The following is a 56,054-nucleotide window of genomic DNA, read 5'->3' as shown; positions in this document are numbered from 1 at the left end:
GCCGTGGCCGTAGAGCACGAGGCGCGCCGGGTGGTCCGGCGTCGCGGTCGCCGGGACGACGCAGGTGAAGCGCGCCTGGTAGGTGCCCTGCTGCTTGGGGAGGCCGTCGGCGCCGAGCGCGAACTGCGAGCCGGGCGCGCAGCCCTTGGTGAGGTAGCACGGCACGCTCACGGTGCCCTCGAGCACCTGGGCGAACCGGCCGGCGTACTTGGCGTCGTCGCCCTCCAGCGGGCGCGTCTGCAGCGTGAAGGCCGGCGCGGCACCGGCGACGGCGCCGTCGGCGAGGTTCGTGTCGCCGAGCGCCTTGAAGGTCTCGTCGCGCATCTTCAGGGCACGGCCGGAGAGCGACTTCTCGCTCGCGACCGTGAAGTCCCAGGTGAGAAACAGCGACGCGTCGCGCTTGACGCCGGCCTTCTTGATGTCCTTGAAGATTCGCTGGTAGCGGTCGCTCACGGCGCTGCCGTGGGCGTCCCGCAGCGCGGCGAAGCGCGTGCCGGCCTTGATCGCCGAGCCGTCGGCGCGCTTCAGGGAGCGCAGGACCACGACGTAGCGATGGCCCTCGAGCAGGTTCTTGGACGGATGGATCTCCAGCAGCCGCTTGCCGGCCTTGGCGTTGTTGTCCATCTCGGCCCAGATCGGCCAGCGCTTGCCGGTCTTGGCGTCGATGACGAGCACCGGCGCGTTGCGCGCGGTGTAGGTGGACAGGTCGCTCAGGGAGACCGCGGCCGTGCGCTTCAACGCCGCGTCGGTGTCGATGCCCGGCACCTTCGTGAGGATCACCGAGCCGGGGCTGAAGCCGTCCAGCCCCTTCCACCCGCTCGCGTCGATGGCCTTGCCCTTGGCCGTGCGCGGCATCTGCGACGTGCGCAGCGCGACGCTGCGTCCGGTCGCGGTCTTCTTGTCGGCCTTGGTGAAGGCGTCGTTGGGGAAGGGCAGCAGGCAGGCGGCGTCGTCGAGCCGGTCGCAGCCGGCGCCCGCGGGGGACGCGGTGGCGGCGTGAGCGGTGGACGGGGCGGCCAGGACCAGGACCAGGAGAAGCGCGCGGGACAGCGGCGTACGTCGGGACATGCCGCGGCACCCTATTCCTGTCGCGTGACAGATGGCACGCAGGTGTCCCGTCTAGCGGGCTGGGGCGGCGAGGCGGAGGCCTCCGCGCCCGCGCCAGCGGAGGGGGAGGGATTCGAACCCTCGGTACGACGAAGCCGTACAACGGTTTTCGAGACCGCCCCGTTCAACCACTCCGGCACCCCTCCGTGCCCTGACGGACGACGCCGAAGGGTAGCGGTCGCGCGTCAGTCCAGCCCGGCGAGCTTGCGCAGGAGGCCGTGCAGCTGCCGGCGCTCGTCGTCGTCGAGCGGCGCGAACGACTCCTCGCCGACCTTGGTGGCCGCGTCGCGGGCGCGCTTGAGGATCGCCGCGCCCTCGGCCGTGAGGTGGATCGAGCGCTTGCGGCGGTCGGTCTCGTGCGGCCGGCGCTCGGCCCAGCCGGCGGCCTCGAGGCCGTCGAGCATCTGGACCATCGTGCTCGGATCGATGTCGGTGGCGCTGACGAGCGCCTGCTGGGTCAGGCCGGGCTCGGCGTCGATGACGCTCAGCACGGCGAACTGCGGCGGACGCAGCCCGAGGGCGTCGAGCTCACGAGCGAACGCGCCGCGCGAGCGCACGGCGCACCAGTTCATGAGGAAGCCGGTGTAGTCGCCGAGGGCGTCCGGTGGTCTGTCTGCGCCGAGCATGATCACGAAAGATTCTAGGCATCGCGAATCGTTCGTGATACAAACGATCCGACCATGACCTCCTTCACCCGCTGGATTCTCGCGCATCGACGCCTCGTCGTCGGCTTCTGGGTCGTGCTGACCCTCGTCGGCATCGGCACCGCCGGCGCCGCCTCCAAGGCGATGGACCAGAAGTTCTCGGTCCCCGGCCGCGAAGGCTGGGAGACCAACCAGGACATCGCCCGGCACTACGGCGGGACGGGCGGCACGGGCGCGCCGCTGGTCCCGGTCGTCGCCCTCCCCGCGGGCCTCACGGCCTCCGACCCCGCCGTCCGGGCGGAGCTGGAGCAGGTCGAGCGCAAGCTGGCCCGGGCGCTGCCCGGGTCGCGCGTCGCCGGCTACGGATCCACGCAGGACAAGGCCTTCGTCTCCACGGACGGGCGCACGGCGTTCGCGGTCGCCTACCCGCCACCGGATCCCGACCAGCCGTTCGGCGACAACCCGAAGGCCGAGAAGAAGGCACGCGCCGCGCTGGCCGGCGCCACCGTCGCCGGCGCCCCCGTGCACCTCTCGGGCTACGACGCGCTGGCCGGCCAGAGCGGCGGTGGCGACGGGCCGGGCGTGCTGGTCGAGGCGCTCGTCGGCGGCTTCGGCGCGCTGCTCGTGCTGGGCTTCGTCTTCGGCTCGCTGCTGGCGTTCGTGCCGCTGCTGATGGCGCTGCCGGCGATCATGACCTCGTTCCTGGCGGTGTACGCGCTGACGACGGTCACCGGCGTCTCCCCCATCGTGCAGTTCCTGATCGCCCTGATCGGGCTCGGCGTGGCGATCGACTACTCGCTGATCGTGGTCGTCCGCTGGCGCGAGGAGCGCGCGCACGGCCACGAGGGCGACGAGGCGATCATCCGGGCCATGGGGACCGCGGGACGTGCCGTGGTGTTCTCCGGGACGACGGTCGCGATCGGCCTGCTCGCCCTCGTGCTGCTGCCGCTGCCGTTCCTGCGCAGCGTCGGCATCGGCGGCATGCTGATCCCGCTGATCAGCGTGGCGGTGGCGCTGACGCTGCTGCCGGTCGTGCTGCACTCGCTGGGCTCGCGCCTGGACTGGCCGCACCTGCGCACCGACGACAAGGCCTCGCGCGCGTGGACGCGGTGGGCCGAGGGCGTCGTGCGCCACCGCTGGGTGGCGGCGGGCTCCGCGCTGGCCGTGCTCGCGGTCCTGCTGGCCTTCGCGTCGAACCTGCATCCGGGCGTGGCCGACGTCGACACCATCGCCAAGTCCGGCGACGCCAAGGACGGGCTGGTCGCGCTGGAGCGCTCGGGCATCGGCGCGGGCGCGCTGCTGCCCCACGAGGTGCTCGTGGCCGACGGCGACCCGGCGAAGGTGGCGGCCGCGGTCGGCGCCGTCGACGGGATCCACGGCACCGTTGCACCGGCCAGCGCCGACTGGCGCCGCGACGGCACGGCGATCGTCGAGGCGTTCCCGCTGCAGGACGGGTCGAGCCAGTCCGGGCGCGACCTCGTCACGACCGTGCGCGACGCCGCCCACGCGTCGGGGCCGGACGTGCGCCTGGGCGGCACGGTCGCCCAGAACGCCGACTTCATCGACGCCGTCTACTCGAACTTCCCGCTCATGATCGTGCTGATCTCGGTCATCACCTTCATCCTGCTCGCGCGGGCGTTCCGGTCGCTGCTGCTGCCGCTCAAGGCGGTGATCCTCAACGTGATCAGCGTGTGCGCCGCCTGGGGCGTGCTGGTGATCTTCTGGCAGCAGGGCCACGGCTCCGAGTTGTTGTGGAACATCTCGGCGACCGGCTCGATCACCTCGTGGATCCCGCTGATGGTGTTCGCGTTCCTGTTCGGGTTGTCCATGGACTACGAGGTGTTCATCCTCGCCCGGATGCGGGAGGAGTACGACGCCACGGGCGACACGAACGAGGCCGTCGTGCGCGGCATCGGGCGCACCGGGCGCCTGGTCACCAGCGCGGCGCTCATCCTGTTCCTGGCGTTCACGTCGATGGCCTCGGGCCCGGAGACCGACGTCAAGGTGCTCGCCACCGGACTGGCGGCGGGCATCCTGCTCGACGCGACGATCATCCGCGCGCTGCTCGTGCCTGCGGTCGTGTCGCTGTTCGGCCGCTGGAACTGGGTCCTCCCGCCCGGCCCCGCGCGCCTGCTGCGCGTGGCACCCTCGGCGCCGGCCGCGGGGCCGCCGCCGCGTCCGGTCACCGAGAGCGTGTAGCGCGTCTCGTCTACGCCGTCGCCGCGGGCGCGCCGACCCGGCCCTTGAGCAGGTCGGCCGCCCGCTCGGCGACCATGATGGTCGGCGCGTTGGTGTTGCCGCCCGGGATCACCGGGAACACCGACGCGTCGATCACGCGCAGGCCGTCGACCCCGCGCACGCGAAGCTCGGGATCGAGCGGGGCGTTCTCGTCGCCCATGCCGACCGAGCCCGACGGGTGGTAGATGAGCTCGACCTTGCGCCGGACGAAGTCCTCCACGTCGGCGTCGTCGCGCACCGCGTCGCCCGGGTAGATCTCACGCCCGCGCGCGCTGGCCAGCGGCTCGGCGTCGGCGATCTCGCGCGCCAGCTCCACCCCGGTCACGAGCGCCGCGAGGTCCTCGGGCTCGGAGAGCGTGTTGGTGACGATGCGGGGCTTGGCGGTCGGGTCGGCCGACGCCAGCCGGATCTCGCCGCGGCTCTTGGGACTGATGAGCACCGGCCCCATGGTGAAGGCGTGGCCGTCGAACTCCTCGGCGCCGTTGTCCACGAAGTACGCGGGCGCGAAGTGGTACTGGAGGTCGGCGGCCGGGAGGCCGGGACGGCTGCGCACGAACGCGAACGCCTCGGCGACCGTCGAGGTGAGCGGGCCCGAGCGCCGGAGCAGCCACTCCAACATGGGCTTGGGCTTGTCGGCGCCGTAGAGCGACTCGGCGACCTGCGACTCCCAGACGCACACGACGTACGGGTGGTCCTGGAGGTTGCCGCCGACGCCGGGGCTGTCGACCGCGACGTCGATCCCGGTCGCGCGGAGGTGGTCGGCCGGGCCGATGCCCGAGAGCATCAGCAGCTGTGGCGAGCCGATCGCGCCGGCGCTGAGCAACACTTCGCGGTCGGCGCGCACGAGCTCCTCGCGACCGCGGCGGTCGCGCACCACGGCGCCGACGGCGCGATCGCCGTCGAGCTCGATGCGCGCGACGTGCGCGCCGGTGCGGACCTCCAGGTTCGGGCGGCTCATGGCGGGACGCAGATAGGCGTCGGCCGCGCTCCAGCGCCGGCCGTTGCGCTGCGTGACCTGCACGAGCGACGCGCCGTCCTGCTCAGGTCCGTTGTAGTCGCCGATCTTCGGGATCCCGACGCGCTCGGCGGCGTCCAGGAACCGCATGGTCAGCGGCCGCGGCGAGCGCTCGTCGGCGACGTTGAGCGGACCCCCGACGGCGTGGTGCTCGGAGGCGCCGCGCTCGTTGTGCTCCGCCTTGAGGAAGTAGGGGCGGACGGCGTCCCACCCCCAGCCGGCGGCGCCCTCGCCCTCCCAGAGGTCGTAGTCCAGCGGACGGCCGCGGACGTAGAGCATGGCGTTCATCGAGCTGGAGCCGCCGAGCGACTTGCCGCGGGGGATGAAGAGCGACCGGTCGTCGCAGTGAGGCTCGGGCTCGGTGGCGTAGTCCCAGTCCCACTTGGTGTGGAACTGATTGGCGAACGCCGCCGGGATCTTGATGTTCGGATGGCGGTCCTTGCCGCCCGCCTCGACGAGGATCACGCGGACGGCGGGATCCTCGTTGAGGCGGTTGGCGAGGACGCAGCCGGCCGAGCCGGCTCCGACGATGACGTAGTCCGCGGAGGCCATCCGGCGATGCTCGCCGATGGCCCCCGCGCGGCGCAAGTCGCCGCTGCGTCAGCTCCCGGCCGCGGCGATCGCCGCGGACGTGCCCTGCAGGTCGTACAGGCCGGTGACGCTGGTCGGCTTTCCGACCTTCTGCACGATCGACATGATCGTGCTGGAGCCGACCCGGCCGTCGTTGCCCCCGCCGGCGCTCGCGGTGCCGTCCGTCAGGACGTACCGGATGGTCCCGTTCTGGACGGCCTGGGCGAGCCAGGAGGCCGAGACCTCGCTCTCGCGGCCGGAGAAGCCGCCGAGCCCGGCGACGTCGGCGCCCGACTGGATGATCGCGGCCGAGGCGGCCGTCTGGCTGGAGACGCCGATGGTCCCGCCGCCGTGGCTCGCGGCGTAGCTCAGGGCGTCCGTCAGGTTGGCGTTGGAGCCGAACATGCCGCCACCGCCCATGCCGCCGCCGCGGTTGGTGGGGGCGGTGCCGCCGCCCATCGCGAAGCCCGCCGGCGGCGCGGCCTGCTGGGAGGACGAGCCGGCCGGCGGCGGGGCCTGCTGGGGCGCTGCCCCGCCGGGCCCGCCACCGCCGAAGCGTCCGCCACCCTGGCCGCCGCGGCCGCCGCCCCCGCCCGGCCCGCCCATGCCCTGCGAGGTGGGCCCGCCGGCGGGGAAGGTGCCGCTGGTGGCATGGCTGAGCGTGTCGGTCGCCCACGTGGCGGGCGCGATCAGCAGCGCGCCGAGCGCGACCGCCACGACGACCGCACGCGCCTTGGCGGGCAGCGCCAGAGCCAGGGCGACCGCGCCGCCGACGCCGGCCACGACGATGATCGGGATGAGACCGCCGACGTCCTGGGCGCCCTGGTGGATGACGATCAGCTCGGAGATCACGCCGCCGGCGATCGCGGCCGGGCCGACGATGCGGGCCGCGAGGCCCCCGCGCAGGACCGTCCCGACGGCCGCGCCGACGAGCACCGCGATGAACGGCGCGAGCATGGATACGTAGTAGGGGTGGAAGATGCCCTTGGCGAAGCTGAAGACGATCGCGGTCGTGGCGAACGTGCCGCCGGCGGCGATGAGCCAGCCGCTGCGGGCATCGGTCCGGCGCAGGCGGGTGAGGACCACGAGCGCCACGCCGGCCACCGCCGCCATGCCGACCAGCCAGCCGGCCTGGCCGCCGAGGCTGGAGCCCAGCAGGCGCAGGACGCCGGTGTCGCCGCCGAAGACCGAGGACCCGCCACCGCCGGGGCCACCGGCCGCGCCCGGGCCGCCCTGCTGGCCGTCGACGCGGCCGAGGCCGTTGTAGCCGACGATCAGCGACCAGATGCTGTTGTCGGAGGTGCCGGAGATCCAGGGACGCGACGACGCGGGCGTCAACCACATCAACATGGGCCAGGCCAGCCCGACCACGGTCATCGCGGCGCCCCCGGCCAGCAGCTGGCGGACGGCGACCAAACGGCCGCGCGGCGCGACCCAGAGGTAGGCGGCGGCCAGCGCCGGCACGACCAGCAGGGCGGTGCCCATCTTCGTCTCGAAGCCCAGGCCGACGCAGACCCCGGCCCAGAGCAGCCAGCGGGTGCGGCCGTCCTTCAGCGCGCGCACGGTGAACCAGAGCGCGGCGGTGCTGCACAGCACCACGAGCGCGTCGGGGTTGTTGTGGCGCGAGATGGCGACGGTGATCGGCGTCGTGGCCAGCACCAGGCCGGCGACGAAGCCGGCGGGACGCCCGAACACGCGACGCGTCAGGTCGTAGGCGAGCGCGACCGTGCCGACGCCCATGAGCGCCTGCGGCACCAGCATGCTCCACGAGCTCCAGCCGAAGGCGCGCGCCGAGAGCGCCTGCACCCAGAGCGCCAGCGGCGGCTTGTCCACCGTCATGACACCCGCGCTGTCAAACGAGTTGTACAGGAACGCGTGCCAGCTGGTCGACATCGACCGGACGGCCGCCGAGTAATAGGTGTTGGCCCAGCCGTTACGATCGAGGGCCCACAGATCGAGCACGCCGGCCAGGACGAGCAGCGCCAGCAGCTCGGGAGCCGGGGCGGGAACGCGCAGCGCGCGGAGGCGCTCGCGGACGGGGGTCGCGGGGCGCGGAGCGCGCACATCGGCAGGGGTCGCAGTCGACATGCCGGCAGGATCGGCGGCGCGCCTGAGCCGATCCCGAACGCCTGCTGGGAGCTTGCTGAGGACGGCGCTCGACGGCGCTCCCAGCCATCTCTCAGGCAGATCCGACGTGGTCCTCACCCGGCGGGGCGACAGTCCCCGCCATGGACCACCTCCTCCCGGCCCGACCCGCGTGGCGACCCCCCGACGCAGACGCAGACGCACACGTCGACGTCTGCGTCGTCGTTCCGGTCTACGACGAGCAGGCGGCGCTGGAGCGCAGCATCCGCCGGCTGCACGCCTTCCTCTCCGACGGCTTCCCGTTCACGTGGCGGATCGTCGTCGCCGACAACGCCAGCACCGACGCCACGCCGCTGGTCGCGCGGAGGCTCGCCGCCCAGCTGCCGGGCGTCGTCCACCTGCGCCTGGAGCGCAAGGGCCGCGGGCTGGCGCTGCGCGAGGCGTGGTCGGCGGGCGACGCCCGCGTGTTGTCCTACATGGACGTCGACCTGTCGACGGACCTGCGCGCGCTGCTGCCGCTGGTCGCGCCGCTGCTGTCGGGCCACAGCGACGTGGCGATCGGGTCGCGACTGGCCCACGGCGCGCACGTGGTGCGCGGACCGAAGCGCGAGCTGATCTCCCGGTCCTACAACACGATCCTGCACGCCGCGCTGCGCGTCCGGTTCACCGATGCGCAGTGCGGGTTCAAGGCGGTCACCCGCGAGGCGGCCGCGCGGCTGCTGCCGCAGATCCGCGACGACGGCTGGTTCTTCGACACGGAGCTGCTCGTCCTCGCGGGCCGCGACGGCCTGCGCATCCACGAGGTGCCCGTCGACTGGGTCGACGACCCCGACTCGCGCGTGGACATCGTCCACACGGCCGTGGAGGACCTCAAGGGCGTCGCGCGCCTCGCGTTCGCCGCGCCGATCGTGCGCTTCGCCGCCGTCGGCGTCCTCTCGACCATCGCCTACGCCCTGCTCTTCCTCGCGCTGCGCGGCCCGCTCGGCGCCGGTGGCGCCAACGCGCTGGCGCTCGCGCTCACCGCGGTCGCCAACACCGCGGCCAACCGCCGGCTTACCTTCGGCGTCCAGGGCCGCACGGGCGTGCTGCGCCAGCATGCGGCGGGCGCGATCGTCTTCGCGATCACGCTCGGCCTGACCGCGGGAGCGCTCGACGTCCTGCACGCCGTCGCGCCCGGCGCGTCCCGGATCGCGGAAGTAGCCGTCCTGGTCGTCGCCGGCCTCGCCGCGACGGTCACGCGCTACGTCGCGCTGAAGACCTGGGTGTTCGCGGCAGCGCGGAGGGCTCCGGTGGCGGCGGTGGCGCCGGCGCCGGTGGCGGCGCGGGCGCGGGCGGAGGCCCGGGGCTGAGGGCGCCGGCGGGGCGCGCGCGGCGCGATCGTGGCGTCGAGGGACGACCGAACCGCGCATAGCGCGGTTGAGTCGTCCCTCGATGCGCGCAGCGGGCGCTAGGGGCGTTCAGCGCGGGCGTCGATCGTGCTGCGGGGCGTAACTCGGGGGCAGTGACGGGGAGGTTGACCGGGGCCTGGGCGCCGTCGGTCCTCCGCGGGCGTCGGGGGCCGGGATCGTTCGGGCACGAATCACCTGCCGCGAGACGTCCCAAATCCACGCCGAGGACATCGAGGGACGACTGAACCGCGTATAGCGCGGTTCAGTCGTCCCTCGACGCCCGCCCGGGGGCTCGCGGACGACCCCGGGCGCCTGCGGGACCTCGACGCTCGCTCCGTCAGTGCCCCAGACCGACGTCCGCGGCACGACCAGCGTCCGCGCTGAACGCCAACGCGCCCGCCGCGCCCGCCTCAGATCCCCGCCGGCTGCCCCCGCGCCGCCAGCCGGCCTGCCGCCTCGGCGAGGCGCGCGACCGCGGGCCGCGCGTCGACGCCGGCGACCGACTCGTACACGGCCAGCAGGTTCTGGCGCAGGAGGTGCAGGACGTCCTCGCGCGGGAGGTCGCGGCCGGCCAGCCAGCGGACGACCACGCCCTCGCAGAACGCCAGCCACCCCTCGATCGCGGCCTCCAGCGCGGGCGACTCGACCTCGGCGCGCGGCACGGCGGCGAGCGCCGCCGCGAACTCGACCATCGCGCTGACCCGCCGCCGCCGGCCCTCCTGCAGGACGTTGCGGATCGCCTCGTCGTCGCCCTCGCGCGCGCGGGCGACCGCGAGGAAGCCCGTCGCGCGGTCCTCGACGTAGGCCAGGAACGCGTCGATGCTCGCGTCCAGGCGCTCGCCGGCGCTCATCGGCACCGACAGGTCGGGCGCCATGCGGCGCTCGAGCTCGTCCCGGGACGCGCGCAGGACCGACACGACGAAGTCGCTCTTGGTCGGGAAGTAGTGGTAGAGCAGGCCCTTGGAGATCCCCGCAGCGCGGGCGATCTCGCCGATCGAGACCTGGTCGTGCGGCGTGCGGCCCAGCAGCTCCAGCCCGAGGAGCACGAGCTGCTCCCGGCGCTCATCATGCGGCAGTCGGGTGCTCTTGGGAGGCGTCACCGCTGCAGGACCGTACGCGCAGTTGACCGCGCGGTCAACAAGGCGTTACGCTCGCGCACGCACTGCTGACCGTCCGGTCGACGCGACCGGCTCCTGCAAGGACCCGTCCCAGTCCCATGATGCACACCAAGCCTGCCCGCGCCCTGACCGCGCTGGCGGCCCTCCTCGCCTTCGCCGCCCTCTGCGGCACGGCCTCCGCCGCAGCACTGCCCGGAGCGCACATCTCCGCGGTCAAGACCGTGCCGTCGGCCACCTACCCCGGCCAGCAGCACCTGTCCTACCTGTACGGGCCGATCAAGATCACGCCCGGCCAGAACACGATCGAGGCGAACGCCAACACGCAGAAGCCGGCGGTCCCCGGCTACATCACGCGCTTCGCACCCGACCTCGTCTACTCCAAGGTCAACCAGCAGGGCGGCCACGACACGCCGCGGGTCGACGTGATCCACCTGCACCACGGCGTCTGGCTCGTCGCCCGCGACGGCGGCCTGTACCCGACGTTCGCGGCGGGCGAGGAGAAGACGATCTTCAACGTGCCGCCGGGCTACGGGTACCACTACAACCCGAGCGACGGCTGGATCATGAACTACATGATCCACAACCTGACGCCCAACGAGGACTCGGTGTACATCAAGTACGACATCGACTTCGTGCCCGACAGCGAGCCCGCGGCGCAGTCGATCACCGAGGTCAAGCCGCTCTGGATGGACGTCTCGGGCATCAAGCCCTACCCGGTCTTCGACGCGCTGAAGGACACGGGCACGAAGGGCAAGTTCACGTTCCCGACCCAGGCCGCCAAGTCCCAGAAGAAGGACATCGGCGTCGCGCACCAGTGGACCGCACCCAAGGACATCACCTTGGTCTCCACCGCCGGCCACCTGCACCCGGGCGGCCTCTACAACGACCTGACGGCGACGCGCGGCGGCAAGACGCAGGAGCTGTTTCGCTCCGAGGCCAAGTACTTCGAACCCTCCGGCGCGGTCTCGTGGGACGTCTCGATGACCGCGACCAAGCCGGAATGGCGCGTCGGACTCAAGGCCGGTGACGTGCTCAACACGACCGTCACCTACGACACGAGCAAGGCCTCGTGGTACGAGTCGATGGGCATCATGGTGGTGTTCTACGCCGACGGCAACCCGACCGGTGCGCCCGATCCGTTCGCGCAGGCTCCGGACTGGCACGGCGACCTCACCCACGGCCACCTCAAGGAGAACGACAACCACGGCGGCCGCGTCGACTCCGGCCTGCCGGACGCCCGCGACATGCTCGACGGCTCCGCGCCGTCCAACGTCGACATCAAGGGCTTCATCTACGGCAAGGGCGACCTCAGCCTGACGGGCCGCAACGGCCGCCCGCCGGTCGTGCGCGCCGGCAACACGCTCAAGTTCACCAACCTCGACGCGACGAAGGCCATGACGCCGTCGGGCTCGGCGTACCACACGATCACGGCCTGCAAGGCGCCCTGCACCGCCACGACGGGCATCGCGTACCCGCTGGCCAACGCCAACGTGCAGTTCGACTCGGGCGAGCTGGGCTACGGCCCGGACCTCCCGATCGCGGGCTTCGGCGGCAAGTTCACGCCGGCGGCCAACCGCAACACGTGGAAGACCCCCAAGGACCTCTCGGCGGGCACCTACACGTACTTCTGCCGCATCCACCCGTTCATGCGCGGCGCCTTCCGCGTCGTCGGCAAGAACGGCAAGGGCAGCGTCACCAAGAAGTCGTCGGGCAAGTCCTAGGGGAACACTGGCCCAGAGGGCCAGGTTCCCTTGCGGGTCTTCGCCCAGGGGGCGAAACCCGCGGCGGGTTAGGGACCCATCTAGCGGAGCCCTGCGGCACCGGGCGCCCCGAGCGGGCGCCCGGTCGCCGCCGCAGGTCCGAGCGGAGGGGGAGGGATTCGAACCCTCGGTACGACGAAGCCGTACAACGGTTTTCGAGACCGCCCCGTTCAACCACTCCGGCACCCCTCCAGGGCACGAGCAGCGCAGAGCCTAGCGGCGCGCCCTGAAGAAGGACCGCAGCAGCTCGGCGGCCTCGTCGGCCAGGACGCCGCCCACGACCTCGGGCCGGTGGTTGAGGCGCGGCTCGGCCAGGACGTCCAGGACGCTGCCCGCCGCGCCCGCCTTCGGGTCGCTCGTCGCGTAGACGACGCGCGGCACCCGCGCGAGGACGATCGCGCCGGCGCACATCGTGCACGGCTCCAGCGTCACGTACAGCGTGCTGTCGAGCACGCGCCAGGAGCCCAGCGCCGCGGCGGCCTCGCGCAGCGCGAGCACCTCGGCGTGCGCGGTCGGGTCCTCCAGCAGCTCGCGCTCGTTGCGCCCCCGGCCGACGACCTCGCCGCCGTGGACGACCACCGCGCCGATCGGCACATCGCCGTGGGCGACCGCCGCCCGCGCCTCGTCCAGCGCCGCCCGCATCCACCGCTCGTCGACCGAGGAGTCCATCGAGCCGTCATGATGGAGGAACTTCCGCCCTTCGCGGGGGTTCCTCCAGAGACCCCGTGCCCTCCGCCCTGCCCGACCGCCTTCCCCTGCGCGCCCTCGCCGGGGCTCTCGTCGCCACCGCCGCCCTCGCCCTCCCGGCCGGCGCGCACGCCGCCACGACGAAGCCGGGCGAGGTCGTCGTGGGCTACCAGCCCACCAGCGCGCACGCTGCGAGCGCCGGTGACACCACCCCCGCGCCCGAGGTCCTGCACGTGCGCGACGTCGCCGCCACGCTCCGCCGGCTCCGCACGCGCAGCGACGTCCGCTACGCGGTCCGCAACGTCGTCGCCCACACGGCGGAGGCCTACGTGCCCAACGACCCCGGGCGCGGCACGGCGGCCGGCGACTGGCAGAGACTTCAGTGGAACTTCACCGGCCCGGCCAGCGTCAACGCGCCCGACGCCTGGGGCAACCTCATCGCCGCCGGGCACCCCGGCGCCGCCGGGGTCACCGTCGCGGTGCTCGACACCGGCATCGCCTACCGCCGCTTCAGCAAGACCCCGGCGTCGCCGGACCTCGCCGGCACGAAGTTCGTCGCCGGGCACGACTTCATCGGCGACGACCCGTACGCCAACGATCGCAACGGCCACGGCACGCATGTGGCGTCGACGATCGCCGAGACCACCAACAACGGCACCGGCCTGACCGGCCTGGCCTACGGCGCGCGGATCATGCCGGTCAAGGTCCTCAACGACAGCGGCGAGGGCGACGCGCTGGTCATCGCCGAGGGTGTGCGCTTCGCCGCCGCGCACGGGGCCAAGGTCATCAACCTGAGCCTGGAGTTCGACGCCGACGTCGGGTGGCGCGAGATCCCGCAGCTGCTGGACGCGATCCGCGAGGCGCGCAGCCGCGGTGCGGTGGTCGTCGCGGCCTCGGGCAACGAGGCGAGCACCTCGGTCGCCTACCCGGCGCGCAACACCAACGTCATCTCAGTCGGCTCGACCACCGAGCACGGCTGCCTGTCGCGCTTCTCCAACCAGGGCACCGGTCTGGACCTCGTCGCGCCCGGCGGTGGCCCCGACGCCGAGCTGACCGACCCTGGCTGCCAGCCCGCCGGCCCCTCCGGCCGCGACATCGACCAGGTGACGCTCGTCGGCAACACCCACACGGCGTTCGGCATCTCCACGGGCTATGAGGGGACGTCGATGGCGGTCCCGCACGTCTCGGCCACCGCGGCGCTCGTGATCGCCAGCGGCGTCCTCGGGGCGAACCCGTCGGCCGACGCGGTCGAGCGCCGCCTGCAGAAGACCGCCCGCGACCTCGGCGCGCCCGGCTACGACCACCGCTACGGCTACGGGCTGATCGACGCGGCTGCGGCGACGAGCCCCACCGTCCCGGTCACCTGATGCCGACGGACCTGCACTGCCACGTGCTGCCGGACGTCGACGACGGCCCCGCCACGCTCGACGACTCGGTCGATCTGGCCCGGGCGCTCGTGGCCGGCGGGATCGACCGCGTGATCGCCACGCCCCACGTCAACGTGCAGATGCCGACGAGCTCGCAGACGATGCACGAGCGCGTGGCGCTCGTCCGCGACGCGTTGCGCGACCACGACATCCCGCTCCTCGTGGAGCCGGGAGCCGAGGTGGCCGCCGCGCAGCTGCCCGAGCTCGACCGCGACGAGCTGCGCGCGCTCTCGCTCGGCGGGGCGGGCTGGATCCTGCTCGAGCCGCCACTCGCGGCCGAGTTCCCGATCGAGCGCGCCGCGCAGGAGCTCCTCGACGAGGGCTTCGGCGTGGTGCTCGCCCACCCCGAGCGCTGCGCGCTGTTCCAGCGCGACCCGCGACGGGTGCGCACGCTCGTCGAGGCCGGTGCGCGGGTCCAGGTGACCTCCAGCGCCCTGACGGGCGCCTTCGGGCGCCGGGCGCGCAGCCTGGCGTTCGACCTCGTGCGCGGCGGCCTGGTGCACAACGCGGCGTCCGACGCGCACAACGCCGTGCGCCGCCCGCCGACGCTGCTGGCCGACCTGGAGTCGGCGGGCCTGGCCAAGCACGCCGAGGCGTGGTGCGAGACGCTCCCCCAGGCGGTGCTCGCCCGAGGGATCTAGGCGAAGCCTCGCCCCAGGGGGCTCGTTTCGCTGCGGGTACTCGCCCAGGGGGCGAAACCCGCGGCGGGTTAGGGACCCGGGCTCCTAGCCGCCCGCTCAGCTGCGCTTGGCGTGGTAGAGCCTGCCGTCCCACTGGCGCGTGATCGTCGCCGTGAGTCGACTGCTCCCCAGCGCCGCCGGCACCTTGACCGAGAAGCGGTTGAAGCGGTCCGCGCGCAGGACCGCCCGGAAGCGCAGCGTTCCGGCGACCTTGACCCGCAAGGTGTAGATGTCGATCCCCGGCGCCGAGCCGACCGCGCGGACGACGCCGCCGGTCCGGCGCAGCCGCAGGACCGGCGCGCGGTACTTGCCGCTCTTGCGCGCGGCCGCGCGGCTCAGCACGGCGTAGGACGGCTTGCGCTTGCGGCTGCGGTCCAGCGCGCCGAACTGGTAGGCCGTCGACTCGTCGTGCAGCGCGTAGACCACCGCGGCCGCCAGCCACCGTGTGTTGACCGTGGCGGCGAAGACGTCGGTGAGGTTCTGGGCCTGCACCTTGCGGGTGACGCAGGGGTGGTCGGCCAGCTGCGTCGGCTTGCCGTTCACGCCCGCGCAGCTGGTGTAGCCGAACTCGGTCAGCCACAACGGCGTGGTGTCGCCGTGGGCGAGCTGGACCTGACGCGTGCGGTTGAGCGCGTAGAGCGGCAGGTCGTAGAACTGGACCGACAGGCCGTCGTAGCTGCCCTTCATCCCCGCGTCGTAGAGCGCCGTGAGCCAGCGGCCGTCGGCGCCCACGAACGAGCCGGCGAGCACCGGCAGGGTCGGCGCGACCGCCTTGACGGCGGGATACACGGCCTTGGCGAAGCGCACGTAGCGCCGGACCTTGTCGCCGCCGGCCCAGTACTTCTGGTTGCTCTGGTCGGGCTCGTTCCAGAGCTGGAACGCGGCCAGCCGCGGGCCGTAGCGCTGAGCCAGGAAGGTGGAGACGGGCACGGCGCTGGCGGCCTCGGCGGGCGCGTAGCGCCAGACCTCGGAGCGGTTGGCGTCGACGCCCTTGCAGCCCTGGCGCACGTCGTCGGGCGCCGAGGACGCCCAGCACGGAGTGCGGTCGATGTAGAGGATCGGCCTGATCCCGTGCTTGGCCGCCGTGTCGACGTAGGCGTCGATCAGCGCGACGACGGCGGGATCGCGCTCGCCCTGGACGTGCGGCTCGAGGGCGGCCCAGGAGACCTCGAAGCGGGCGACCTGGCCGTGGAGCTTGGCCATGGAATCGACCTCGCGCTTGATGGCCGAGATCGACTCCGAGGCCGAGAGGACGCCGCCGTCCTGCGTGCCGACCAGCGGCGCGGCGCCGGCCGACGCCGGCGCGAGCGTGGCGAGCACGAGGCCGGCGAGCAGTGCGAGAGGTGCCCGCACGCTCAGCCGCCTCTTCCTGAACGGTCCGTCGAGGAGGAGCACGGCGCTCACTATGGCGCACCCGACTCCGGTTCGTCGCCTTACGGCGCGATGACGCGCATCTGGTTCCACGGGATCGTCTTCATCGACGTGTCGGTCACACCGACGGGGGTCCAGATGTCGGACGGCCCGCCCGTGGACGCGCGGCCGATCGAGGCCTCGCCACGGATGGCCAGCGAGCCGGAGGAGTCGACGAGGTAGGCGCCGTAGTCCTTCAGCGCCTGGGCGACGATCTTCTGCGGACGCGCCAGCTTGCTGATGTCGGCGCTCGGGTCCAGCTGGATGTGCGTGCCCATCGGCATCGCGTTGACGTCGCTCTGGCGACCGTCGCCGTGGACGGCCGGCGCGACGAAGGTGTTGCGGACGTACGGCGAGGTGAAGACGAGCGCGTGATCGACGCGCCCGGCCTTGATCTCCTCGGGGCGGACGACGCCCGCCGCGAGCGCGAAGCCGGCGGCGTTGCCGGCCAGCGCGCCGGCGATGCCGGACCCGGACGCCGACGACGTGGCGCGAGCGCCCGCCAGCCAGGAACCGTCGCCCTGCTGCTCGGCGACCCACATGTCGAGCTCGCGGTCGCCGTCGAGCACCACGAGGTGATGGTCGCTGCCCGTGGTGGGCGCGGCGCCGTCGGGGATGCGCACCGCCGGCTGGTCGATGTCGGCGCCGTAGCCCCAGCTGAACACGCCGACGCTGCGGAGCGGATCCGAGGACTTGGCCGAGACGATGGGGATGCCCCAATCGTCGGAGTTGGCGAAGTTCGCGGTGTTGAGGTAGGGCAGCAGCGACTTGCTCACCATCGCGGCCGAGTTGGGCGCGACCTTCGGCGAGGCGGAGACCTTCGTGTTGAACGGGCTCGAGGCGCTGTAGAGCCGCACGGCGGCTCCGACCGTAGCCGCGGAGGCGTCGGTCGCCGGAGCGGGCGCCGCGGGGGTGCTCGTCGCCGCCGCGTCGGTCACCGGCGCCACCGGCGTCGCGGCCGGGGTCGCGGGGACGTTGGCGATCGGCGTCGGGTCGGTCGTGGCCACCGTGCCGGAGCCGGTGCTCGGCGACGACGCCGACGGCTTCGCCGGGGCCTTGACCGCCGGCTTCTTGGTCGCCTTCTTGGCGCGCGCGAGGCGCGCCCGCTCGTCCTTGCAGACCTTCTTGGTGGCCTTGGACTTCACGCGGGCGGCGGTGGCGCACACCTTGGCGACGAGGCGCTCCTGCTTGGCACGGGACGTGGTCGAATTGGCGGCCTGCGCAGACCCGGAGGTGAGCGCGACGAGGGCCGTCGCGCCGAGCAGCGCGACGAGGGCGAGCAGCGCGAAGCGCGCTCGCCGAGCGTGGGGAACGAACATGGGGGCCTTTCGGTGGCCGGGCTGCCTCAGAGAGGTCCCTGGCTTTGCGACCCCGCCTCGCGGCGGGTGTGCCGTTGTCGATTGCGCCACCCGGCGGCAGCGGGCGACTCACAGGTCACGACCCTGATCGGTGTTTCGGGGCGATCCGGCCTGTCGATCGCCGATTTCTCAACATTTGTTCGATGCGGCCGAAGGGGATGTCCGGAAGCTGACACCACTTTCTGGGCATTCATGGACGTCCGCCCTGCTGCCGATCATCCGGGTCGTGCGGCTCGCCGCCTACTCAGATGACCCGTACGTGCGCGCCCGTGGGCGGGTTGCTGCCGTGATGCCGTTCGCGCTCTTCCTGGGCGGGCTGCGCCAGAGCGTCGACGGCCTCGTGCTGCTCGGCCGGGTGGATCCGGACGCGGCCGCCGGGGCCATTGCGAGCGCCGTCGACCTGCCCGAGACCGTCGAGTTCGCCGAGTTGCCCTGGTGGGAGGACCTGTCGCGGCCGGTCGGGATGCTCCGTGCGCTGCCGGGCTCGCTGCGGACCTTCTGGCGCGTCGCCGGCGAGGTGGACGCCGTCCTGCTCTTCGGCCCCTCGCCCATGGGCCTGGCCTTTGCGGCGATCACCCGCCTGCGTCGCCGCCGGCTGGCCCTCGGCGTGCGCATGGACTACGTGAGCTACATCGCCCACCGCCATCCCGGGCGCCGGAGCCTGGCCGGGATCGCCGGCGCGCTGGACGGCGCGTGGCGCCTGGTCTCGCGCACGGCCCCGACCGTGGTCGTGGGCGCCGGGCTGGCGCAGCGCTACCGGCGCGCGCACCGGCTGCTGGAGGTGTGGGTGTCGCTGGTCAGCGACGCCGACGTCGCCGCGCCCGCGCGCGGCGCGCCCGGCGCCGACGGACCCGTCCGCGTCCTCACGGTCGGGCGCGTCGACACCGAGAAGAACCCGCTCCTGCTCGCCGACGTGCTGGCCGACCTGCGCGCCGGCGGAGAGGACTGGACGATCACCGTCTGCGGAGACGGCCCGCTGCTGGAGGCGCTCCGCGACCGGGCCGCCCGGCTCGGCGTCGCGGACCACCTGGACCTGCGCGGCTTCGTCGCACCGTCTGCTGGACTGGGCGAGTTGTACCGTGACGCGGACATGTTCCTGCACGTCTCGTGGACCGAGGGGATGCCTCAGGTCCTCGTCGAGGCGTGGGCGAGCGGATTGCCGGTCGTCGCGACGGACGTGGGCGGCGTTCCCGCCGCCGTCGGAGCCGACGGAGGGCTGCTGGTGGCGCCCGGCGACGCTCGGGCGGCCGCCGACGCGCTGCGCCGCGTCGCGACCGACGAGGCGCTGCGCGCGCGGCTGCGCGCGGGCAGCCTCGACCGTGCCCGACAGCACACGCTGGAGCGCGAGACCGCGCGCATCACGACGTTCCTCGCCGCTGACGACGCCAAGGCGCCGGCGTAGCCGTGTCCGCTCCCCTTCTCGCCCGCCGTGCGCGGCCCGGTGTCCTGCGGGCGCCGGCGATCGACCTCGCCAGCCCGTGGCTGTGGGTCGTGATCGCCGCGGCCGTCGGGGCGCTCCTGGGACCGGCAGCCGGCGTCGGCGGCGTGAGCGCCGGCGTGGGCGTGGCGCTGCTGCCGCTCGGCGCGATGCTGCTCATGCGTCCCGACTGGCTGCCGGCCGCGCTGCTGGTCACCGTCTTCGCCGAGGCGTACTCCATCGGCGGCGTGAGCATCTCGCGCGTGGCGGGACCGCTGGCGCTCGGCCTGCTGCTCCTGCAGATCCGCCACCGCAGCCCGGCGAGCTTCGCCGGACTCGACAAGAAGCTCGCGATCGGCATCGTCGCCTACAGCCTGTGGGCCGTCGCCAGCTCCCTGTGGACCGTCGACTTCAACACGACGCTGAGCTCCGGAACCCCGTTCACCGTGCTGGCGCTGACGCTGTCGGCGATCTACCTCGTGATCATCTCCGCGCTCGTCCGCACCGAGCGCCAGATCTACGCCGTCCTGGTCACCGTCTGGCTGCTCTCGGCGGTGATGGGCCTCGTCGCGATCGGGGAGTTCCTCGGCGGTCAGGGCCGCGCCGTCGGCGTGAGCGGCGACGCCAACTTCTTCGCCTCGCTGCAGATCGTCGCCATCCCGATCGGCGCGGTGCTGGCCTCCCACGTGCGCACCGGTGTCCAGCGCGCCGTCGTCCTGGCGGGCGTGGGCATCGCCGTCGGGTCCGTCTTCGTCTCGCTCTCGCGCGGCGGCATCCTCGCGCTCGCCGCGCTGACGCTCATGCTCGTGTTCCAGCCGGCGCAGGCGTTCTTCCGCACCCGCGCCCGCAAGCGCCTCTTCATCGCGGCGATGCTCCTCGGCGGAGCGCTCCTGCTCACCGCCTCCTACAGCGCGCTGTCGGCGCGGACCTCCTCGCTCTTCAACACGGCCGACGGCGGCTCGGGCCGGCAGAACCTGTGGCTCGCCGCCGAGACCGGCTACCGGCAGCATCCGTGGCTCGGCCTCGGGTACGGCGGCTTCCAGAGCCAGGCCAACGACCTGATGCGCATGACGCCGGGCGTCGACTTCAGCGCGTACCGGCTGCGGCCGGGCGGTCAACCCGTGCACAACGCGTACCTGGAGTCCCTCGTGGAGCTCGGGCCGCTCGGCCTCCTGCTCTTCGTCTCCATGCTGGTCCTGTCGCTCCGCGCGCTGCGGCGCGCGCGCCGTACCGCCGAGGAGCGAGGCTCCCCGCTGCTGGTCGGCGTCGCCCGGGCGCTTCGCGTGTCCCTGATCGGCTTCGCGCTGACCTCCGTCCTGCTCTCCACCGAGACCGACCGGACCCTCTGGGTCCTCATGGGTCTGGCTCTCACCCTGCCGCGCATCGCCGCGACGACCCCCGCGCCTGGGAGGCGCATCGCATGAACGACGCAGTCGACACCGGTTCTTCCCGCACCACCCTGCAGACCTACGTACGCGTCCTGCGACGCCAGTGGTGGGTCCCGGCGATCACGACCGTGGTCGCCATGCTGGCGGCGACGGCCTACACGCAGACGGCCACGCCGCAGTACTCGGCGTCCACCAAGATCGTCGTCGGCCAGAGCCGCGCGCTCTTCGGCGCCGACGCCTCCGGCGCCGTGCAGCCGTTCACGCAGACCATGACCGACCTGCTGCAGAGCGACGTGGTCGCGCGGGAGACGATCAAGGAGCGCAACCTCGACATCACGCCCCAGGCGCTGCTCTCCCGCCTGAAGGTCACGAGCAACCCCGACACGTCGGTGCTGCAGGTCAGCTTCGAGGACCCCGACGCCGACCGCGCGGCGCAGACGCTGTCGACCATCGCCAACACGTTCGTCAGGCTCGTCGATCAGCAGCAGGCCGGGCGGACCGACGCGGCCGGTGCGACGACGACCACGCCGCCGAACACGTCGGGCTCGTCGGCGCCGGTCAGCGCCACCGTCTTCGATCCGGCCCACCCGGATCCGGACCAGGTGTCGCCCCACGTCAAGCGGACGCTGGTGCTCGCGCTCCTGCTCGGCCTCGTCACGGGCGTCCTGCTCGCGTTCCTGCGCGACGTGCTCTCGGGCCGGATCCGCAGCGAGGAGGAGGCGGCCGAGGCGTTCGGCGCGACCGTCCTCGCCCCGTTGCCGCCCGCGGTGCTGGGCACCAAGCCGAGCCAGGTCGCGTTCCTGCCCAAGGCGCTCGCCGGCCAGGTGGCCGAGTCGGTGCAGCTGCTCGCCGCGTCGCTGCGGTTCTCCGGCGCGAGCAAGGAGAGCGGCGTCATCGTGGTCACCAGCGCCCGTCCGCAGGACGGCAAGAGCACGGTCGTGGCGCACATCAGCGCCGCGCTCGCGCGCACCGGCGGCTGGGTCGTGGCGGTCGAGGCCGACATGTACCGGCCGACGCTGCATCGCCTGCTCGACATCGAGCCGGCCGGCCCCGGGCTGACCGACGTGCTCAGCGGCGACCGCCGCGTCGAGGACATCCTGGTCGACGTGCCCGTCGGCCAGCTGGCGGGCGTCGGCGCGGGCGCGGGCGGCGCCGACGACCATCAGACGCGACTGCAGCTGCTGCCGGCGGGCACGCCGCATCCGCTGCCGGCCGAGCTGCTGTCGCTCGGCACGACCGGCGAGCTGATCGCGCATCTGCGCAGCGCCGCCGACTACGTCGTCGTCGACACGCCGCCGATGCTGCTCTCGGGTGACTCGTTCCCGCTGCTGCAGGTCGCCGATCAGGTCATCGTGGTCTGCCGTGAGGGCGAGACGTCGCGCGACGAGGCCCAGTCGGTGCGTGCGCGGCTCTCGAGCCTCGGCATCAAGAACTACAGCGTGGTGCTGACGAACTCGTCTCAGGCACAGCAGCGCGCGTACGGCTATTCCTACGCCGACTGATCGGCTGCGCGTGTCCGTCGTGATCCCGACCCACGAGCGTCGCGCGCAGCTCGACGCCGTGCTGGACGAGATCTTGGCGAACACCGCACCCGCAGAGGTCGTCGTGGTCGACGACGGGTCGACCGACGGGACCGACGCGATGCTCCGCCGGCGCGCCGAGGCGGAGCCGCGGCTGCGCGCGGTCGTCCAGGAGAACGCCGGCGCGATGAGCGCGCGGCTGGCCGGCGCGCGCGCGGCGACCGGCGACGTCGTGCTGCTGCTCGACGACGACGTCGTCCCGGAGCCCGGGATCGCCGAGCGCCACGCACGCCACCACGAGGCCGGCGACGGGCTCGTCGTCGTCGGCTACATGCCGGTCGCGCCGGCGACCGGCGACGCGGACTCCTACCCGCGCGACATCTACGCGCGCACGTACGAGCAGCACTGCCGCGGTTGGGAGGCCGAGCCCGACCGCGTGCTGCACACCATGTGGGCCGGCCATGCGTCGCTGCGCCGCGATGCGCTGCTCGCGCTCGAGCCGCGCCTGCGCGACGGCGGCGGCGGCTACCACGAGGACCTGGCGTTCGGCCTCATCTGCGCCGACGCCGGCCTTCACGGCACCTTCGACCGCGCGCTGCGCAGCCGCCACCTCTACGCGCGCAGCCCTGCCGCGTGGCGCCGGGACGCCGCCAGCTCCGGGCGCGGCATGGCCGAGATCCACGCCGGCCACGCCGCGGCGCTCGGACCCTTCGACCCGGCCGCCGTCGAGCGCGGCCTCCCGGCCCCGGCGGCCTGGCTGGTGCGCCGCTCGCGCCGCAGCCCCTGGCCCCGGCGCGCCCTCCTGCTCGCGATCCAGATCCTCGGCGCGGCGCGCGTGCTGCGCGTGCAGCGGTTCGCCGCCGGGCTGCTGTGGCGCATCGACCACCGCGAGGCCGCGATCCGGCGGACCGCCGAGCTGCCGCTCCCGGACCAGACCTCATGAGAGAACCCATCGTCCTCTGCTACCACGCCGTCAGCGAGTCCTGGAGAAGCGACATGACGGTGACGCCGCGGCGGCTCGAGCAGCACGTGCGCGGGCTGCTGCGGCTCGGGTACCGGCCGGCGACGTTCTCCGACGCCGTCCTCGCGCCGACCGACGACCAGACGTTCGTGGTGACGTTCGACGACGCGTTCACCTCGGTGCGCGATCTCGCCCTGCCGATCCTCGAGCCGCTCGGGGTTCCCGCGACGCTGTTCGTCCCCACCGCCTGGGTCGAGCCCGACCGGGGCCGTGCGCTGTGGGACTGCATGGAGCGGTTCGTCGAGGCCGGGTGCGAGCAGGAGCTCGACCTCCTGCCGTGGGACGAGATCCGGGCGCTCGGCGAGCGCGGCTGGGAGATCGGCGCCCACACGATCGAGCACCCGCGGCTGACGCGGCTCGACGACGCGCAGCTCGACGCCGAGCTGCAGGGGTCGCGGGCGGCGGTCGAGCGCGAGACGGGACGGGCGTGCCGGTCGATGGCCTATCCGTACGGCGACGTGGACGGGCGGGTCGTGTCGGCCGCTCGGCGCGCCGGCTACGAGGCCGCGGCCGCGCTGCCGCCCGCCTACCCCGGCCCCGACAAGACCCCGTCGACGCCGCTGAACTGGCGGCGCATCAACGTCTCGCCCATCGACAACGTCGGTCGCTTCGCGCTCAAGGTGGCGTTGAACGTGGCGCCGTGGACGCGACCGTCGCCGGCGCAGCCCGACGCCCCGACGGCGTCGCCGGCCCCGGTGACGCCGGTCGCCACGCCGTCGCCGCGGGCCGCGGTGATCATCCCGTGCTTCAACGACGGCGTGCTCGCCAAGGAGGCGGTCGCGTCGGCGCTCGCCGGCGAGCCCGTGGAAGTCGTCGTCGTCGACGACTGCTCGACCGACCCCGCCACCGCCGTTGCGCTGGACGAGCTGCGCGGTGAGGGCATCACCGTGATCCGCCACGAGCACAACCAGGGCCTCTCGGCCTCGCGGCGCACGGGGCTGGCGAACACGACCGCCCCGTACGTCTTCCCCCTGGACTCCGACGACCTGCTCGTGGAGGGCGCGATCACCCGCCTCGCCGACCGGCTGGACGCGGTCCCCGAGGCGGTCGCCAGCTGGGGCGACGTGGTCGAGTTCGGCGACCGCGACCGCCGGTCGACGCTCCCGCTGCGGCTGGAGGGCTTCCGCGTCGCCTACCGCAACGACTACCCCGTGTGCTCGCTGTTTCGCCGTGACGCGCTGGAGGCGGTCGGCGCGTGGCGAGACGTCGGCGGGATGGTCGGCTACGAGGACTGGGACCTCTGGATGACCTTCGCCGAGCGCTGGGACGTCGCGCTGCACGCCGGGCACGGCGTCCTCGCGGTGCGTCGCCGCCTGCACGGGCCGCGCATGCTCGGCGACTCGGTCGGCCGCCACCGCAGGCTGTACGCCGAGCTCAAGCGCACGCACCCGCGGCTGTTCGCCGAGATCCGCCGGCACCGGCGCGCCTCCTCGCTGCGACCGAGCAAGCGGCTCGCCTATCCGATCGTCTTCGGCGCCCGTCCTCCGATGGGCATCCGCAACACGTTCTGGGCCGTGTCTGGCGCCGTGCGCGCCAGGCTCCGGCGCTGAGGGAGCGGGCGCGCATGGAGGAGAAGGCGGTCCGCGGCGTCTCGTGGACGTTCCTGGGGCTCGCGGTCAGCAAGACCGTCACGACGCTGACCACGCTCATCCTGGCGCGGCTCGTCGACCCGGCCGACTTCGGCCTGATGGCGATCGGCCTGATCGTCGTCAACTTCCTGTTCTGGTTCGGAGGGATCAGCTTCGGGGCGACGCTCGTCGTCCACCAGGAGCTCGACCGCCGCCAGCAGGGCACGGTGCTCACGCTGGCGCTGCTGGGCACCGTCGCCGCGACCGCGGTGTCGGCGGGGCTCGCGCCCGTCGCCGCGTCGGTCATGCACGAGCCGGAGCTGACCGGCGTCCTGCTGGCGCTGTCGGTCGCCGTGCTCATCGGCGGCCCCGCGTCGTTCTACGAGTCGCTGATGCAGAGCCAGCTGGAGTTCCGGCGGCGCTTCGCGGCGCTGGCGGTGCAGACCGCGTCGTTCGCCGCGGTCGCGATCCCCCTGGCCGCGCTCGGCGCCGGCGTCTGGAGCCTCGTGGTGGGCCAGCTCGTCTCCATGGGGCTGTTCGCGATCGTGCTGGTCGCGCTGGCGCCCTACCGGGTCGCGCCGTCGTGGGACCGGGAGGTCGCCCGCACGGTCTTCGGGACCGGCCGTGGGTTCTTCACGCAGGGCGTGACGGTGTTCATCCGCCAGAACGTGGACACCGTGGCGGTCGGCCGCTCCTTCGGTGCCACGGCGATCGGCTACTACTCCATGGCCTTCCGCTTCGGCGACCTGACGTACTCGGCGATCGCCGACCCGATCGCGCGCGTGACGTTCCCGGCCTTCGCGCGCAGTCGCGCCGCCGACGACGACGTGCGCCCGGCCTTCCTCACCGTGATCCGGATCGTGGCCCTGGCGACCGTGCCGTTCGGCGTCCTGCTCAGCGCGGCCGGTGCGCCGTTCACGGCGCTGTTCTTCGGGCCCGACTGGGCGCCGATGGCGGGGGTCCTGGCCGTCGTCGGGCTCTGGGCCGCGGTGCGGCCGGTGGAGTCGACGCTGAGCTGGCTGTTGAACTCGCTGGGCCGCGCGGGCGCCGTCGGCTGGGTGTCGGTCGTCGTGCTCGTGCCGCTGATCGTGGGGCTCGTGGTCGCCGTCCAGTCGCGCGACCTGCGTCTGGTCGCGTGCGTGCCGCTGGCCGACACGCTGATCTCGTTCTCGATCCTCACCGTGCTCGTGCAGCGGCACGCCGCCGTGTCGCCGCGGGACCTGTGGTCGGCCCTGCGCGGCGTCGCGCTGTGCGGGGCGGTCGACTGGGCGGTCACGCGCGTCGTGGCCGACGCGCTGGCCGGCCAGGGCGCGTTCGTCGCGCTGGCGCTGGCGCTCGCCGCCGGGCTCGGCGCGTTCCTGGTGGGGTTGGTCGTGGTCGACCGCGAGCTGCTGGCCACGGCCGTGCGCCAGGTGGCGCGGGTGGCCGGCCGCGGGGCGCCGGCGGCTACCCGCTGAGTGGATCGCGCGCGCGCTGGAGGTCGCGCTCGATCGCGGCGTCGAGGAGCGCGTGCGCACGACGCTGCAGCGCGACGGGCTGGAACGTGTGGACGTCGCGGAACTCGGTGAGCTCGTCGATGCGCAGGTTCGGCCACCGCTCGGAGCGGGCCGCGAGCCGGCCGGTGCGAGCGAGCTCCTCGTGGACGGGCTCGCCGCCGGTGAACAGGAGGTAGGGCTCCTTGCCCGCGTCGCGCAGGCGGTCCAGGAGCGCGTCGACCGGGTCGGCGGAGGGCGCGGGCGCCGCCCCGCCGATCCTGGCCCGGGCCTGCAGCATCAGGGCGCGGGCGATCTCCACCCCACGGCTCAGCGGGATGTCCCCGCGCAGGACCCGGCGGTAGGTCGAGGCGCGGGTGAGGTAGCCGACCTTGCGGCTGTCGCGCTCGGTGACCAGCGCGGTGTCCCACACGAGCGCCCGGGCGTTCAGCGCGTAGGTCGTGTCGACGCGTGCGTCGCCGGCGGCGGCGTGCAGCGCCCAGTACGCGCCGGAGCAGAGCCCGACCGGGGCGAAGCGCGGCGTCTCCACGTGCTCCTGCAGATCGTCGAGGATCGTGCTGAGCTGCTCGACGAAGCCGTCCTCGTAATAGCGCGCGTCCTGGCCCCGCATGCTCTCGGTCCCTTCGGCCTCCCCGATGCCGGCGAGGTCGAGGCGGACCGACGGCACGCCGCGCGCCGCCCAGCGACGGGCGAGCTCCACCCACATGCGGTTCGGGCCGATGCGCCGGACCGAGCCGGCGTTGAGGAGGACGAGCATGAACGGCGGCGGGCCGCCGGCGGGTGGCACGGCCGGCTCGGCGAGCACGCCGTCGGCGCCGTCGAGATGCAGCGGCCGTTCGCGCACGGCCCCGCCGTCGAAGAGCGCAGCGGGCGCGGCGGCGGGCGCCACGGCGTCGGCGCGCGGGCCCGCGGGCCCGGCCGGCGCAGCGTCCAGCCAGGCGTCGATCTCGGGGATGGACGCCCACGGCGCGCGCGAGCGCCCCGGCTCGTCGAGCATGTCGCCCCACCCGTCGCCGACGGCCGTGGTGACCTCGGCGCCGGTGGCCCGTGCGGCGTCGGTCAGGTGCGCGTCGGGCGCCGAGGCGTCGCGCCCGAGGAGGAGCACGCGCCGGCCGCCGGCCGCTGCGGGCAGCGGCAGCTCAGCGGTGTCGACCGCTCCGAGCGCGGCGATCGTCTCGGGTGCGAGGACCCACCCGCCGGCGGTCATGGCGCCGGCGTCGTCGGCCGGCAGCTCCCGCCCCGGATTGAGCTCCTGGAGCTTGGAGCGCTCGAGGCGCGAGAAGGCCTTGATCTCGCGCACCACCGCCTTGCCGCGCCCCGGGGCGCCCCACAGGACGAGGTCGTCGACCGGCGCGCCGCCGGCTGCCGCGCGCCATCCAAGCAGGCCCCCGAGCCCCAGCCCGACGAGCGTGATCCGCGTCCGGGGGCCGGTCTCGGCGGCCAGCCAGCGGGCGGCCACGTCGATCGCCGCAGTCCACGCCTCCACGCGCCCCGGATCCGACGGCGTGCCGTCGCTGTCGCCTCCGCCGGGGAGGTCGAGGCGCGCGACGGGGATCCCCCGCTGCGCGAGATGTCGCGCCCACGCCCATCGAGGACGGTAGGAGCAGACCTCGTCCCAGCCGAACGGCGGCACGAGCAGGACGGCCCGATCCGTGATCGGGCTGCCGGGGCCGGCCGCGTCGAAGCGCGTGAAGATGGACGCGCCGGCCGCCTGGAGGTAGAACGCGCGGGCCGGCGTCGGGGCAGCCACGGCCGCTAGGTCGTCCGGACGATCAGGACACTGCAGGGGGCGTGGTGGCTGACCTTGTTGGGCACCGAGCCGAGCAGGAAGCGCTTGGCGCCCGTCATGCCCTTGTTGCCGACGACGATGAGGTCGGCGCCCTGCTCCTCGGCGACGTCGAGGATCGCGTCGGCGGGATCGCCCTGCCGCGCGAACGACTGCACCTCGACGCCCTGCGCCTCGGCGTCCTCCGCGGCGGTCGTGAGCGTCGCGTCGACGTCCTCGCGGGGGTTGACCATCCACTGCAGGTCGGCCGGCACCTGCGTCGACTCCTCCCGCAGGCGCGCTCCCGACACCGGGCCGAACGCGGACACGATCAGCAGCCGCGAGCGCAGTGACACCGCGAGCTCGATCGCGTGTGCGACGGCCGTCCCCGCGGTCTCGGAGCCGTCGGTGCCCACCACGATCGTCCCGAACATGGACAGGATTCTAGGTGCCGCCGCTCATACGAGCTTGATCGTCGCGATGACGATGCTCGCGATCACGCACAACACGATGATGGCCTGCATCCAGATCCAGAAGGGGGACACACCCGCATCCTAGGCGGCGGGCGCGATGCCCCCCGCGCCGCGCTTGCGCCAAGATGCGGCCCGTGAGGGTCCTTCTCATCGCCGCGCGCGATCCCGGCGGACGGCGGGCGGGGCGAAAGCAGGTGCTGGCGACCGCCGTCGCCTCGATGCGGACGCTCGGGCACGAGGTGCACGTCCTCGCGTTCGCCAAGGAGCTCGACGAGCGGCGGCCCGACGTCTTCACCGGCGTCCCGATCGTGCGACACCCGCCGCCCGGCCTGGCCCGGGTGGCCCTGAGCGCCGCGACCCGCTTCACCACCGGCCGCGCGTCGCTCAACGAGTGCCTCTACGACGCACCGGACACCCGCGCCGCGGCGCGGTCCTACGTCGCCGAGCATGGGATCGACGTGGTCGTCGCCGACACGGTCCGCACGGTCGCGATCGCGACGGGCACCGGCGCGCCGGTCGTCGCCGACCTCGACGACCTGCTGTCTGACCGCTACGCGCAGCTGCTGCGGCGCGGCTCCGGCGGCGCCAACGTGCTCGGCTACTACGCGGAGTCGCTGCCCGGGCCGCTGCGGCCGCCGGCGGGGGCGGTCGCCCGGCGCGTGCTGGGCCTCGAGGCGCGCGTGCTGCGCCGGCGCGAGGCGCTGGTCGCTCGCTCGGTGGCCGCCGTGTCGCTGGTCGGCGCACCCGAGGCCGCCGAGCTGCAGCGCCGCGCCGGCGTCCCGGTCGACTGCCTTCCGATGTCGGTCCCGATCCCGACCGAGCCCGCCGACGTCGCCGCGCAGCCGTGCGCGTCGGCCCTGTTCGTGGGCGGCCTGGACTACCACCCCAACTTCGAGGCCGTCGCATGGTTCGCCGACGCGGTCCTCCCCGTGGCCCGCGCCGCGCTGCCCGACTTCGAGCTCCACGTGGTCGGTCACTGCCCAGCCGACGTCGCAGCGGAGCTCGGGGGCCACGACCGCCCCGGCCTCGTCCTGCGCGGCTACGTGGACGATCTCGCCGCCGAGCAGCGCGCCCATCGCGCGTTCGTCGCACCCATCCGCTCCGGCACGGGCGTGAAGACCAAGGTCGTCGAGGCGATGGCGGCCGGCCTGCCGGTCGTCAGCACGCGCCTGGGGATCGACGGGACCGGTGCGGTCGACGGCGAGCACTGCCTCCTCGGCGACACGCCCCAGGCGCTCGTCGCCGGACTGGTCCGCCTCGCGCAGGACGCCGCCGAGGCGGCCCGCATCGGGGCCGCGGCCCGCTCGCTGGCGATCGCCGGCTTCGCGCCCGACGTGCTGGCGGCGCGCTGGGAGCGGACGCTCGCCCGCGCGACGCACGGCGCGGGAGCGCCGGACGCTACTCAGCCGACCTGAAGACGGCCAGCGCCGTCAGCGCCAGGATCTTGGCGTCCAGGCCGAGCGACCAGTGCTCGATGTAGTAGTTGTCCCACTCGACGCGGTCGGTCAGGGACGTCTGGCCGCGAAGGCCGTGGACCTGCGCCCAGCCGGTCACGCCGGACTTGACCCGGTGCCGGTCGCCGTAGCGCCGGATGTCGCTCTCGAAGAGGTCGACGAACTCCGGGCGCTCGGGCCGCGGCCCGACGAGGCTCATCTCCCCGCGCAGGACGTTGAAGAACTGCGGCAGCTCGTCGAGCGACGTGCGGCGCAGCAGCCGGCCGATGAGCGTCCGGCGGTCGGCGCCCTCGACCCCGCCGGGCGCGCTGCCCCGGCCGGGCCGGAAGCGGTGGTCGGCCGGAGCGGTCATGCGCATGGAGCGGAACTTGTAGAGGTCGAAGACCGTGCCGTCGCGCCCGACGCGGCGCTGCCGGAACACGATCGGCCCCGGCGAGCTCACGCGCACCGCGAGCGCGATGGCCGCCATGAGCGGCGAGAAGATGAGGATGAGCAGCGCCGCGGCAAGACGGTCGATGACGTGCTTGATCGCGAACTGCCAGCCCTTGGGGTTCACGCTGCGCAGGCCGACCAGCGGCGTGCCGCCCAGCGGCTCGTAGGTCGCGCGATGGTTGAGCGACTCGAACAGCCGCGGGACGAGCGAGACCTCCAGCCGCAGCGCCTCGCAGCGGCGGACGAGCTCGACCAGCCGCTCGTCGGGCTCGGAGGAGAACGCGATCACGACATGCTCGGCGCCCGTCAGCTGGGCGATCCAGTCGAGGTCGTCCGGCGTGCCGAGGACCGGGACGCCAGGGAGGTCCTCCATCGCAAGCGGGTTGGCATCGAGGAAGCCGACCGGCGCGAGTCCGTACTCGGGCTGCGCTTCCAGGCGCCGCGCCAGGCGCGTGCCGACGGCGCCCGCGCCGACGATGAGCGTCGGCCGGCCGTCGAGGCCGCGTTCGCGGGCGACACGCTGGACGCCGAGCAGGGTCGCGCGCGCGCCGCCGACCGTGACCATCGCGGCCGCCCACAGGTGCGCGGTGACGGACGGCTCGAACTGCGACTCCACGAGGTAGGCCTCGACCACCACGACCGCCATCGCGGCGATCGAGATCGCGCCGGCGATCGGCACGACGCCATCGAGGATGGTGGGGCGCAGACGCCGTTCGTACATGCCGCGCACCAGCAGCAGCAGCATCACGAGCGGCGGGAACAGCAGCATCGGCCAGCCGTCGCCGAAGCTGACGGGCTCGTTGGGCCAGCGCAGCGCCAGCACGAGGGCGAGGACGAGGCCGACCACATCCAGGGCGGGCCGGACGGCGCCCGACTCCAGCAGCCGGCGCAGGATGGCCGCGTCGCGAGCGGGCGCCAGCAGCGGGGCGGGCGCGGGCGCGGCGGGCACGCCGGTGACCGGCGCGTGCAGCGGCACGGCCTCGGCGGCCTGGGAGGTGAGCTCGACGCGATTCACAGCGGTTTCCGACTACTCCTGGATGTCGGCGTCAAGGTGCCGACACTTGAGGACTCGCGGCATCGTCGTCGGCCCCGACCGACAGCCGCCGCAGGCCGACGGCGGTCCCGGCGAGCGCGGCCAGCCCGAGGAGGCCCAGCGGCACGTCGCCGCCCGAGAGCGGCAGCCCGCCGGCGTCACTCGCGCGCGACGGGTAGGCGCGCGCGATCGGTGCGCCGGGCGCCGCCGGGCGATCGGACGAGGTGCTTCCCTTGCCCGGGGCCGCCGAGCTCGACGAGCGGTGCGCCGGCGTCTTCGCGGAGGTCCGGGTCGCCGGGGCCGCTGCCGAAGGCTGGGCCGTCGGCGCCGCCAGGCTCTGGTCGGAGGCGTCGCTGTCACCCGCTGCCGAGGACGAGCCGCCTCCACCGACCGTCGTCGAGCCGAGCACGACCTGCTCACCGCCGCCCGGGCCGCCGTAGCCGCTCAGCAGCGGATCGGCGGCGTGACTGCTGGCGGGGAGCAGCATCACGGCGCCGCACATGAGCATCACGAGTCGAGCCATCAACCTGGACCGAGCGAGCCTGCCTAGGCAGCCGCCGCGGTGTACGAGGGCAATCCGTGCCAATTCCTGCTCCAACCTGATCGCATCCGCCTGTCGTCCTGCTGACCATCCCCCGAACGGCCTACCCGGGGAGTCGAACGTAGCACCAAAGCCCTGACTTTTGCACAGGCACAGGATCTGATCGGGAACGCTCAAGGGGCTGAGAAGCGCTGGCCCGCGCTGAGGATCCGCCGGTTCAGCGCGGTGATGTCGACCACCCCGCCCTGGCGCACCACGTGACGCGCCTCGCGTGCGGTGGCGTCGCGGGGCGCGAGGGCCACGGCGCGGTCCAGGAGGGCTCCCGCGCTCCGATCACCCTGGACCGACGCGATGGCCCCGAGCTCGAGCGTCGCGTACTGGCCTCGCGGGTTGCGCTCCAGCGCACGCGTGAACGCGGCGCGCGCCCGCTCCAGATCGCCGTAGCGCAGCGCGATCGAGCCGGCGACGAGCGCCGGGCGGTCGGAGAACGGGTCGAGGTCGGCGGCGCGGTCCAGACGGGCGTAGGACTCGAACGGCCGGGTCGCGAAGATGGCGCCCGCGCGCTCCACGTCGCGCTCGGCCAGCCACGGGCCCGCGACGGCGAGCGCGCCGAGCAGCAGCGCGACGGCGACCGGCGCGGCGACTCGTGCCGGAACGCGGCGGGCGCCGACCCTCGCCGGCGCCGCGGCGGGCTCCCGCCGAGGCGCCAGCGCGCAGGCCAGGCCCAGCAGCGCGAACGCGGGCGCGCCGAGCCCGGCCCACTCCCAGAACCAGTCGGTCATGCCGTGCACGACCCAGTACGCGAAGCCGATCGTCGCGCCCCCGGCGACCGCCACGGCCAGCGGGTCCGGCCGGCGCATGGCCCGAGCAGCGGCCAGCACCGCGAAGGCGAGCGCGCCGAGGAGCAGCAGCGCCCCCACCAGCCCGGTCTGGGCCAGCGTGCGCAGCGCGAGGTTGTGCGGGTAGGCCGGCGTCTCGGGGCTGTCGCCCCGCACGAGGTAGTCCTCGAAGAAGTTGTCGGCCCCGACGCCGGTGATCGGATGGTCGCGGAAGACGTCCAGCGACACCCTGTAGAAGTCGTAGCGGTTGGACCCGAGCCCTCCGACGAGGCGGTTGTTCGACGCGTTGTTGTCCTCGTAGCCGCCCTTGAAGGAATGCCACCCGTCCTTGAGCGGCTGCACCGGTCCGCCGGCGACCACCAGCCCGCCGATCCCCAGCACGACGGCGCCGGCGACGACCGCGATCGCCCACCCCCGCCGGAGCGCTCGGGCGGTGGCGGGCGCCAGCGGGCGCCGGCGCTCCAGCGCCGCGGCGGCCGCGACCACGACGCCCGCCAGCACCGCGGCCAGCAGGCCCGTGCGCAGCGCCGCATGGGTCGCGCCGGCGATCCGGCCCGCGTCGGTGCCGCCGATCACGTCGCCCACGTCCAGGATCGCCGGCACGGCGGCGCCCGCCGCCAGCGCGATCGGCACGAGCACGGCGACGTGCCGCAGCCGGCCCGGCACGAACGCCACGAACAGCACCGCGCAGATCGGCATCGCGAGGACCGATCCCCGGCTCTGGCTCAGCAGCGCGACGTCGAGCAGGACGACGGCGCCCGCCGCGAGCAGGCCGCGAACCGGCCACGGCACGCGCACCGAGGCCGCCAGCGTGATCGCCGGCCACAGTGGCATGAGCCACAGCGCGGCGGCCGCGTTGGCGTAGCCGGCCGGCCAGATGAGGCGGCCCTCGAGGAAGAGCCGCCCGGGATCGGCGACCGTCCCCACGCGCACGAGCGTGATCGTCGCGAAGACGATCATCCCGAGCGTCCAGGCGCCGAGCACGACCGCGGCCGTGTCGGGCCGCTGCGGCCACAGCGCGAACAGCGCGAAGACGGCGAGGTAGAGCAGGGTGCGGTCGGCGCCCTCGAGCGCAGCGCCCTGGTCGTCGGCCCACGCGATCGACAGGAAGCTCCATGCGGTGAACGCCGTCAGCAGCAGCGTGGCGATCTTCACCGGCGCCGGCACCTCCGCCCCGCGCCCCGGCACGGCGGCGACCGCGAGGCCGAGCAGCGCCAGCACCGCGACCATCCCGGGTGCCCACCGCGTGATCGGCTGCCCGCCGTCGAACGGGACCCACGCGAGGAAGATGGCGACCGCGAGGAGAACCGGCACCGTGACCGGTGCGGCGCGCAGCCGGGCGGCCATGCCTACCCCTTGAGCTTCTGGTTGATCGCCTGGATGGTCGCGTCGAGCTGCGTGCCGGTGCGCGCGACCGCCGTCCGCAGGCGCCCCTGCGCCGCGAGGATCGCCTGCGGGTCGTCGCCACCCAACTGGCCGCGGGCGGTGCGCAGCGCGGTGCCGTAGCCGGCGACCTGGGCGATGAAGCGCCCGTGCAGCGCGGCGAACCCGCTGGGCGGATCGACGGCCTTCAGGTCGGCGACGGCCGTGCGCACCGCGCCCTCGTAAGCGGTCAGCGTCTTCTGGTCCTGCTTGGCGCTGCTCGTCGGCGTGATGCGCGACTGCAGGGCGCGGAACCGCTCGGCGAGCCCGGTCTGGGCGTGGTTGAGGGCCTTCACGTAGTCACCGTTGTCCTGCTTGGACCCGCAGCCGGCGGCCGCAGTGACGAGGAGGAGGGCGAGCAGGAGAGCCGCTCGGGCACGCATACGGTCAGCGACCTTAGCGGTCGAACCCACGGAACCGACCGGCGACGAGCCGGCCCCCGAACGCCCTAACGTCTGGGGCCGTATGGCTCGGCTCCCAGACGGCGAACGCCCGCCCGCCGACGGCACGCTGCCGGCGGCGGCCCTCGACGGCCTCGGCACGCGGCCGTTCGGCGTGTACGTGCATGTGCCCTACTGCGCGAGCATCTGCGGGTACTGCGACTACAACACCTACATCCCGGGCGCGGGCGCCTCGCCCCTGGGCTACGTGAAGGCCGTGACGGCCGAGCTGGCGCTGGCGCGCCGCGTGCTGGGCGAGGCGACGCCGCCGGCCGAGACGGTATTCGTCGGTGGCGGCACGCCGACGCTGCTGCCCGCGGCCGACCTCGCGCGGCTGCTCGACGCGATCCGCGAGCACGTGGGGCTGACGGCCGACGCCGAGATCACCAGCGAGGCCAACCCCGAGTCGGTCGACCCGGCCGCGCTCGCCGTGTTGCGCGAGGCGGGCTTCACCCGGATCTCGCTGGGCATGCAGAGCGCCGCGCCACACGTGCTCGACGTGCTGGAGCGCCACCACACGCCCGGGCGGGCGATCGCCGCGGCGCACGAGGCGCGGGCGGCGGGCTTCGAGCACGTCAGCGTCGACCTCATCTACGGCACGCCGGGCGAGCGCGCCGAGGACTGGGACCGGTCGCTTGACGCGGCGCTCGAGGCCGAGCCCGACCATGTCAGTGCCTATGCCTTGATCGTCGAGCCCGGGACGCGCCTGGCCGCGCAGGTGCGTCGAGGCGAGCTGCCCGCGCCCGACGACGACGTGCTCGCCGGGCGCTACGAGGTCGCCGCCGACCGCCTCGGCGGCGCGGGCCTGGAGTGGTACGAGATGGCCAACTGGGCGCGCGACCCCGCGGCGCAGTGCCGCCACAACCTCGGCTACTGGCGCGGCGGCGACTGGTGGGGCGCCGGGCCGGGCGCCCACAGCCACGTCGGCGGCGTGCGCTGGTGGAACGCGCTGCACCCGACGCGCTGGACGGCGGCGCTGGCCGAGGGGCGCTCTCCCGCCGCGGGACGCGAGACCCCCGATGCGGACGCCGCGCGCCTGGAGCACGTGATGCTGGCGGTGCGCCTGGCCGAGGGGCTGGAGCTCGACCGCCTTCCCGCGCGCGCACGCGCGGCGGCGGCGCAGGCGGCCGCCGACGGCCTGATCGAGCCGGGCCCGCTGGTCCACGGGCGGGCGGTGCTCACGCTGCGGGGCCGGCTGCTGGCCGATCACGTGACGCTGCAGCTGGCGGCGTAGGGGAACGCTGGCCCAGAGGGCCAGGTTCCCTTGCGGGTGTTCGCCCAGAGGGCGAAACCCGCGGAGCGTTGGCGACCCACCGGCGTAGGGAACGCTGGCCCAGAGCGCCAGGTTCCCCAGCGTCAGGGACCCACGCTCATGTGTCGGCGCCGGCCGCCTCGCCGAGCAGCCGCTCGACCAGCACGCAGTCGCGCCACACGCCGTCGAGCTGGCCGTGGTGGCGCTGGACGCCGACGATCGTGAAGCCCGCCGTCTCGTGCAGTGCGATGCTGGCCGTGTTGGTGGAGAAGATCCGCGACGTCAGCTTGTAAAGGCCCGCGTGCGCGCCGGCCTCGGCGAGGGCGCCGAGCAGCGCCCGGCCGACCCCGTGCCGGCGCGCCTGGCCCGCGACGTACACGCCGTGCTCGCCGATGCCCGCGTAGACCGCCCGCTCGGAATAGGAGCCGATCTTGCCGAAGCCCACCACGCGCCCGTCGACCTCGGCCACCAGCACGGGCAGCGGGCCGACCGTCCACCCGGCGACCTCGGCCTTGCTGCGCGGCCGGGTCTCGAACGTCGCCTCGCGCTCGGCGATTCCCTCGTTGTAGATCGCGGCCACGCGCTCGGCGTCGCCCGGGTTGGCGCGGCGGATCGTGACGGTGGACGGCGGTGACGACAGGGGCTGGATTCTACGCGGCGTCCAGAACCGCTCGGGTCACACGGACTTCCGGTGCGGCTGCCCGCACCTCCGACGGTGCGGCCACCATGCGGATACCGCCCGTGAGACCACAGTGACACTGATCCGGCGGCAGGCCGCACCTAGGTTCGCCGCATGCCACGCGTCCAGCTCGCCTCACCCTCCTTCGCCGCCCCCGTCCGCCTCGACGCGATGAGCGACGCGGCGCTCGCGCAGCGGCTCGCCGACGGCGACCGCTCGGCGCTGGACGCGATCTACCGCCGCCACGCTCCGGCCCTGCGCCGCTACGCCCGCCGCTACGTCGACGCCACGCTCGCCGAGGACGCCGTGCACGACGCGCTGACCAGCACGCAGATCGCCCTCCTCGGCCGCCGCCGCACCGTCGAGCTGCGCCCGTGGCTGTTTCGCTGCGTCCGCAACGCCTGCCTCTCCGAGCTGGACCGCGCGTCGCGCCGGTGCGGCGAGCTGCCCGAGGAGCCCGTCGCGGCGGGCGGCGCCGACTCCTGCGATCTCGCCGCGCGCAACGAGCGCCGCGGGATCGCCGAGCTGCCGCCGCGCCAGCGCGAGGCGCTCGCCCTGCGCGCGATCGACGGCCGCGGCTACGACGAGCTCGCCGTCCACTTCGACCTGACCGAGAACGCGACCGTCCAGCTCGTGCACCGGGCGCGCCGCAACCTGACCGCACTGGTGGCGTGAGCTCCGCCGGCGCCGGATCTAGGGCGTCGTGGCCGCCGGAGGGACCTCCGGCGGCGTCGTGACCGTCGCCTGATTCGGCGCCGGTGCGGCGGGCGTGGTCGTGGTCGCGGTGGCCGGCGGCGCCGCGGGCGTCGTGACCGTCTGGGTGACCGTCTGCGCCGGCTGGGTCGTGGTCTTCGGCTCGGTCGTGGTGGTCGTCGTCGTGCCGGTGGTCGTCGTCGTGGTCGTGGTCGAGCTCGAGTTGTGCTTGGCCTTGCCGGGGAAGAACGTCGTCGCGTGGCCGGAGCGGCCGACCGACTTGCCCGCGATGATCTCGGGCACGGTGTAGAGCACGACGCAGATCGCGAAGCCGAGCAGGCCCGTGACGACGGCCAGGCGCCACCGCAACCGCCGGCCGCGCGTGGAGTACATCCGGACCGGGCCGGCCTCGGCGCCGGTCTGGGGCGGCGGGAACGGCGGCGGCGCGCCCGCCTCCAGCCGCTCGGGAAGGTCGTCGGGCACGGGCTCGTGGACCGGCGGGGACGTGGACGGCGGGGGCGACGCCGGCGTCGTGCCGGCGCTCGCCCGCGCCGTCGCGCCGGTCCGCAGCGGACGCGCGACGACGGACGGCACCACGGTGGTCACGACCTCGGCCGGCTTGCGCAGAGCCTCCTTGACCAGCGCGACGATCACCGGCGACATCGCCGCCGAGTACAGCGTGCCGGGCGCCCAGATCTTGGACGTGACGTACGCGGCCGCGGCCGATGCCACGGCGCTCAGGAGCAGCGTCTGGAGGTCGATCCCGGCCTCCCGGGGAGGCGCCGGGGGCGGCGGTGGCGGCGGTGGCGGCTGCGCGTACGCGCGCGGCTGCGTCGGGTCTCCCTGCGAGGCCATCGGCCCCCGACGCTAGCGAACGCGGGTGCCTCGGCCCGCCGCCCTCGTCCCGCCGTCAGGACCCTCGGCTGTCCTGCTCGGCCGTGCGCTTCAGCCCGTCGGCGGCGTTGCCGAGCAGGAAGTCGCGCACCTGGCCCTCGACCGGGCCGCGGATCAGCAGGCCGAGCATCCGCCCCGGATCGACCTCCAGCGCGTAGGTCGCGCGCGTGCGGTCGCCGCCGAGGTCCTCGAGCGTCCACGAGCCGTCGAGCGCCTTGACGTCGCCCTTCTCCTGGCGCCAGCGGATCGCGCCCGGCGCCTCGTAGGTGAAGCTGAGCTTGTTCTTGACGGTCTTGACCTTCGCGTCGTTGACCGCGTCGACGAGCGTTGCGCGGCCCTCGGCGTCCCGCTCCAGCACCTCGACGTCCTTCAGCGAGCCCTGCCACGCAGGGGCGCCTTCGATGTCCGACGCGATGTCGAAGACGCGCTGTACCGGCGCATCGATCTCGACCGTGCGCTCTCCGATGATCTTGCCCATCCGCGGACCGTACCCCAGCACCACGAACCGGTGCAGCGGTCAGCCGTAGCGCTGCGCAGCGCGGGCGGCGGACGCGCCGTAGCCGCCGCCGAAGAGCACGGCGTGGACGAGCAGCGGGAAGAGCTGCCAGAGCGCGGTCCGCTCGGCGTGCCCGCCGGCGCGCGGCCAGACCTCGTCGTAGGCCTCGCCGAAGGCGGAGCCGGAGCCCGCCCGCCCGCGGAAGAGCGACAGCATGGCCAGGTCCACCTCGCGGTGGCCGCCGTAGGCCGCCGGATCGATGAGCCACGGCCGGCCGCCCGCGCCCGTGTGGACGTTGCCGCTCCAGAGGTCGCCGTGCAGCCGCGCGACGGGCTCGTCGGGTCCGGCGAGGGCGTCGATGCGCGCCGCGACCGACTCGACGGCCCGAACGCCGCCGGCGTCCAGCGCGCCGCGGTCGGCCGCCATCCGCGCCAGCGGCAGCAGGCGGTTGGCGGCGTAGAACGCCGGCCAGCTCGGCGCGGGGTCGTTGGGCAGCGTGAGCGGGCCGAGGATCAGCGCGGAGCCGGCGACGCCGGGCGGGAGCGTCCCGGGCGCGGGCGCGCCGGCGCGGTGGATCTGCGCCAGCCCGCGCCCGAGCGCCGCCTCGTCCAGGCGCGTCCCGTCCGCCTCGACCCACTCGAGCGCCAGGAAGCGCTCGTCGACCGCCAGCACCGCGGGCACGGCCAGCGCGCCCGGCTCGGCCAGCCAGCGCAGGCCGGCCGCCTCGGCGGCGTAGGCGCCGGGCGCGGCGTCGCGCGCCGTCTTGACGAACGCGCGGGCGCCGCCGGCGAGCTCGGCGCGGAACGCGTCGTTGAGGTCGCCGCCGGCGACCGCCACCAGCGCCACGACCTCGTCGCCCAGCGCCGCGGCGAGCGCCTCCCTCACACGCGGCCGTCCGCCCGCAGCCGGTCCAGGAGGCCGCGGCAGGCGGCATCGACCATGTCGATGACGTCGTCGAACCCGTCCGCGCCGCCGTAGTAGGGGTCGGGCACCTCGAGGTCCTTCGCCGCGACGGCCGCGGGGTCGTACTCGCGCAGCAGCCGCACCCGCGAGGCGGCGTCGTCGTCGGGCGCGGCCGCGCGCAGCGCCGCGGCGTTCTGCTCGTCGGCGGCCAGGAGCAGGTCATAGGCCTCGAAGTCGGCGCCGGTGACCTGCCGGGCCGCGCCCTCCATCACGATCCCGCGCGCCTTCGCGGCGGCCGTCGAGCGCCGATCGGGCGGCTGGCCGACGTGCCAGGCGCCGGTCCCGGCGCTGTCGATCTCGACGGCTCCGTCGAGTCCCTCGCGGGCGACGAGGTCGCGCATCACGGCCTCCGCGGTCGGCGAGCGGCAGATGTTTCCCATGCAGACGAAGAGCAGGCGCACGCCACATATGATCGCGCGGCCGTGCCGACACCGCTCATCACCGCCCTGCGCGTCCGCTACGTCGAGTGCGACATGCAGGGCCACGTCTTCAACGGCCACTACCTGACGTGGTTCGACCTGGCCCACACCGAGGCGCTGCGCGCGGCCACCGGGCTGAGCTACCAGGAGCTCATGACCGAGCACGACGTCGACTTCGTCGTGGCCGAGTCCAACGTCCGCCACCTCGCGCCCGCGCGCTACGACGACGTGCTGGAGATCGAGGTCGTCTTCGACGAGCCGACGGCCTCGTCGCTCACCAGCCGCTTCACGATCCGCCGCGACGCCACGACGATCGCGACCGGCTCCCTGCGGCACGTGTGCGTGGAGACCAAGGCCTACACGAAGACGCCATGGCCCGACGCGGTGCGCAAGGCGCTCGCACCCGACGTGGTGCCGCGCCCCTCCTCGTAGATTGTCGGGCATGCCCTACGTGCCCGCCGACGATCGTTACGCGTCCACTCCCTACCGCCGCTCGGGTCGCAGCGGCCTGCTGCTGCCGGCGATCTCGCTCGGCCTCTGGCACAACTTCGGCCACGACCGCGCGCTCGACGACCAGCGCGCGATCGCCCGCCGCGCCTTCGACCGCGGCGTCATCCACTTCGACCTGGCCAACAACTACGGCCCGCCGCCCGGCTCGGCCGAGGAGAACTTCGGCCGCCTGCTGGCGACCGACTTCAAGCCCTACCGCGACGAGCTCGTCATCTCGACCAAGGCGGGCTACGACATGTGGCCCGGCCCCTACGGCGAGTGGGGCTCGCGCAAGTACCTGCTGTCGAGCCTCGACCAGAGCCTGCAGCGCATGGGCCTCGACTACGTCGACGTCTTCTACTCGCACCGCTTCGACCCCGACACGCCGCTGCACGAGACGATGGGCGCGCTGGACACCGCGGTGCGTCAGGGCAAGGCGCTGTACGTCGGCATCTCGTCCTACTCGGGCCACCGCACCGAGGAGGCCGCGCAGATCCTCCGCGACCTCGGCACGCCGGTGGTCATCCACCAGCCGTCGTACTCGCTGCTGAACCGCTGGGTCGAGGAGGACCTCCTCGACGTGCTGGAGCGCGAAGGCATCGGCTGCATCGCGTTCTCGCCGCTGGCCCAGGGCATGCTGACCGACAAGTACCTCGGCGGAGCGATCCCGAGCGACTCGCGCGCCGCACAGGACCAGTCCTTCACGCAGGACATGCTCACGCCCGAGGCGCTGACGCACATCACCGCGCTCAACGACCTGGCGCGCGAGCGCGGGCAGTCGCTGGCGCAGATGGCGATCGCCTGGACGCTGCGCGACGAGCGCGTGACCTCCGCGCTGATCGGCGCGTCGAGCGTCAAGCAGCTCGACGAGAACCTCGCGGCGCTGGACAACCTCGACTTCTCCGACGAGGAGCTCAAGACCATCGACGAGCACGCCGTCGACGCCGGGATCAACATCTGGGCGTCGTCGAGCGCGGCGTAGGCGCAGCGGGACACTCATCAGGGGGTCGCACCCCCCGAGATGTCGGGGTGCGGCCCGCCGTACCCACGGCCGGGGGTCTCCCCCGTCGCCGGTCGCCCGGGCAGCTGGAAGGGTCGGCCCATGCAGTCGCACGCCGCCGCCATCCAGGCCATCCTGGCCCGGGAGCTCGACGAGCATCGCCGTCAGGTCCAGCTCGTACAGGCCAGCCTGCTGACCCTTCCGCCGCGCAGCTCGGGGATTGCTGGCGCCGGCGCTCGGGCGCAGGCGTCCCGCTAGGCGCTGACGACGCGCCGCGCCGGCGCGGCGTCGGCGACTGCGTAGCTGCCGGCAGCGACGACGGCGGTGACGACGGCCACGGACGGCCAGGCCCCGATGGCGTGCGCCAGCACGTGGGACCCGGCGAAGGCCGCGAGGTAGAGCCCCACGAGGCCTGCCGCGCGGCCGGTGCCGACCTTCTCGCGCCACCGTAGGGCGCACCAGCCCGCGCCGGCGAGGAGCACGACGCCACCGAGCGGGCGGACGCCGGTCGCCTGCGCGACGGCGAAGCCGAGCGCCAGCGAGCCGGCGGCGACAGGCCACGTGGGGATCGAGCGCATGGCCGTCACGGTAGCCCGTCACCGATCCGTTCACGCCAAGGCCGGCGCCTTCGACGCCGACGGCGCCGAGGCGGGAGCGACCGAGGTCGGCTACCCGCTGCTGGAGCCCCAGCACGGCTGGGCCGTCCAGGAGCCCGACGAGGTCGTCGCCGCAGGCCGAGCGGCTGCGAGCGCAGCGCCGCAGCCGCCGTCGCGGACCTGACCGGTCGATCGTCGGCGACTGCGCCGATGCAAGAACGCCTGCACGTCGCAAGGGTTCACGCCGCTACGGTGACGCCGCGGCGCCCCCGCGCCGCCGCCGTACCGCATGTCCTGCCGCCCTCTCGGAACCCGTGGCCTCGCCACGCTCGCCGCCCTGCTCGCGGTCGGCCTCGCCGCGGCGTGGACGCTGGTCCCCCGCGAGGCGCGCGGCGCCGACGAGGGCAAGCTGCGGTCGAGCATCGACGCGGGCAAGACGCGCGAGCGCGCGCTGGAATCCGCCGCCGCCCACCTCGCGCGGCTCGAGCGCCAGAGCACCCGCGAGGTCGCGATCATCGAGCGCCGGCTCGGCGACGCCCAGGCCCAGCTGAGCTCCTCGCAGGCGCGCCTCGCCGCCACGCAGGTCCGCCTGACGACCGAGCGCCGGCGGCTGCAGCGCCTGCGCGGGCGCCTGGCCCAGTCACGTGCGCAGCTGCAGGCGCTGCTGCGCCAGCGCTACATGGGCACCAAGCCCGACCTCGTCTCGGTCGTGCTCGACGCCCACGGCTTCGCCGACCTGCTCGAGCGCATGGAGTTCCTGCAGCGTGTCGAGGAGACCGACACCGAGATCGTGTCCGTGGTGCGGGCCGCGCGCCGCGACGCCGGCCACGAGGCGAAGGTGCTCGCCGACCTCGAGGCACGCCGCCGCGCCGCGACCGCCGAGGTCCAGCGAGAGCGCGACGCGCTGTCCGGCATGGAGGCCGCGGCCCAGCAGCGCCGCGCGGCCGTCGCCGAGGCCCACGCTGCGCGGATCGCCGCCCTGCACGCCACGCGCGCCGACCGCCGCGCCGCCCAGCGCACGCTGTCGCGCCTCCTGGCCCGGCGCGCCCGCGCCGCGCGCGACACCGCCGGTCCCGGCGGCCCGTGGGCGATCCCGTGGGCGATCGTGCAGTGCGAGTCCGGCGGCCAGAACCTGCCGCCCAACAGCGCCGGCGCCTCGGGCTACTACCAGATGATGCCGGCGACCTGGAAGGGCCTGGGCGGCTCGACGCCCAACGCCTACCAGGCCTCCAAGGCCGAGCAGGACCGCCGCGCCGCAGCGCTGTGGAACGGCGGCGCGGGCGCGTCGAACTGGGTCTGCGCGGCGCTCGTCGGCGTGATCTGACCGGCCCACCACCGGCCTCTCGTCGTGTTCGTGCCCACCGCGGACTCCGCCGAGCATGCGACGCGCCGCAGGTCGGACTCCGTCCGGCCTGGCCGGCGCGACGGGTCTCAGTCGACGAAGAGGTCGGCCTGCAACTCGGCGTCGTCGCCGCCGTAGGAGTAGGCGCTGAGGTCCGTCACGCCCTCCTCGGCGAGCACGTCCTCAACCAGCGCGAGGTTCGCCGTGTACTGGCGGCTGTCGCGCGTGAGGATCACGTAGGCCGCGTCGGCGACGATCTCCGGCTTGCGCGACTTCGCCATCGCGGCGTCGCCGCCGAGGAGGTTCTGGACCGCGGCGGTCGCCACGAGCGTCTTGGGCCACAGCGAGTTGAACGCGACGCCGTCGGCCTTGAACTCCTCGGCCATGCCGAGCGTGCAGAGGCTCATGCCGTACTTGGCGAGCGTGTAGCCGATGTGCCCGCCGAGCCACTTCGGGTCGAGGCTGATGGGCGGCGACAGCGTGAGCACGTGGCCGTTCTCGGACTGCTTGAGGTGCGGGATGCACGCCTTGCTCACCACGTAGGTGCCGCGCGTGTTGATCCGCTGCATCAGGTCGTAGCGCTTCATGTCCATGGCCTCGGTGCCGGACAGGTTGATCGCGCTGGCGTTGTTGATGCACACGTCGATCCCGCCGAACTCCTCTACGGCCTGCGCGACGGCGTCGGTGACCTGCTGGTCGTCGCGGATGTCGCCGACGATCGGCAGCGCGCGGCCGCCGGCGGCCTCGATCGCCTCGGCCGCGGTGTAGACGGTCCCCTCCAGCTTGGGATGCGGCTCAGCGGTCTTGGCGACGAGCGCCACGTTCGCCCCGTCGCGCGCTGCGCGGACGGCGATGGCCAGGCCGATGCCACGGCTGGCGCCGGAGATGAACAGGGTCTTTCCAGTGAGCGTTCGGGACACGCCGTGCATCCTATGCGGGGACGCCAGACGCCGCACGCCTAGGCATCGCCCGCCATTTCGGCAGAAGCCCCACCCATTCGGACCGTTGCTCGGACGTCGATGGCCGCACGGTTCACGGTTCTGAGCGATGATGCACGCGGCAACATTCCCAGACCGCCGAGGAACCCATGCCCCCGATCAAAAGCGTCGACGACCAGCGGTACGTCAAAGCGCTGTCCCATCCCCTTCGCGTCCGGATCCTCGGGATCCTGGAGGAGCAGCCCGCAAGCCCCGTCGAGCTCAGCCAAGTGCTCGATGCCACGCTCGGCACGATCTCGTACCACGTGCGCCAGCTCAACGACCTCGGCCTGCTCGAGCTCGTACGCGAGACGCCGCGCCGCGGCGCCATCGAGCACCACTACCGGGCCAAGCCGCGTCCCAAGAGCGGCGGCGACGCGTGGGAGAGCGTGTCGGTGGTCGCCAAGCAGGCGGTCATCGGCGCCGAGCTGCAGCAGACGCTCGAGGTGGCCGGCCGCGCCGCCGGCGTCGGCGGGTTCGACCGCGAGCACGCGCGCATGGAGCGCCTGCGCCTGGCGCTCGACCCCAAGGGCGTCGAGCAGCTCTCCAAGGCCGTCGCCAAGCTGGTCGACGACGCCCAGAAGATCCAGGAGGCCGCCACGAAGCGCCTCAACGGCGGCAAGGCCGGCGAGCCGGCCGACACCGCCCTCGTGGCGATGCTGTTCGACGCCGTCGGTGCCCCGGATACCAGTGCGGGCCGTCCGGAGCCGACCCAGAAGCCGCGCGCGCCGCGGCGGCGGAACGGGAGTTGACGGAACGTCGAATCGCCCACTGTCACCTGCCCCCCCGATCGGGGGTCCAGGTTGCGGTCGGCAACCTGACGGAACCGTCACACGGACGCCGCAAGTGTGTCCTAAGAGACATGGCCTCACGACGTGACGATCGCTGCGGTGCCCGCTTCCGGCGCGGCGCCCCCGACTTCGAGCCCAATCCGGTCACCGAGGGCGACGACCTCTCGCTGACCTCCTTGGGCCAGCAGTTCATCGAGGCGCTGCGGGACGATCCGCGCTTCCGCGACGTCATCGCCGACCCCTTCGGGGAGCACGGGCCGGCGGCGGCCTGACCTGCACCGCCGGTGGCGGCACGCGCCTGCTCGTCCGTCCGCGCCGGACGGGAACCTGACGTCCGTGCCGCCACCGGTCATCACGCTCGACGGCGTCACGAAGCGGTTCGGCCGTGTCGCCGCGGTGGACGACGTCTCCGTCGAGGTCCCGGCGGGCAGCTGCTTCGCGTGGCTGGGACCCAACGGCTGCGGCAAGACGACGCTCATCCGGATGATGCTCGGGCTCGCCCGCCCGACCGCCGGCCGCATCGAGGTGCGCGGCCTCCCGGTGCCGGGCCGCACCAGCGAGGCGCTCTCGCGCGTCGGCGGCATCGTCGAGGAGCCGCGGTTCTACCCCTACCTCTCGGGCCGGGCGAACCTCGAGGTCTTCGCGGCGCACTTCGACGCGGCGGCGCGCCGGCGGATCCCGGCGGCGCTGGACCGCGTCGGGCTGACCGACCGCGCCGGCGACGCCGTCAAGAAGTACTCCCTGGGCATGCGCCAGCGCCTCGGGGTCGCGCGGGCGTTGCTCAACGACCCCGAGCTGCTCGTCCTCGACGAGCCGACCAACGGCCTCGATCCCGCGGGCCTGGTCGAGTTCCGCGACCTCATCCGCTCGCTGGTCGACGAGGGCCGCAGCGTCTTCGTCTCGTCGCACATCCTCGACGAGGTCCAGAAGATGGCCGACCACGTGGCGATCATCCAGCAGGGCCGGATGGTCGCGTTCGGCACGGTCGACGAGCTCGTCTCGGGCGGACGCCAGGCGATCGTGGTGCGCACGGTCGAGCCGGAGCGCGCGGTCGCGCTGCTGCGGGCCGTCCCAGGCGTCCGCGCGGTCGCCATCGGCGAGCAGGGTCGCCTGGACGTCGAGGTCGAGCGGATCGGCGACGAGCTGCTGGCCGCCGCCGGGCGCGCGCTGTACGACGCGGGCCTGCCGGTGCTCGAGCTGCGCCCCGTGCGCGAGTCGCTCGAGGAGCGGTTCCTGCAGATCACCGCGGGCGCGGGCGGCGCCATCGCGCCGCCCGAGGAGGCGAGCTGATGGCGCTGCTGCGCGCCGAGCTGCGCCGGATCCTCGGGCGCCGGGGCTCGATCTTCGGCAGCATCGTCTTCAACCTGCTCTTCGGCGTCGGCGTGGTGATCTGGGCGCTGACGTCCAGCAGCGCCACCGGCGACGCCGCCCTGCGCGACGGCGCCGCGCTGCTGCAGGTGTCGGTCGCGATCTCGGCGATCGTGCTCGGCGCCGTGGCGGGCAGCTGGGACGTCGACCACGGGACGATGCGGTACCTCGTCCTGACCGGCGTGCCGCGTCCGAAGCTGGCGCTGATCCGCGCGCCCGCGCTGGCCATCGCGATCGTCGTCGTCTCGCTGCCGGCGATGGCGACGGTCCTGCTCGCCGCCGCCGTCGCGCCGCCGCCGGGCCCGCAGGGCGGCGGCGGCTGGATCGACCTCTTCTACGGCGTCTGGGTCGCGGGCACGGCGTACGGGCTGCTGAGCCTGACGATCGGCACGTTCCTGAAGTCGAGCACGGTCGCGATCACCGTGGCGCTGCTGGTCAACCTGCTCGGCAGCCAGATCGCCGCACTGATCCAGGACAAGGTCTCCCACACCTTCGGCGACCTGCTGTTCTCCGAGGCGGCGCGGATCGTCATCGGCCGCGAGCACGGCGACGTGCTGTCGCTCGGCACCGCCGTCGTGGTGCTCGTGGCGTGGATCGCGGCGCTGCTCGCGGTGGCGGCGCTCCGCGTGCAACGGGCCGAGTACTAGGAGACTGTGTCGCTATCGCGACTGGGGACCCACCTCCGGCGGCGACGGCTGGCCGCCGTGGGCCGCGGCCTCGCTCGCCGCCTACGGCACCCCTGGCGCCGGTCGCGCGCGCAGTCCACTGAACGCGTACGATCCGCCGACGATGCCCGAGATCTCCCCTGCCCTGTACCGCGCCGGCGAGGGCGAGCCGCTCGTCCTCATCCACGGGTTCACCGCGACGTGGCGCTGCTGGCTGCCGGTGCTCGCCGAGCTCGTCCCGCGCTTCGAGGTGATCGCCCCGACGCTGCACGGCCATGACGGCGGCACCGACCTGCCCTCGCGCCGGGCGCCGTACTCCGTCGCCGAGGCGGCCGACTACCTCGAGCGGCACCTCGACGAGCTGGGCGTGAGCACCGCGCACCTCGCCGGCAACTCGCTGGGCGGCGCGCTGGCGCTGGAGCTCGCCAAGCGCGGCCGCGCGCGCAGCGTCGTCGGGATCTCCCCCGCCGGCGGCCTGCGCCCCGGCGACGCCGCCGCCGCTCAGCAGATCATCAAGGTCTTCTCGCGGATGCAGAAGACGACGAAGGCGTCGCTGAAGCTGCTGCCGCGCGTGATGGCGCGCCCCGGCCTGCGCCGCCTGGCACTGCGCGACGTCATGACCCGCGGCCACCACGTGCCACCCGCCGAGGCGCTGGCGCTCGCCCGCTCGTCGATGCGCTGCGACATCGTCGAGGACGTCTACACCGTCCTGCGCAACGGTGACGCCGCGCTGCACGACCTCGACCGCATCGACGTCCCCGTGCTCGTCACGTGGGGCGGCAAGGACCGGATCCTGCCGCTGCCCGTGCACTCCCCGCGTCTGCGCGAGCAGATCCCGGGCGTCGAGTTCTGCCTGATGCCCGGCGTCGGCCACACGCCGATGTGGGACGACCCGGGCCTCATCGCGACGACGATCGGCGACTTCGCGTCGCGCGCGGCGGCGAGCGCGGCGCCGCCGCCGGTGTCGGCGACGGCGTAGCGGCCAAAGCCAGCGGCGCGCAGCGCGGGCGCTCGTCGTGCCGCGCGGCGTGGTCCGTCGGCGATGACGGCGAGGTGCGTGCGGGCGTTGTCGTTCTGCCGCGGGCGCGCGTGCGACCTCGGCGCGCGCGGCACCTAGACGTTGGATGTCAACGTCCAGGTGCCGTTCGCCTCCGGCCTGGGCGACCGATGGCGCCTGGGGGTCGCATACCGACCCCCAATCGCCATCGGTCTCGGACCGCTCGCGCCCGCGGAGGACACGGGGCGCCCGCGCGCCCGCCCACCTCCCTCTCATTGCCGACGGACCACGCCGCGCGGCACGAACGGCGTCAGCTGCACCGAGGCCTTCATGTCGCTCGGGTTGTTGGTGATCAACGCGTTGGTTCCCGTTGAGCGACGGCGGGTTCGTCCACGCCGTCGCGCAGGGCCTGCCCTCCTACTGGCTCGTGCAGGCCAACCGCGTGGCGCTCGGCGGGCGCGCCTGGAGCGTGACCGGCTGGCTCGTCGTGGCGGCTTGGAGCGTGCTGCTCACGGCCCTGGCGGCGCGCGCCTTCCGGCGCGACACCGGGCGTGTGTGAGTGCGGTTCCCGGCGGCCGTTTCGGCCGAGATCCGACAGTCCGGGCATCAGCGCCTGGAACGATGCGTCCAGGCCCGCGTACGCCGCGATCCGGCCGCTGAGATGATCGTCGGCGCGATGGGCGACGAGCTCCCTCCCTCCCGGTTCGCCCAGATCGTGGCCGCCGCCCGCCGGCTGCTCGAGGAGCAGGGTCCCGAGGCGCTCTCGATGCGCAACGTCGCGGCCGAGATCGGCATCCGCGCGCCCTCGCTGTACGAGCACGTGGCCGACAAGCGGGCCCTCGAGAACGCCATCGTGGCGGCGGGCATGGACGAGCAGGGACGCGCGATGACGGCGGCCATGGAGGGCGCCGCGGACCCGCTGACGGCCATCGCGCAGGCATGGAGGACGTGGGCGCTGGCCCATCCGCACGTCTATCGGCTGATCAACGCGCGCGGCCTGGACCGAGACGCACCGGAAGTCGGTGCAGCTGAGCGGCGCGCCGGCGACCCCATACGGGTCCTGACGGGCGGAGATTTGGCTTCAGCACGGGTGATCTGGGCCTTCGCGCACGGGATGACGATGCTCGAGCTGAACGCCCGATTTCCTCCCGGACCGGGCGTCGACGAGCTCTGGGAGCGCGGTCTGGAGGCCCTGAGACCGCTGCTGGGAACGCCCGCCGACTGACACCGCAACGCATGCCGACCGGTGCGTTGGGCACCATGCCGCATCGCGCCATATCGGCGCGGACGACAGGAGGAATCCCAGATGGCCAACATCACCAAGACCGATCTCGCCGGCCTGGTCGCCGAGAAGAGCGACCTGAGCGCTGCTGACGCCAAGCGCGCCGTCGAGTCCACCTTCGAGATCCTGGCGGCCCGGGTGGCTGCTGGCGACGAGGTTGCGATCGCCGGTTTCGGCAAGTTCTCGGTCACCGAGCGCTCGGCCCGCCAGGGTCGCAACCCGCAGACCGGCGAGACGATCGACATCGCCGCCTCCAAGGCCCCGAAGTTCTCGGCGGCTTCGGCGTTCAAGGGCGCGGTCAAGGGCTAGTTCGCCCTGCCTGCGGACCTGGCGCTCCGCCAGGTCCGCGGGAGCCCCGCCGGTGGCAGGATCTGTTGGTCGCGCTCAGCCGGCCGTCGCGCCTTCGGGCCGGCCGCCGGGCCCGTGACGTGGAGGTAGGTGCTCATGACGCCGCGCCTATTCGGCGTGCAGCCGCACCGCCGGTTCAGGACGCTCCGCGGCCGGGTCGCGGCGGTGGACCGGGCGCTCGATCTCCGGCCTGGTCGGGACGGTCGGTGCGCGCCCGCGCCCGCGCCGGCGGCGACGGATCTCCATCGCGGCCGCCGCCATGAGCACGCCGGCGCTGAGCAGCGTGAGCAGGCGCCCGGCGAGCAGCGGCCATGGAGCGTCGCCGCTCAGCGCGTTCAGGCAGGTCAAGGTGCAGCGCGGGCGGGCCGTCGCGCTCCAGCGGCCGGCGCCGTCGGTGTGGGTGAGCGTGACGACCGCGGTGCCGTTGCTGGTGCGACCCGTGATGCGGGCGTCGCCGGCGACGCGCACGAGCGGCGACCACACGATCGACGTCTCGCGATGATCCCCCACGGCACCGCGTCCCCGCAGGGTGCCGGCGTCCGAGGTCGTGCGGCTGCGGACGCCGGCCTCGACCGTCTCGGTGTCCTTGGCCGCCTTGGCGCCCGTCGGCCGTCCGACCGTGCGGAACTGCGCCCACGGCATGACCTCCGGCAGAGCGAAGGCCAGCGGCTCCCCGTCGGCCCGGACGTCGCCGTGGCGCTGCAGCACGGTCGGGGTCCAGGAGCTCGCCTGGGTGCCGATGGCGATCGTGACCCCGAGCGCGACCTGTGCGCTCACCGCCATGAGCAGGGTGCCGACGAGGAGCCGCCGTGCCGGACCGTGCGCGATGGCGGTCAGCACCACGACGAGCGCCATCGCCACGACGATGGACAGGTACGGGATGACGCGGACGGGGCTCTGGACCGCCTGCAGGACCCGCGGGAGGTGCAGCCACCACAGCGGGTGCACGATGAGCACCAACAACCCGGCGCCCAGCGCGAGCAGCGCGGCCGCCGACGCCGTGAAGCGCACGGGGCGCCGCCGCAGGCCGACGACGACCAGCAGTGCCACGACGGCCCACGCCATGACGAACACCGGCGGCTGGCAATAGAGCCACATCCCGGGGGCAGGCGTGGGCCAGGGCGACAGCACGCTGGACGTCCGCGCGAGGCCGGCCGTGCTCCTGATGAGTCGCTCGACGACCTCGGAACGGGCGATGTAGGTGTCGGGCCCGAGCCACAGGTTGGGGACGAGCCACGCGCCGGTCAGTCCTACGCCGACGGCGATCGCCGCCACCCCGCGGCCGAGCCGCCTGGCGACGACCACGGCTCCCCCGTCGCCGCGCACGAGCGGCAGGAGCGCCGCGACCACGAGCGGCAGCGCGATCGCGGTCATGAGCATCGTGAGGTTGTGCGTCCCGGCGACGATCGCCCCGGAGCCGGCGAGCGCGAGCAAGGCACGGCCCCGTCCGCGCTCCGGGTGGCACAGCAGCGCGGTGAGCCCCCCGAGCATCACGGCCGTGCCGTTCACGGCGACCAGCTCGGCCCACGACGCCCGACCGTAGAGATCGGTCAGGAGGTACGGCGTCGTCGCGAACGCCAACCCGGGCAGGATCGCCAGCCGGCGCGAGAGACCCAGGTTGCGGGCGGTCCACCAGATGCCGAGGTACCCCGCGACGAGTGCGCCGGCGCAGGTGGTCGCGAACACCGGCCACGCGCCGAGCACCGCTGCGGGGTAGGCGAGGACTGAGACGGTGAAGCCCGCGTAGAACACGTTGAAGGCGTAGAACGTGCCCGAGTCGGTGTGGAGGTAGAACGTGGGCAGGCCGTGCGCCGAGACGTGCTCGGTCTGGCGCTCGAGCAGCCAGAACGCGGTCGTCCACTCCCACCACGCGTTCTGGCGCAGCACGAACGGCAGCGCCAGCAGCCCGACCAGCAGCGGTGGGACGAGCGTGACGACGCGACGTTCGGCGTCGGGCGAAAGGCGCAGCACGAGCCGGGACTGTCGTCGTCTTCGCCGAGTGCCACCAGAGCCAACGGGCAGGCGACGCCCGCACCGCAGCCGCCGCGTCCGGCTGGGCCATCGTTCACGCTTTCCCCGCGATCACGTTCGCCGAAGACCGCGTGCAGCGCGGCCGCCTAACCTCAGGCCCGAGGCCTCAACCCAAGGACGACCGCATGCTTCGCCAACGACACCCTGCCCCGTGACTGGATTGACCGGCTTGATGTTCGACGTCAACCCGTTCGGCGAGCGCGCCGGCCACGGCACCGGAGCGGGGTTCCTCGTGCTCGGGGCCTTCGTGCTGGCGTTCCTGCTCATCCGCACCAGCGCACGGCTGACCCGGAGCGTGTCGTGGTGGCCGGGCGGCGTGCAGACCGGCGGCGTCCACGTCCATCACCTGGTCTTCGGCATCTGCCTCATGATGCTCTCCGGCTTCCTGGGCTTCGCCGCGCCGCAGGAGACGCCGTGGTGGAACATCGTCGCCGTGACGTTCGGGGTCGGCGCCGGGTTCACCATGGACGAGTTCGCGCTGTGGGTGCACCTGCAGGACGTCTACTGGAGCCACGAGGGGCGCGCGTCGTTTGACGCCGTCGTCATCGCCGTCGCGTTCGCGGCGCTCGTGGTGCTGGGAACCACGCCGTTCGGGCTCGACGACCCGGCCTCCATCGGCGGGACCGCCGCCGCCGTCGCGCTCGTCCTCGGGCTGACGCTCGCGTGCGTCATCAAGGGCCGGATCCTGCTCGGCGTCGTGGGGCTGTTCGTGCCGCTGGCCGGCGCGTTCGGCGCGGTGCGCCTCGGCCATCCGTCGTCGCCGTGGGGGCGCCGCCGGTACTCCGGCGAGCGCCTCGCGCGGGCGCAGGCGCGCTTCGCGCCCGACGCGCGGGCGATCCGCTGGCAGCGTCGCTTCGCCGACCTCGTCGCCGGCGCGCCGACCGTGCCCGCGGCCGCGACCGCGAGCGCGAGCGCCGCCAATCAGGACGCAGGTCGCGATCGGTGAGTGCTCGCCGCAGCTCGCCCGCGTAGCCGCCCGACGGCGCAGCAGCGAGACAGCTCGCCCCCGTGTGGAACGTGGCTAGCCCGTTCGGGCATGCACCTGGTCACCCGCCCGACCGGTACCTGACCCAATGGTCAGCTGGCGCACCCGTGCTCGACCGCCACCGTGGAATTGAGGCACATTTGCGCGCCTCCCACAGCGAGAAAGGACCAGTCTCTTGAAGGCCGATCAAGCGGGACACCTGGCACGCGTCGCTGACTACCTCGGGGCCGATCCGTCTCGTCCCGCCGATCGCGCCCAGCGCCGGGTCCGCCGCGCACAGCGGGCGCAGGAGGCGCACCTGCGCGCCCTGCGGCAGATGAGCAGCGGCCGCGGAGGGCGCCCCGGCGCGCCGACCGGGGGACCCTAGACCGCTCCTCCCGGCGGTCCTCGAAAGCAGCACCAACCTTCGAGCCTCTGCGGCGTTCAAGGCTGTAGGGGATGTACCACAGCGCACCACCGCTGAGGAGGACAGGGTCCCGGGCATGGAGGCCCGGGACCACTGTCGTCGTGGCCTCTTGCGCTTGACGCTGACCGGACCGGGCGTCACGCTGAATACGGCGCTCGGGCGCAGGGACGCGTGCCCGATCCGGATCACTCATCCCCAATCCGGATTCGCCCCAGCCCTCGGCGGGGTGGGTGAACTCGTCGCGCCGGGGGCTCGGAGCGCGCCGCGCGGGCGCCCTGAGGCCGGCCGGTGCTGCCGCGAACAAAGTTCTCCACCGACTTCGCGGGCGTGGGCATACTCGACTCATGGCGGCGACTGCGCTGGATTGGCGACCCCGCCGCCCAGCGGTGCGGCGGCCGGGGCTGGGCGTTGACGACCACCGCCTCGTGGCCCGGGTCCGCGACGGCGACGACACCGCGTTCGAGGCGATCTACGACCGCTACGCGCGGGGCCTGCTGGGGTTCTGCCATCACATGCTGTCCAACCGCGACGACGCGGAGGACGCGCTGCAGCACAGCTTCGGTGCGGCCTACCGCATGTTGCGCTCCAGCGACCGCGGCATCGAGCTCCGGCCGTGGCTCTACACGATCGCGCGCAACCGGTGCCTGTCGCTGCTGCGCGCGCGCCACACGGAGATCAGCTTCGAAGGTGCGCCGGACTACGCGGGCGCTTCCGAGGGAGTGGCCGATCAGGTGCAGCGCCGGTCGGATCTGCGCGAGCTCGTGGAGGACCTGCGGCGCCTTCCCGACGACCAGCGCGCCGCATTGGTGTTGTTCGAGTTCGGTGGCCTGCCACACGACGAGATCGCGACGGTCCTCGACGTGCGCCGAGAGAAGGTCAAGGCGCTCGTCTTCCAGGCGCGCGAAGGCCTCATGCGGGCGCGAGACGCGCGCCAGGTCCCCTGCACCGAGATGCGCACGCTGCTGGCCACGCTCGCCGGCAACGTGCCGACCCGGAGCCTGCTGCGCAGGCACGTCGACCGGTGTCCGAGCTGTGCGCTGTTCGAGGCCGAGGTGGGCCGGCAGCGAGCCGGCCTCGCGCTCATCCTTCCCGTGCTGCCGACCGCGGGACTCAAGGCCATCGTGTTGAGCTCGGCGGCCGGCCGCGGCGCCGCTGTCGCGGGCGGCGGCGCGGGGGCCGGTGGCGGTGCAGCCATCCTCGGCGGGGCGAGCGGTGGCGGCGGTGGATTGGCGTGCGCCGGAGCGGGCGGCGGAGCGGCGGGACTCACCGCCGCCGCCGGGGCGGGTGGGAGCGCGGCCGGCGGCGGCGCGATCCTCGCCGGAGCCGCGGCGGGAGGCGTGAGCGGAACCGTGGCGACGGCCGGTGGTGCCGGGACGATCGCCGCCGCGCTCGGTGCGCAGAGCGCGAGCGCCGTCGTCGCACAGCTGCTCACCGTCGCTGCCGTCGTGGTGGGCGGAGGCGCCGCGGCGACGGGCAACCTCGACCGGTCCGCGCCGCCGCGCACCGACAGCGTCCCCGTCGTGCAGCAGGTCGCCTCGCCGGTGGGCGTGCCCTCCCCCGCCGTCCAGGCGCTGCTCGGACCGCCCGCACCCGTGAGCGCGGTCGCGCCGGCCGTCGCCGGCAGCGGAGTCACGCCGGCCACGGTCCACGATCCGCTGCCGATCGTCGCGCCCGATCCGACGGCCTCGCCGACGGTGTTCGCGCCGGCGACGCCGAGTCCCGCCGGTACGACGCCGCCGCCGCCGACCGGCGAGCCCCCGGCCACCGTTGGCCCCGACGCCGGCGCCACCCAGACGCCCGCCGTCAGCCAGCCGCCGACCGAGACGTCGCCCACCACCCCGGCCGCGGCGCCGGCGGTGACGCCCAGTCGGGCGACGCCGGTCGAGCCCGCGAGCCCCAACGCCGGTGGCACCAGCACCGGCGCTGCGCTGCCCCAGGTGACGACGGCCGGCCCGGCTCCCACCGACCCGACGGGCAGTGCGGCCCCGTCGACGCTTCCCGCCGCCGCCACGCCGAGCAGCGATGAGCCTGCCGCGACCGGAGCGCCGGCGCCTGCGGACAACACGCCGGCGGGCGTCACGACGGAGGGTCCCGCTACGACGACCCCGATCGAGCCGCCGGCGGCACCCGTAGGACACTAGGGCGAGTCGGGGGTGGTGGTCTCGACGAGGGACTCCCCGGTGATCTGCGACGTGCCGGTTGCGCGTCCGGCGACCACGACGCTCCTCCGCCCGACCGGCCGTCTTGAGGGTGACCGGTCCGCGGCCACCCGATTCGCCAAGCGCCAGGCGCGGTCCCGAGCCGGCCGCGAGCACAGGTCTACACCTTGCTCGCGCGAGGACTCCGCCCGACCGCTGGGCGCCAGGCACGCGTCGACCGGTCGCTAGATTTCGCGGGATGGCTGACGGCAACATCGTGACCGACGATCCAGGCGCGAGCGACGTCCGCGAGCTGCTGGGACGCCATCTCGCCTACGCCAACGCGAACACGAGGCCCGAGGAGGTCTACGCGCTCGGCGTCGAGGCGCTTCTCGATCCCGCCGTGACGTTCTTCAGCTTCCGCGCCGATGGCGAGCTGCTCGGCGTCGCCGCCCTCAAGCAGCTCGACGCCGGGCACGCGGAGATCAAGTCCATGCACACGGCGCAGGAGGCGCGAGGCCGCGGGATCGGCCGCGCGCTGGTCGATCACCTCCTCGGGGCGGCCCGCGAGCAGGGCTACCGGCGGGTCAGCCTCGAGACGGGCGCCGGCCCGGCGTTCGCGCCCGCCCGCGCCCTCTACGCCGGCGCGGGCTTCACGCCCTGCTCCGCCTTCGGCGACTACGAACCGAGCGCGAACAGCGCCTACATGACCCTGAGCCTGGACGATCCCGCCCCCGGGGGCTGACCCACCTCCGGCGCCGCGTCGTGAGCCCGCGGGCGAGCGCGTTCGAACGCTGACGCGGCTGCGGTGCACAGGACCGGATGAGCGGGGACGCGAATCAGAGCCGGTTGCGTCTCTCGATGTTCGTCCACGCGCGTCTTGCGGTACTCAACGGTCGTGGCCCGCAGGACGAACAAGCGGGAAGTGCCCCGATGTCTTCCCCTGCTCG

At 73.9% G+C, this 56,054-nt stretch carries 53 protein-coding genes, 2 tRNA genes and 1 riboswitch (1 of these 56 running past the window's edge); of the genes, 31 read left to right on the top strand and 24 right to left on the bottom strand.

The annotated features are described in order from the left end of the window. The 3 genes from VK501_RS12190 to VK501_RS12180 form a co-directional block, all read right to left on the bottom strand. On the bottom strand, positions 1-1,068 hold the 5' portion of the coding sequence (locus tag VK501_RS12190; RefSeq protein WP_324337689.1) for a hypothetical protein. It extends 960 nt beyond the left edge of the window; the window shows 1,068 of its 2,028 coding nt (coding positions 1-1,068); it begins with the start codon at positions 1,066-1,068; the stop codon falls past the left edge of the window. Between the two features lie 97 nt (positions 1,069-1,165). Further along, positions 1,166-1,253 (bottom strand) — tRNA-Ser (locus VK501_RS12185). A gap of 39 nt (positions 1,254-1,292) precedes the next feature. Next, the gene (locus tag VK501_RS12180) at positions 1,293-1,733 is read right to left on the bottom strand and encodes a MarR family transcriptional regulator (protein WP_324337688.1); all 441 of its coding nucleotides are present in this window, start codon (positions 1,731-1,733) and stop codon (positions 1,293-1,295) included. A 54-nt stretch (positions 1,734-1,787) separates the two neighbouring features. Here VK501_RS12180 and VK501_RS12175 point away from each other — a divergent pair, with 54 nt between their 5' ends. After that, on the top strand, positions 1,788-3,950 hold the full coding sequence (locus tag VK501_RS12175; protein WP_324337687.1) for an MMPL family transporter: 2,163 nt from the start codon (positions 1,788-1,790) through the stop codon (positions 3,948-3,950). Positions 3,951-3,960: 10 nt separating this feature from the next. Here VK501_RS12175 and VK501_RS12170 read toward each other — a convergent pair whose 3' ends face one another. Both VK501_RS12170 and VK501_RS12165 read right to left on the bottom strand, forming a co-directional pair. Further along, complete coding sequence (locus VK501_RS12170) at positions 3,961-5,556, bottom strand: GMC family oxidoreductase (RefSeq protein ID WP_324337686.1); 1,596 nt, start codon at positions 5,554-5,556, stop codon at positions 3,961-3,963. 48 nt (positions 5,557-5,604) lie between these two features. After that, positions 5,605-7,662, bottom strand: coding sequence for an ArnT family glycosyltransferase (locus VK501_RS12165; RefSeq protein ID WP_324337685.1), 2,058 nt, complete (start codon positions 7,660-7,662; stop codon positions 5,605-5,607). 140 nt (positions 7,663-7,802) lie between these two features. Here VK501_RS12165 and VK501_RS12160 point away from each other — a divergent pair, with 140 nt between their 5' ends. Next, on the top strand, positions 7,803-9,008 hold the full coding sequence (locus VK501_RS12160) for a glycosyltransferase (protein WP_324337684.1): 1,206 nt from the start codon (positions 7,803-7,805) through the stop codon (positions 9,006-9,008). Positions 9,009-9,457: 449 nt separating this feature from the next. On the opposite strand, the gene VK501_RS12155 is transcribed toward VK501_RS12160, so the two are convergent. Then, positions 9,458-10,147 carry a TetR/AcrR family transcriptional regulator gene (locus VK501_RS12155; protein ID WP_324337683.1) on the bottom strand — a complete coding sequence of 230 codons (690 nt, stop codon included), beginning with the start codon at positions 10,145-10,147 and terminating at the stop codon, positions 9,458-9,460. A 116-nt stretch (positions 10,148-10,263) separates the two neighbouring features. On the opposite strand from VK501_RS12155, the gene VK501_RS12150 reads away from it, so the two are divergent. Continuing rightward, positions 10,264-11,886 carry a hypothetical protein gene (locus VK501_RS12150; protein ID WP_324337682.1) on the top strand — a complete coding sequence of 541 codons (1,623 nt, stop codon included), beginning with the start codon at positions 10,264-10,266 and terminating at the stop codon, positions 11,884-11,886. A gap of 143 nt (positions 11,887-12,029) precedes the next feature. On the opposite strand, the gene VK501_RS12145 is transcribed toward VK501_RS12150, so the two are convergent. Together VK501_RS12145 and tadA are read right to left on the bottom strand one after the other, a co-directional pair. Continuing rightward, positions 12,030-12,117 (bottom strand) — tRNA-Ser (locus VK501_RS12145). Positions 12,118-12,138: 21 nt separating this feature from the next. Then, positions 12,139-12,594 carry a tRNA adenosine(34) deaminase TadA gene (tadA, locus tag VK501_RS12140; RefSeq protein WP_324337681.1) on the bottom strand — a complete coding sequence of 152 codons (456 nt, stop codon included), beginning with the start codon at positions 12,592-12,594 and terminating at the stop codon, positions 12,139-12,141. A gap of 56 nt (positions 12,595-12,650) precedes the next feature. On the opposite strand from tadA, the gene VK501_RS12135 reads away from it, so the two are divergent. Together VK501_RS12135 and VK501_RS12130 are read left to right on the top strand one after the other, a co-directional pair. Further along, positions 12,651-13,979 carry a S8 family serine peptidase gene (locus VK501_RS12135; protein WP_324337680.1) on the top strand — a complete coding sequence of 443 codons (1,329 nt, stop codon included), beginning with the start codon at positions 12,651-12,653 and terminating at the stop codon, positions 13,977-13,979. Beyond that, positions 13,979-14,680, top strand: coding sequence for a tyrosine-protein phosphatase (locus tag VK501_RS12130; protein WP_324337679.1), 702 nt, complete (start codon positions 13,979-13,981; stop codon positions 14,678-14,680). Before VK501_RS12135 ends, VK501_RS12130 begins: the two co-directional genes overlap by 1 nt. Positions 14,681-14,776: 96 nt before the next feature. On the opposite strand, the gene VK501_RS12125 is transcribed toward VK501_RS12130, so the two are convergent. After that, positions 14,777-16,072 (bottom strand): hypothetical protein, encoded by a 1,296-nt coding sequence (locus VK501_RS12125; RefSeq protein WP_324337678.1) that lies wholly within the window; start codon positions 16,070-16,072, stop codon positions 14,777-14,779. 80 nt (positions 16,073-16,152) lie between these two features. Beyond that, positions 16,153-17,448, bottom strand: coding sequence for a hypothetical protein (locus VK501_RS12120; RefSeq protein ID WP_324337677.1), 1,296 nt, complete (start codon positions 17,446-17,448; stop codon positions 16,153-16,155). Positions 17,449-17,456: 8 nt separating this feature from the next. Next, positions 17,457-17,531, bottom strand: a riboswitch (cyclic di-GMP riboswitch). A 182-nt stretch (positions 17,532-17,713) separates the two neighbouring features. Here VK501_RS12120 and VK501_RS12115 point away from each other — a divergent pair. From VK501_RS12115 to VK501_RS12090, 6 genes are read left to right on the top strand one after another with little or no spacing between them, the layout of a single operon-like run. Continuing rightward, on the top strand, positions 17,714-18,889 hold the full coding sequence (locus tag VK501_RS12115) for a glycosyltransferase family 4 protein (RefSeq protein ID WP_324337676.1): 1,176 nt from the start codon (positions 17,714-17,716) through the stop codon (positions 18,887-18,889). A gap of 2 nt (positions 18,890-18,891) precedes the next feature. Then, complete coding sequence (locus tag VK501_RS12110) at positions 18,892-20,328, top strand: O-antigen ligase family protein (RefSeq protein ID WP_324337675.1); 1,437 nt, start codon at positions 18,892-18,894, stop codon at positions 20,326-20,328. Then, positions 20,325-21,794, top strand: a complete 1,470-nt coding sequence (locus VK501_RS12105) for a Wzz/FepE/Etk N-terminal domain-containing protein (RefSeq protein WP_324337674.1) — start codon at positions 20,325-20,327, stop codon at positions 21,792-21,794. Before VK501_RS12110 ends, VK501_RS12105 begins: the two co-directional genes overlap by 4 nt. 10 nt (positions 21,795-21,804) lie before the next feature. Continuing rightward, on the top strand, positions 21,805-22,755 hold the full coding sequence (locus VK501_RS12100; protein WP_324337673.1) for a glycosyltransferase: 951 nt from the start codon (positions 21,805-21,807) through the stop codon (positions 22,753-22,755). After that, positions 22,752-24,383: a polysaccharide deacetylase family protein gene (locus tag VK501_RS12095; RefSeq protein ID WP_324337672.1), complete on the top strand. Its 1,632-nt coding sequence runs from the start codon at positions 22,752-22,754 to the stop codon at positions 24,381-24,383. Before VK501_RS12100 ends, VK501_RS12095 begins: the two co-directional genes overlap by 4 nt. Before the next feature lie 14 nt (positions 24,384-24,397). After that, a complete protein-coding gene (locus tag VK501_RS12090; protein WP_324337671.1) occupies positions 24,398-25,858 on the top strand; it encodes an oligosaccharide flippase family protein in 1,461 nt (486 codons plus the stop codon). Here the strand turns inward: VK501_RS12090 and VK501_RS12085 are convergent. Both VK501_RS12085 and VK501_RS12080 read right to left on the bottom strand, forming a co-directional pair. Continuing rightward, positions 25,848-27,644 carry a hypothetical protein gene (locus VK501_RS12085; protein ID WP_324337670.1) on the bottom strand — a complete coding sequence of 599 codons (1,797 nt, stop codon included), beginning with the start codon at positions 27,642-27,644 and terminating at the stop codon, positions 25,848-25,850. The two genes, VK501_RS12090 and VK501_RS12085, sit on opposite strands and share 11 nt — an antisense overlap. Before the next feature lie 5 nt (positions 27,645-27,649). Further along, on the bottom strand, positions 27,650-28,093 hold the full coding sequence (locus tag VK501_RS12080; RefSeq protein ID WP_324337669.1) for a universal stress protein: 444 nt from the start codon (positions 28,091-28,093) through the stop codon (positions 27,650-27,652). Here VK501_RS12080 and VK501_RS12075 point away from each other — a divergent pair. Further along, on the top strand, positions 28,092-28,217 hold the full coding sequence (locus VK501_RS12075; RefSeq protein WP_324337668.1) for a hypothetical protein: 126 nt from the start codon (positions 28,092-28,094) through the stop codon (positions 28,215-28,217). The two genes, VK501_RS12080 and VK501_RS12075, sit on opposite strands and share 2 nt — an antisense overlap. 49 nt (positions 28,218-28,266) lie before the next feature. Then, on the top strand, positions 28,267-29,547 hold the full coding sequence (locus tag VK501_RS12070; protein WP_324337667.1) for a glycosyltransferase: 1,281 nt from the start codon (positions 28,267-28,269) through the stop codon (positions 29,545-29,547). Here VK501_RS12070 and VK501_RS12065 read toward each other — a convergent pair. From VK501_RS12065 to VK501_RS12050, 4 genes are all read right to left on the bottom strand, one after another. Continuing rightward, on the bottom strand, positions 29,531-31,033 hold the full coding sequence (locus tag VK501_RS12065; protein ID WP_324337666.1) for an exopolysaccharide biosynthesis polyprenyl glycosylphosphotransferase: 1,503 nt from the start codon (positions 31,031-31,033) through the stop codon (positions 29,531-29,533). The genes VK501_RS12070 and VK501_RS12065 overlap by 17 nt on opposite strands. A gap of 31 nt (positions 31,034-31,064) precedes the next feature. Then, on the bottom strand, positions 31,065-31,574 hold the full coding sequence (locus tag VK501_RS12060) for a hypothetical protein (protein WP_324337665.1): 510 nt from the start codon (positions 31,572-31,574) through the stop codon (positions 31,065-31,067). A 191-nt stretch (positions 31,575-31,765) separates the two neighbouring features. Then, positions 31,766-33,778: an O-antigen ligase family protein gene (locus tag VK501_RS12055; protein WP_324337664.1), complete on the bottom strand. Its 2,013-nt coding sequence runs from the start codon at positions 33,776-33,778 to the stop codon at positions 31,766-31,768. A 2-nt stretch (positions 33,779-33,780) separates the two neighbouring features. Beyond that, a complete protein-coding gene (locus VK501_RS12050) occupies positions 33,781-34,236 on the bottom strand; it encodes a hypothetical protein (protein WP_324337663.1) in 456 nt (151 codons plus the stop codon). Between the two features lie 82 nt (positions 34,237-34,318). On the opposite strand from VK501_RS12050, the gene hemW reads away from it, so the two are divergent. Further along, positions 34,319-35,527: a radical SAM family heme chaperone HemW gene (gene hemW, locus VK501_RS12045; RefSeq protein WP_324337662.1), complete on the top strand. Its 1,209-nt coding sequence runs from the start codon at positions 34,319-34,321 to the stop codon at positions 35,525-35,527. A 136-nt stretch (positions 35,528-35,663) separates the two neighbouring features. Here hemW and VK501_RS12040 read toward each other — a convergent pair whose 3' ends face one another. After that, entirely contained in the window at positions 35,664-36,158 is a 495-nt protein-coding gene (locus tag VK501_RS12040; protein ID WP_324337702.1) for an arsinothricin resistance N-acetyltransferase ArsN1 family A, read from the bottom strand. A gap of 180 nt (positions 36,159-36,338) precedes the next feature. On the opposite strand from VK501_RS12040, the gene VK501_RS12035 reads away from it, so the two are divergent. After that, positions 36,339-36,899: an RNA polymerase sigma factor gene (locus tag VK501_RS12035; RefSeq protein WP_324337661.1), complete on the top strand. Its 561-nt coding sequence runs from the start codon at positions 36,339-36,341 to the stop codon at positions 36,897-36,899. An 18-nt stretch (positions 36,900-36,917) separates the two neighbouring features. Here VK501_RS12035 and VK501_RS12030 read toward each other — a convergent pair whose 3' ends face one another. The 4 genes from VK501_RS12030 to VK501_RS12015 are packed head-to-tail and all read right to left on the bottom strand — an operon-like array spanning position 36,918 to position 39,680. Beyond that, positions 36,918-37,772, bottom strand: a complete 855-nt coding sequence (locus VK501_RS12030; RefSeq protein ID WP_324337660.1) for a hypothetical protein — start codon at positions 37,770-37,772, stop codon at positions 36,918-36,920. Between the two features lie 55 nt (positions 37,773-37,827). Further along, positions 37,828-38,289 carry a type II toxin-antitoxin system RatA family toxin gene (locus VK501_RS12025; protein ID WP_324337659.1) on the bottom strand — a complete coding sequence of 154 codons (462 nt, stop codon included), beginning with the start codon at positions 38,287-38,289 and terminating at the stop codon, positions 37,828-37,830. Positions 38,290-38,328: 39 nt separating this feature from the next. Beyond that, entirely contained in the window at positions 38,329-39,192 is an 864-nt protein-coding gene (locus tag VK501_RS12020; protein ID WP_324337658.1) for a fructosamine kinase family protein, read from the bottom strand. Beyond that, the gene (locus tag VK501_RS12015) at positions 39,189-39,680 is read right to left on the bottom strand and encodes a low molecular weight protein-tyrosine-phosphatase (RefSeq protein ID WP_349261004.1); all 492 of its coding nucleotides are present in this window, start codon (positions 39,678-39,680) and stop codon (positions 39,189-39,191) included. Before VK501_RS12015 ends, VK501_RS12020 begins: the two co-directional genes overlap by 4 nt. 12 nt (positions 39,681-39,692) lie before the next feature. Here VK501_RS12015 and VK501_RS12010 point away from each other — a divergent pair, with 12 nt between their 5' ends. From VK501_RS12010 to VK501_RS12000, 3 genes are all read left to right on the top strand, one after another. Next, complete coding sequence (locus VK501_RS12010) at positions 39,693-40,121, top strand: thioesterase family protein (protein ID WP_324337656.1); 429 nt, start codon at positions 39,693-39,695, stop codon at positions 40,119-40,121. Between the two features lie 10 nt (positions 40,122-40,131). Next, a complete protein-coding gene (gene mgrA / locus VK501_RS12005; protein ID WP_324337655.1) occupies positions 40,132-41,160 on the top strand; it encodes an L-glyceraldehyde 3-phosphate reductase in 1,029 nt (342 codons plus the stop codon). Between the two features lie 120 nt (positions 41,161-41,280). Next, positions 41,281-41,436, top strand: a complete 156-nt coding sequence (locus VK501_RS12000; protein WP_324337654.1) for a hypothetical protein — start codon at positions 41,281-41,283, stop codon at positions 41,434-41,436. On the opposite strand, the gene VK501_RS11995 is transcribed toward VK501_RS12000, so the two are convergent. Beyond that, entirely contained in the window at positions 41,433-41,756 is a 324-nt protein-coding gene (locus tag VK501_RS11995; protein ID WP_324337653.1) for a hypothetical protein, read from the bottom strand. The two genes, VK501_RS12000 and VK501_RS11995, sit on opposite strands and share 4 nt — an antisense overlap. On the opposite strand from VK501_RS11995, the gene VK501_RS11990 reads away from it, so the two are divergent. Continuing rightward, on the top strand, positions 41,755-41,958 hold the full coding sequence (locus VK501_RS11990; RefSeq protein ID WP_324337652.1) for a hypothetical protein: 204 nt from the start codon (positions 41,755-41,757) through the stop codon (positions 41,956-41,958). The two genes, VK501_RS11995 and VK501_RS11990, sit on opposite strands and share 2 nt — an antisense overlap. 105 nt (positions 41,959-42,063) lie before the next feature. Further along, positions 42,064-43,098 carry a transglycosylase family protein gene (locus VK501_RS11985; RefSeq protein WP_324337651.1) on the top strand — a complete coding sequence of 345 codons (1,035 nt, stop codon included), beginning with the start codon at positions 42,064-42,066 and terminating at the stop codon, positions 43,096-43,098. 107 nt (positions 43,099-43,205) lie between these two features. Here the strand turns inward: VK501_RS11985 and VK501_RS11980 are convergent, their stop codons facing one another. Next, positions 43,206-44,045 (bottom strand): NAD(P)-dependent oxidoreductase, encoded by an 840-nt coding sequence (locus VK501_RS11980; RefSeq protein ID WP_324337650.1) that lies wholly within the window; start codon positions 44,043-44,045, stop codon positions 43,206-43,208. A gap of 158 nt (positions 44,046-44,203) precedes the next feature. Here VK501_RS11980 and VK501_RS11975 point away from each other — a divergent pair, with 158 nt between their 5' ends. From VK501_RS11975 to VK501_RS11940, 8 genes are all read left to right on the top strand, one after another. Further along, positions 44,204-44,845, top strand: a complete 642-nt coding sequence (locus VK501_RS11975) for a winged helix-turn-helix domain-containing protein (RefSeq protein ID WP_324337649.1) — start codon at positions 44,204-44,206, stop codon at positions 44,843-44,845. 110 nt (positions 44,846-44,955) lie between these two features. Further along, positions 44,956-45,156, top strand: coding sequence for a hypothetical protein (locus tag VK501_RS11970; RefSeq protein ID WP_324337648.1), 201 nt, complete (start codon positions 44,956-44,958; stop codon positions 45,154-45,156). 64 nt (positions 45,157-45,220) lie between these two features. Then, a complete protein-coding gene (locus VK501_RS11965) occupies positions 45,221-46,174 on the top strand; it encodes an ABC transporter ATP-binding protein (protein ID WP_324337647.1) in 954 nt (317 codons plus the stop codon). Beyond that, positions 46,174-46,899: a hypothetical protein gene (locus VK501_RS11960; protein ID WP_324337646.1), complete on the top strand. Its 726-nt coding sequence runs from the start codon at positions 46,174-46,176 to the stop codon at positions 46,897-46,899. The genes VK501_RS11965 and VK501_RS11960 overlap by 1 nt, the downstream gene beginning before the upstream one ends. A 142-nt stretch (positions 46,900-47,041) precedes the next feature. Then, on the top strand, positions 47,042-47,896 hold the full coding sequence (locus tag VK501_RS11955) for an alpha/beta hydrolase (protein ID WP_324337645.1): 855 nt from the start codon (positions 47,042-47,044) through the stop codon (positions 47,894-47,896). 388 nt (positions 47,897-48,284) lie between these two features. Next, on the top strand, positions 48,285-48,473 hold the full coding sequence (locus VK501_RS11950; RefSeq protein ID WP_324337644.1) for a hypothetical protein: 189 nt from the start codon (positions 48,285-48,287) through the stop codon (positions 48,471-48,473). A gap of 117 nt (positions 48,474-48,590) precedes the next feature. Then, positions 48,591-49,139 (top strand): TetR/AcrR family transcriptional regulator, encoded by a 549-nt coding sequence (locus VK501_RS11945; RefSeq protein WP_324337643.1) that lies wholly within the window; start codon positions 48,591-48,593, stop codon positions 49,137-49,139. Positions 49,140-49,220: 81 nt separating this feature from the next. Continuing rightward, complete coding sequence (locus VK501_RS11940; RefSeq protein WP_414641173.1) at positions 49,221-49,505, top strand: HU family DNA-binding protein; 285 nt, start codon at positions 49,221-49,223, stop codon at positions 49,503-49,505. 147 nt (positions 49,506-49,652) lie between these two features. On the opposite strand, the gene VK501_RS11935 is transcribed toward VK501_RS11940, so the two are convergent. Next, a complete protein-coding gene (locus tag VK501_RS11935; protein WP_324337642.1) occupies positions 49,653-51,515 on the bottom strand; it encodes a hypothetical protein in 1,863 nt (620 codons plus the stop codon). Between the two features lie 232 nt (positions 51,516-51,747). Between VK501_RS11935 and VK501_RS11930 the strand changes: the two genes are divergently transcribed. The 3 genes from VK501_RS11930 to VK501_RS11920 all read left to right on the top strand — a co-directional run bounded on the left by VK501_RS11930 (position 51,748) and on the right by VK501_RS11920 (position 55,849). Beyond that, complete coding sequence (locus tag VK501_RS11930) at positions 51,748-52,521, top strand: hypothetical protein (protein ID WP_324337641.1); 774 nt, start codon at positions 51,748-51,750, stop codon at positions 52,519-52,521. An 870-nt stretch (positions 52,522-53,391) separates the two neighbouring features. Beyond that, entirely contained in the window at positions 53,392-55,107 is a 1,716-nt protein-coding gene (locus tag VK501_RS11925; protein WP_324337640.1) for a sigma-70 family RNA polymerase sigma factor, read from the top strand. A gap of 256 nt (positions 55,108-55,363) precedes the next feature. Next, positions 55,364-55,849, top strand: a complete 486-nt coding sequence (locus VK501_RS11920; protein ID WP_324337639.1) for a GNAT family N-acetyltransferase — start codon at positions 55,364-55,366, stop codon at positions 55,847-55,849. The last annotated feature ends 205 nt before the right edge of the window (positions 55,850-56,054 follow it).

It is taken from the genome of Baekduia sp. (assembly GCF_035318805.1).
Lineage (GTDB): Bacteria > Actinomycetota > Thermoleophilia > Solirubrobacterales > Solirubrobacteraceae > Baekduia.
This window is presented reverse-complemented; position numbering and strand designations above follow the sequence as displayed.

Coding starts and splice junctions, on each gene's coding strand:
- VK501_RS12080 (WP_324337669.1), bottom strand. CDS start 28,093: ATGTTCGGGACGATCGTGGTGGGCACCGACGGCTCCGAGACCGCGGGG.
- VK501_RS12060 (WP_324337665.1), bottom strand. CDS start 31,574: ATGGCTCGACTCGTGATGCTCATGTGCGGCGCCGTGATGCTGCTCCCC.
- hemW (WP_324337662.1), top strand. CDS start 34,319: ATGGCTCGGCTCCCAGACGGCGAACGCCCGCCCGCCGACGGCACGCTG.
- VK501_RS11960 (WP_324337646.1), top strand. CDS start 46,174: ATGGCGCTGCTGCGCGCCGAGCTGCGCCGGATCCTCGGGCGCCGGGGC.
- VK501_RS12120 (WP_324337677.1), bottom strand. CDS start 17,448: ATGTTCGTTCCCCACGCTCGGCGAGCGCGCTTCGCGCTGCTCGCCCTC.
- VK501_RS12075 (WP_324337668.1), top strand. CDS start 28,092: ATGGACAGGATTCTAGGTGCCGCCGCTCATACGAGCTTGATCGTCGCG.
- VK501_RS12105 (WP_324337674.1), top strand. CDS start 20,325: ATGAACGACGCAGTCGACACCGGTTCTTCCCGCACCACCCTGCAGACC.
- VK501_RS12025 (WP_324337659.1), bottom strand. CDS start 38,289: ATGGGCAAGATCATCGGAGAGCGCACGGTCGAGATCGATGCGCCGGTA.
- VK501_RS11920 (WP_324337639.1), top strand. CDS start 55,364: ATGGCTGACGGCAACATCGTGACCGACGATCCAGGCGCGAGCGACGTC.
- VK501_RS12035 (WP_324337661.1), top strand. CDS start 36,339: ATGCCACGCGTCCAGCTCGCCTCACCCTCCTTCGCCGCCCCCGTCCGC.
- VK501_RS11955 (WP_324337645.1), top strand. CDS start 47,042: ATGCCCGAGATCTCCCCTGCCCTGTACCGCGCCGGCGAGGGCGAGCCG.
- VK501_RS12000 (WP_324337654.1), top strand. CDS start 41,281: ATGCAGTCGCACGCCGCCGCCATCCAGGCCATCCTGGCCCGGGAGCTC.
- VK501_RS11995 (WP_324337653.1), bottom strand. CDS start 41,756: ATGCGCTCGATCCCCACGTGGCCTGTCGCCGCCGGCTCGCTGGCGCTC.
- VK501_RS11930 (WP_324337641.1), top strand. CDS start 51,748: ATGTTCGACGTCAACCCGTTCGGCGAGCGCGCCGGCCACGGCACCGGA.
- VK501_RS11945 (WP_324337643.1), top strand. CDS start 48,591: ATGGGCGACGAGCTCCCTCCCTCCCGGTTCGCCCAGATCGTGGCCGCC.
- VK501_RS12175 (WP_324337687.1), top strand. CDS start 1,788: ATGACCTCCTTCACCCGCTGGATTCTCGCGCATCGACGCCTCGTCGTC.
- VK501_RS12130 (WP_324337679.1), top strand. CDS start 13,979: ATGCCGACGGACCTGCACTGCCACGTGCTGCCGGACGTCGACGACGGC.
- VK501_RS11940 (WP_414641173.1), top strand. CDS start 49,221: ATGGCCAACATCACCAAGACCGATCTCGCCGGCCTGGTCGCCGAGAAG.
- VK501_RS12030 (WP_324337660.1), bottom strand. CDS start 37,772: ATGGCCTCGCAGGGAGACCCGACGCAGCCGCGCGCGTACGCGCAGCCG.
- VK501_RS11990 (WP_324337652.1), top strand. CDS start 41,755: ATGGCCGTCACGGTAGCCCGTCACCGATCCGTTCACGCCAAGGCCGGC.
- VK501_RS12090 (WP_324337671.1), top strand. CDS start 24,398: ATGGAGGAGAAGGCGGTCCGCGGCGTCTCGTGGACGTTCCTGGGGCTC.
- VK501_RS12170 (WP_324337686.1), bottom strand. CDS start 5,556: ATGGCCTCCGCGGACTACGTCATCGTCGGAGCCGGCTCGGCCGGCTGC.
- VK501_RS11970 (WP_324337648.1), top strand. CDS start 44,956: ATGGCCTCACGACGTGACGATCGCTGCGGTGCCCGCTTCCGGCGCGGC.
- VK501_RS12150 (WP_324337682.1), top strand. CDS start 10,264: ATGATGCACACCAAGCCTGCCCGCGCCCTGACCGCGCTGGCGGCCCTC.
- mgrA (WP_324337655.1), top strand. CDS start 40,132: ATGCCCTACGTGCCCGCCGACGATCGTTACGCGTCCACTCCCTACCGC.
- VK501_RS11975 (WP_324337649.1), top strand. CDS start 44,204: ATGCCCCCGATCAAAAGCGTCGACGACCAGCGGTACGTCAAAGCGCTG.
- VK501_RS12160 (WP_324337684.1), top strand. CDS start 7,803: ATGGACCACCTCCTCCCGGCCCGACCCGCGTGGCGACCCCCCGACGCA.
- VK501_RS11980 (WP_324337650.1), bottom strand. CDS start 44,045: ATGCACGGCGTGTCCCGAACGCTCACTGGAAAGACCCTGTTCATCTCC.
- VK501_RS12180 (WP_324337688.1), bottom strand. CDS start 1,733: ATGCTCGGCGCAGACAGACCACCGGACGCCCTCGGCGACTACACCGGC.
- tadA (WP_324337681.1), bottom strand. CDS start 12,594: ATGGACTCCTCGGTCGACGAGCGGTGGATGCGGGCGGCGCTGGACGAG.
- VK501_RS12055 (WP_324337664.1), bottom strand. CDS start 33,778: ATGGCCGCCCGGCTGCGCGCCGCACCGGTCACGGTGCCGGTTCTCCTC.
- VK501_RS11985 (WP_324337651.1), top strand. CDS start 42,064: ATGTCCTGCCGCCCTCTCGGAACCCGTGGCCTCGCCACGCTCGCCGCC.
- VK501_RS12095 (WP_324337672.1), top strand. CDS start 22,752: ATGAGAGAACCCATCGTCCTCTGCTACCACGCCGTCAGCGAGTCCTGG.
- VK501_RS12165 (WP_324337685.1), bottom strand. CDS start 7,662: ATGTCGACTGCGACCCCTGCCGATGTGCGCGCTCCGCGCCCCGCGACC.
- VK501_RS12050 (WP_324337663.1), bottom strand. CDS start 34,236: ATGCGTGCCCGAGCGGCTCTCCTGCTCGCCCTCCTCCTCGTCACTGCG.